The organism is Neobacillus sp. MER 74 (genome assembly GCF_023714155.1).
In genome coordinates this window covers 173015-230685 of sequence record NZ_JAMAUV010000008.1, presented here as the reverse complement: position 1 = coordinate 230685, position 57671 = coordinate 173015, and the positions used below count along the sequence as shown (strand labels likewise).

The 57671-nt window shown below is 39.6% G+C and carries 51 protein-coding genes, 1 riboswitch and 1 other annotated feature (2 of these 53 running past the window's edge); of the genes, 7 read left to right on the top strand and 44 right to left on the bottom strand.

Annotation, left to right across the window (positions count from 1 at the left end; genetic code table 11):
- The 5 genes from M3610_RS15810 to M3610_RS15790 all read right to left on the bottom strand — a co-directional run.
- Positions 1-945, bottom strand: partial view of a type II secretion system F family protein gene (locus tag M3610_RS15810; protein WP_251460406.1) — the 5' portion only. 273 nt of this gene lie to the left of the window's left edge; the window shows 945 of its 1218 coding nt (coding positions 1-945); the start codon lies at positions 943-945; its stop codon lies beyond the left edge, outside the window.
- On the bottom strand, positions 938-1987 hold the full coding sequence (locus tag M3610_RS15805) for a type IV pilus twitching motility protein PilT (protein WP_251460403.1): 1050 nt from the start codon (positions 1985-1987) through the stop codon (positions 938-940). Before M3610_RS15805 ends, M3610_RS15810 begins: the two co-directional genes overlap by 8 nt.
- Positions 1988-1999: 12 nt before the next feature.
- Positions 2000-3661, bottom strand: coding sequence for a GspE/PulE family protein (locus tag M3610_RS15800; protein ID WP_251460400.1), 1662 nt, complete (start codon positions 3659-3661; stop codon positions 2000-2002).
- Positions 3662-3676: 15 nt separating this feature from the next.
- Entirely contained in the window at positions 3677-5002 is a 1326-nt protein-coding gene (locus M3610_RS15795; protein ID WP_251460386.1) for a G5 domain-containing protein, read from the bottom strand.
- Positions 5003-5070: 68 nt separating this feature from the next.
- Positions 5071-5727 (bottom strand): SoxR reducing system RseC family protein, encoded by a 657-nt coding sequence (locus M3610_RS15790; RefSeq protein ID WP_251460383.1) that lies wholly within the window; start codon positions 5725-5727, stop codon positions 5071-5073.
- Positions 5728-5959: 232 nt separating this feature from the next.
- Here M3610_RS15790 and M3610_RS15785 point away from each other — a divergent pair, with 232 nt between their 5' ends.
- From M3610_RS15785 to M3610_RS15775, 3 genes are read left to right on the top strand one after another with little or no spacing between them, the layout of a single operon-like run.
- On the top strand, positions 5960-6415 hold the full coding sequence (locus M3610_RS15785; protein ID WP_251460380.1) for a type IV pilus modification PilV family protein: 456 nt from the start codon (positions 5960-5962) through the stop codon (positions 6413-6415).
- Positions 6416-6427: 12 nt separating this feature from the next.
- Positions 6428-6910 carry a PulJ/GspJ family protein gene (locus M3610_RS15780; RefSeq protein WP_251460376.1) on the top strand — a complete coding sequence of 161 codons (483 nt, stop codon included), beginning with the start codon at positions 6428-6430 and terminating at the stop codon, positions 6908-6910.
- Positions 6907-8121, top strand: a complete 1215-nt coding sequence (locus M3610_RS15775) for a hypothetical protein (protein WP_251460373.1) — start codon at positions 6907-6909, stop codon at positions 8119-8121. Before M3610_RS15780 ends, M3610_RS15775 begins: the two co-directional genes overlap by 4 nt.
- 53 nt (positions 8122-8174) lie before the next feature.
- Here the strand turns inward: M3610_RS15775 and M3610_RS15770 are convergent, their stop codons facing one another.
- The 3 genes from M3610_RS15770 to M3610_RS15760 all read right to left on the bottom strand — a co-directional run bounded on the left by M3610_RS15770 (position 8175) and on the right by M3610_RS15760 (position 13996).
- Positions 8175-9893, bottom strand: coding sequence for a sensor domain-containing diguanylate cyclase (locus M3610_RS15770; RefSeq protein ID WP_251460370.1), 1719 nt, complete (start codon positions 9891-9893; stop codon positions 8175-8177).
- Between the two features lie 63 nt (positions 9894-9956).
- Entirely contained in the window at positions 9957-11279 is a 1323-nt protein-coding gene (locus tag M3610_RS15765; protein ID WP_251460456.1) for a bifunctional folylpolyglutamate synthase/dihydrofolate synthase, read from the bottom strand.
- A 74-nt stretch (positions 11280-11353) separates the two neighbouring features.
- Positions 11354-13996 carry a valine--tRNA ligase gene (locus M3610_RS15760; RefSeq protein WP_251460366.1) on the bottom strand — a complete coding sequence of 881 codons (2643 nt, stop codon included), beginning with the start codon at positions 13994-13996 and terminating at the stop codon, positions 11354-11356.
- A 50-nt stretch (positions 13997-14046) separates the two neighbouring features.
- Positions 14047-14283: a binding site (T-box leader), on the bottom strand.
- 151 nt (positions 14284-14434) lie between these two features.
- Here M3610_RS15760 and M3610_RS15755 point away from each other — a divergent pair.
- Positions 14435-14626: a hypothetical protein gene (locus M3610_RS15755; protein ID WP_098574244.1), complete on the top strand. Its 192-nt coding sequence runs from the start codon at positions 14435-14437 to the stop codon at positions 14624-14626.
- An 18-nt stretch (positions 14627-14644) separates the two neighbouring features.
- Here M3610_RS15755 and ysxE read toward each other — a convergent pair whose 3' ends face one another.
- The 8 genes from ysxE to hemA form a co-directional block, all read right to left on the bottom strand.
- Positions 14645-15679, bottom strand: coding sequence for a spore coat protein YsxE (ysxE, locus tag M3610_RS15750; protein WP_098574601.1), 1035 nt, complete (start codon positions 15677-15679; stop codon positions 14645-14647).
- A gap of 113 nt (positions 15680-15792) precedes the next feature.
- Positions 15793-17070: a stage VI sporulation protein D gene (gene spoVID, locus M3610_RS15745; RefSeq protein ID WP_311315828.1), complete on the bottom strand. Its 1278-nt coding sequence runs from the start codon at positions 17068-17070 to the stop codon at positions 15793-15795.
- A gap of 366 nt (positions 17071-17436) precedes the next feature.
- Positions 17437-18723 carry a glutamate-1-semialdehyde 2,1-aminomutase gene (gene hemL / locus M3610_RS15740; protein WP_251460348.1) on the bottom strand — a complete coding sequence of 429 codons (1287 nt, stop codon included), beginning with the start codon at positions 18721-18723 and terminating at the stop codon, positions 17437-17439.
- Positions 18724-18742: 19 nt separating this feature from the next.
- Complete coding sequence (hemB, locus tag M3610_RS15735) at positions 18743-19723, bottom strand: porphobilinogen synthase (RefSeq protein WP_098574250.1); 981 nt, start codon at positions 19721-19723, stop codon at positions 18743-18745.
- Positions 19724-19726: 3 nt separating this feature from the next.
- Positions 19727-20509, bottom strand: a complete 783-nt coding sequence (locus M3610_RS15730) for a uroporphyrinogen-III synthase (RefSeq protein WP_251460345.1) — start codon at positions 20507-20509, stop codon at positions 19727-19729.
- A complete protein-coding gene (gene hemC / locus M3610_RS15725) occupies positions 20506-21441 on the bottom strand; it encodes a hydroxymethylbilane synthase (RefSeq protein WP_251460343.1) in 936 nt (311 codons plus the stop codon). The genes M3610_RS15730 and hemC overlap by 4 nt, the downstream gene beginning before the upstream one ends.
- A gap of 27 nt (positions 21442-21468) precedes the next feature.
- A complete protein-coding gene (locus tag M3610_RS15720; protein WP_098574256.1) occupies positions 21469-22302 on the bottom strand; it encodes a cytochrome C assembly family protein in 834 nt (277 codons plus the stop codon).
- Between the two features lie 12 nt (positions 22303-22314).
- Positions 22315-23658: a glutamyl-tRNA reductase gene (gene hemA / locus M3610_RS15715; RefSeq protein ID WP_251460340.1), complete on the bottom strand. Its 1344-nt coding sequence runs from the start codon at positions 23656-23658 to the stop codon at positions 22315-22317.
- A 275-nt stretch (positions 23659-23933) separates the two neighbouring features.
- Between hemA and M3610_RS15710 the strand changes: the two genes are divergently transcribed.
- Positions 23934-24422, top strand: a complete 489-nt coding sequence (locus M3610_RS15710) for a LiaF transmembrane domain-containing protein (RefSeq protein WP_251460338.1) — start codon at positions 23934-23936, stop codon at positions 24420-24422.
- Positions 24423-24452: 30 nt separating this feature from the next.
- Here M3610_RS15710 and yihA read toward each other — a convergent pair whose 3' ends face one another.
- From yihA to M3610_RS15645, 13 genes are all read right to left on the bottom strand, one after another.
- The gene (gene yihA / locus M3610_RS15705; RefSeq protein ID WP_098574262.1) at positions 24453-25034 is read right to left on the bottom strand and encodes a ribosome biogenesis GTP-binding protein YihA/YsxC; all 582 of its coding nucleotides are present in this window, start codon (positions 25032-25034) and stop codon (positions 24453-24455) included.
- A complete protein-coding gene (lon, locus tag M3610_RS15700) occupies positions 25034-27358 on the bottom strand; it encodes an endopeptidase La (RefSeq protein ID WP_251460335.1) in 2325 nt (774 codons plus the stop codon). The genes yihA and lon overlap by 1 nt, the downstream gene beginning before the upstream one ends.
- Positions 27359-27591: 233 nt before the next feature.
- Positions 27592-29259, bottom strand: coding sequence for an ATP-dependent protease LonB (lonB, locus tag M3610_RS15695; RefSeq protein WP_251460332.1), 1668 nt, complete (start codon positions 29257-29259; stop codon positions 27592-27594).
- A 267-nt stretch (positions 29260-29526) separates the two neighbouring features.
- Entirely contained in the window at positions 29527-30786 is a 1260-nt protein-coding gene (clpX, locus tag M3610_RS15690; protein ID WP_026563401.1) for an ATP-dependent protease ATP-binding subunit ClpX, read from the bottom strand.
- Positions 30787-31325: 539 nt separating this feature from the next.
- Positions 31326-32603 (bottom strand): trigger factor, encoded by a 1278-nt coding sequence (gene tig / locus M3610_RS15685; protein WP_251460329.1) that lies wholly within the window; start codon positions 32601-32603, stop codon positions 31326-31328.
- A gap of 168 nt (positions 32604-32771) precedes the next feature.
- A complete protein-coding gene (locus tag M3610_RS15680; protein WP_251460326.1) occupies positions 32772-33797 on the bottom strand; it encodes a tetratricopeptide repeat protein in 1026 nt (341 codons plus the stop codon).
- A gap of 111 nt (positions 33798-33908) precedes the next feature.
- The gene (locus tag M3610_RS15675) at positions 33909-34322 is read right to left on the bottom strand and encodes a group I intron-associated PD-(D/E)XK endonuclease (protein ID WP_251460323.1); all 414 of its coding nucleotides are present in this window, start codon (positions 34320-34322) and stop codon (positions 33909-33911) included.
- A 560-nt stretch (positions 34323-34882) separates the two neighbouring features.
- Positions 34883-35398, bottom strand: a complete 516-nt coding sequence (locus tag M3610_RS15670) for a metallophosphoesterase family protein (protein WP_251460320.1) — start codon at positions 35396-35398, stop codon at positions 34883-34885.
- Positions 35398-36006: an XTP/dITP diphosphatase gene (locus M3610_RS15665; protein WP_251460317.1), complete on the bottom strand. Its 609-nt coding sequence runs from the start codon at positions 36004-36006 to the stop codon at positions 35398-35400. The genes M3610_RS15670 and M3610_RS15665 overlap by 1 nt, the downstream gene beginning before the upstream one ends.
- A gap of 406 nt (positions 36007-36412) precedes the next feature.
- Positions 36413-37168 (bottom strand): ribonuclease PH, encoded by a 756-nt coding sequence (gene rph, locus M3610_RS15660; RefSeq protein WP_251460454.1) that lies wholly within the window; start codon positions 37166-37168, stop codon positions 36413-36415.
- A 123-nt stretch (positions 37169-37291) separates the two neighbouring features.
- A complete protein-coding gene (locus M3610_RS15655) occupies positions 37292-38350 on the bottom strand; it encodes a GerMN domain-containing protein (protein WP_251460315.1) in 1059 nt (352 codons plus the stop codon).
- Positions 38351-38499: 149 nt separating this feature from the next.
- Entirely contained in the window at positions 38500-39294 is a 795-nt protein-coding gene (gene racE, locus M3610_RS15650; RefSeq protein WP_285851254.1) for a glutamate racemase, read from the bottom strand.
- Between the two features lie 15 nt (positions 39295-39309).
- Positions 39310-39759, bottom strand: coding sequence for a MarR family winged helix-turn-helix transcriptional regulator (locus M3610_RS15645; RefSeq protein ID WP_098574284.1), 450 nt, complete (start codon positions 39757-39759; stop codon positions 39310-39312).
- 207 nt (positions 39760-39966) lie between these two features.
- On the opposite strand from M3610_RS15645, the gene M3610_RS15640 reads away from it, so the two are divergent.
- Positions 39967-40269, top strand: coding sequence for a HesB/YadR/YfhF family protein (locus tag M3610_RS15640; RefSeq protein WP_098574286.1), 303 nt, complete (start codon positions 39967-39969; stop codon positions 40267-40269).
- 424 nt (positions 40270-40693) lie between these two features.
- Here the strand turns inward: M3610_RS15640 and gerE are convergent, their stop codons facing one another.
- The 4 genes from gerE to M3610_RS15620 form a co-directional block, all read right to left on the bottom strand.
- Positions 40694-40918, bottom strand: a complete 225-nt coding sequence (gene gerE / locus M3610_RS15635) for a spore germination transcription factor GerE (RefSeq protein WP_026563391.1) — start codon at positions 40916-40918, stop codon at positions 40694-40696.
- 220 nt (positions 40919-41138) lie between these two features.
- On the bottom strand, positions 41139-41900 hold the full coding sequence (gene sdhB, locus M3610_RS15630; protein WP_026563390.1) for a succinate dehydrogenase iron-sulfur subunit: 762 nt from the start codon (positions 41898-41900) through the stop codon (positions 41139-41141).
- 15 nt (positions 41901-41915) lie between these two features.
- Entirely contained in the window at positions 41916-43664 is a 1749-nt protein-coding gene (gene sdhA, locus M3610_RS15625; protein ID WP_251460313.1) for a succinate dehydrogenase flavoprotein subunit, read from the bottom strand.
- Positions 43665-43721: 57 nt separating this feature from the next.
- Positions 43722-44330: a succinate dehydrogenase cytochrome b558 subunit gene (locus M3610_RS15620; protein ID WP_098574290.1), complete on the bottom strand. Its 609-nt coding sequence runs from the start codon at positions 44328-44330 to the stop codon at positions 43722-43724.
- Positions 44331-44772: 442 nt separating this feature from the next.
- Between M3610_RS15620 and M3610_RS15615 the strand changes: the two genes are divergently transcribed.
- Complete coding sequence (locus M3610_RS15615; protein WP_251460311.1) at positions 44773-45216, top strand: YslB family protein; 444 nt, start codon at positions 44773-44775, stop codon at positions 45214-45216.
- Between the two features lie 46 nt (positions 45217-45262).
- Here the strand turns inward: M3610_RS15615 and M3610_RS15610 are convergent, their stop codons facing one another.
- The 11 genes from M3610_RS15610 to polX form a co-directional block, all read right to left on the bottom strand.
- Positions 45263-46480, bottom strand: coding sequence for an aspartate kinase (locus M3610_RS15610; protein WP_098574292.1), 1218 nt, complete (start codon positions 46478-46480; stop codon positions 45263-45265).
- A 113-nt stretch (positions 46481-46593) separates the two neighbouring features.
- Positions 46594-46771: riboswitch (Lysine riboswitch) on the bottom strand.
- 70 nt (positions 46772-46841) lie between these two features.
- A complete protein-coding gene (gene uvrC / locus M3610_RS15605; RefSeq protein WP_251460309.1) occupies positions 46842-48614 on the bottom strand; it encodes an excinuclease ABC subunit UvrC in 1773 nt (590 codons plus the stop codon).
- Between the two features lie 141 nt (positions 48615-48755).
- Positions 48756-49070: a thioredoxin gene (gene trxA / locus M3610_RS15600; protein WP_098574296.1), complete on the bottom strand. Its 315-nt coding sequence runs from the start codon at positions 49068-49070 to the stop codon at positions 48756-48758.
- Between the two features lie 146 nt (positions 49071-49216).
- Positions 49217-50194, bottom strand: coding sequence for an electron transfer flavoprotein subunit alpha/FixB family protein (locus tag M3610_RS15595; protein ID WP_251460307.1), 978 nt, complete (start codon positions 50192-50194; stop codon positions 49217-49219).
- Positions 50195-50233: 39 nt separating this feature from the next.
- The gene (locus M3610_RS15590; RefSeq protein WP_251460304.1) at positions 50234-51007 is read right to left on the bottom strand and encodes an electron transfer flavoprotein subunit beta/FixA family protein; all 774 of its coding nucleotides are present in this window, start codon (positions 51005-51007) and stop codon (positions 50234-50236) included.
- A gap of 105 nt (positions 51008-51112) precedes the next feature.
- On the bottom strand, positions 51113-51886 hold the full coding sequence (locus M3610_RS15585; RefSeq protein WP_251460301.1) for an enoyl-CoA hydratase: 774 nt from the start codon (positions 51884-51886) through the stop codon (positions 51113-51115).
- A 23-nt stretch (positions 51887-51909) separates the two neighbouring features.
- A complete protein-coding gene (locus tag M3610_RS15580; RefSeq protein ID WP_098574304.1) occupies positions 51910-52494 on the bottom strand; it encodes a fatty acid metabolism transcriptional regulator FadR in 585 nt (194 codons plus the stop codon).
- A 187-nt stretch (positions 52495-52681) separates the two neighbouring features.
- Entirely contained in the window at positions 52682-54385 is a 1704-nt protein-coding gene (locus tag M3610_RS15575; RefSeq protein WP_251460299.1) for a long-chain-fatty-acid--CoA ligase, read from the bottom strand.
- Between the two features lie 232 nt (positions 54386-54617).
- Entirely contained in the window at positions 54618-55025 is a 408-nt protein-coding gene (locus M3610_RS15570) for a DUF350 domain-containing protein (RefSeq protein WP_251460296.1), read from the bottom strand.
- Between the two features lie 19 nt (positions 55026-55044).
- On the bottom strand, positions 55045-57405 hold the full coding sequence (locus M3610_RS15565; RefSeq protein WP_251460294.1) for an endonuclease MutS2: 2361 nt from the start codon (positions 57403-57405) through the stop codon (positions 55045-55047).
- 12 nt (positions 57406-57417) lie between these two features.
- Positions 57418-57671: the 3' portion of a DNA polymerase/3'-5' exonuclease PolX gene (polX, locus tag M3610_RS15560; protein ID WP_251460292.1), read on the bottom strand. The gene runs 1465 nt beyond the window's last position; the window shows 254 of its 1719 coding nt (coding positions 1466-1719); the start codon falls outside the window, past its right edge; the stop codon is at positions 57418-57420.

The following is a 57671-nucleotide window of genomic DNA, read 5'->3' as shown; positions in this document are numbered from 1 at the left end:
ACGCCCTTTCTCTAATGAATCCCGTGACTCTCGAATGACCTTTGCTAGAACTTCATTTTCAACGACTTTTTCTACAATCGACATTGCTTGAAGAATCGGTACTGAACTTGAGAACAATGAGCTGAGAGTTCGCATCATCCGTGCCAGTGCCGCTTTTTGAAGCAAATTACCGAATATCGGCATCTTTAACAAAAAATAATCAAAATAATATTTAGTTTGATTACTTTTTTTAATATAGGTAATTAAAAAGACCACAGCAAAAATGAGCAATATAACAATCCACCAAAAAGACTGCATAAAACTACTTGCTGACAGGACAAACTTGGTGATTGCAGGAAGTTCCCCGCCCATATCGTCAAACATGGAAACAAATGTAGGTACTACGGCCACTAATAAGAAAATAACTACTATAATAGCAATAATTCCAACCGCAATCGGATAGGAAAGTGCAGATTTAATCTTTTGCCGTGTGTAATGTTGTTTTTCGAAATGCTCAGCTAAACGATCCAGCGTCTCATCTAAATTACCGCTGACTTCCCCTGCTTTTACCAGGTTAATAAACATTTGATTAAAGATTTTCTTGTGTTTAGACACAGCTTCAGAAAGAGGATTCCCTTCCCTCATCTCTTGTTCCACATCTAGCAGGGCTTTCTTTAATGCTTTGCTCTCAGTTTGATGGGCTAAAATCGAGGTTGATTCGACAACCGTGACTCCTGCTTTAATTAAAGTCGAAAATTGTCTTAAATAAATGACAAAATCCTGCAGTTTCACTGGAGTTCCAAGCGTTAGGTCCTTAGTCATAAGGGTCTCTGGCACTTGAGTCATTTCAATTACTCTAATTCCCTCTTCTTTCAACTTTTCCATCGCTTCCCGCTTAGAACCTGCATTAAGAGTGCCTTGCCGTTTTCCTTTACGATCCCGCCCGCTGTATTTAAATCTAGCCATTCATCATCATCTTTTCATGTAAGTATTGCGAAGCGGCTTCCTTTTGGATCAGATTGCGATCGAGAAGGTCCCTTATACTCATTTCAAGCGTATGCATTCCTTGGGCGCGGGACGTTTGCATTGTACTTTGGATTTGATGGATTTTTTCATTTCTTATAAGGTTGGCGATGGCAGGGTTATTTACTAATATTTCTGTTGCCGCTTTCCGGCCTTTTTTATCCGTAGTCGGGAATAAACGTTGAGAAATAACCCCGACTAAAACAGAAGCTAACTGGACACGTATTTGTGGCTGCTGTGCAGGTGGGAAAACATCAATGATTCGGTTAATGGTGGTCGGTGCACTTGATGTATGAAGTGTCCCTAAAACAAGGTGACCTGTTTCAGCCGCAGTTATCGCGATTGACATGGTCTCGATGTCACGCATCTCCCCAACGAGAATCACATCTGGATCTTGACGGAGTGCTGCCTTTAAGCCACTTGCGTAGTTATTGGTATCGAAACCAACTTCCCGCTGATCAATAATCGAACTCCCATGACGATGTAGATATTCGATCGGGTCTTCTAAAGTAATAATATGCTTTCGCATTGTTCGATTCATATAATCAATCATTGATGCTAAGGTCGTTGACTTCCCGCTTCCTGTTGGTCCCGTTACGAGAATTAAGCCCTGTGGCTTTTCAACCAGCTTAGAAATGATATCTGGTAAATCTAGTTCTTCAATTGTTGGTGTTTTGGATGCGACTGTTCTTAAGGCAATTGAAACACTTTTCCGCTGATGATAGGCATTGACACGAAATCTAGATATACCTGGAACACCATAGGAGAAATCCAGTTCCCCTTTTTCTTTAAATAAGTCCCACAAACCTTCTGGTATAATCGCTTTTGCCATACCCTCGGTGTCATCTGGCATGATTTTATCGGTTCCATATCTTCTTAAGTCACCATTTATACGCATCACCGGGGGAACACCGACCGTTAAATGAACATCTGAGGCTTTATATTCAATGGCAGCTCGTAATATAGCGTCAATTTTTTCTTTCATCTTCATGCTCTCCTACTCCAGAATTGCTACTTTTAATACTTCTTCGGTTGTCGTTAACCCTTGTTTTATTTTTAATAATCCATCATCTAATAAAAAGATCGTTTTATTTTTATTTGCCAATTCTTTCATCTTTTGAAATGACTCACCATTCATCATTGCCCGGCTCATTTCGTCATTTATGACCAACACTTCATGAAGAGCAAGCCTGCCTTTATAGCCTGTCATGCTGCAGGAGGAACAACCTTTTCCTTTAGTAATTTTGTCAATCTTCATTCCGCGCTTGGCAAAAATCTCGATTTCACGCTTCGATGGCTCTTGAAGCTCGGCACAATCACGACATACTTTTCGAACAAGACGCTGAGCAACAATCCCGCTAAGTGATGAAGCAAGTAAAAATGGTTCGACACCCATGTCAATCAGACGGGTAACTGTCCCAATTGAATCATTAGTATGAAGAGTACTTAAAACCAAGTGTCCCGTTAATGAAGCTCGAATTGCCACTTCAGCCGTTTCTTTATCACGGATTTCCCCAACCATAATAATATTCGGGTCTTGACGTAGAATCGATCGAAGTCCCGCCGCAAAGGTCATCCCTACGTTCGGGTTAACCTGAATTTGATTAATCCCTTCCAATTGATATTCAACCGGGTCCTCGACGGTAATAATGTTAACTGCTTCACTGTTAAGCTTATTAAGTGCAGCATAAAGGGTCGAGGACTTCCCTGATCCTGTTGGCCCTGTTATAAGGACAATCCCCGTTGGCTTTTCAATCATCTCATTGAATCTCTTCAGATTTAATGAATTGAAACCAAGCTTGTTCAAATCATTTAATGTGGATCCCATATCCAAAAGCCGCATAACAATCTTCTCACCATAAACAGTTGGCAGAGTGGAGACACGGAGATCAACCGGATGAAAGTCGAGATTCAGCTTGATTCGACCATCCTGCGGTACCCTATGCTCAGTTATATCAAGATTAGACATGATTTTTATTCTAGCTGTTAATACACTTTGCATATTACGCGGGAGAATTCGTTCATTCCTAAGAACACCATCAATTCGGTAACGGACTACCACCTTTGTCTCTTGTGGATCGATATGAATATCACTGGCCCGATGAATCACTGCATTGGTCAATATCTGATTCACTAATCGAACAATCGGAGAATTTTGATCTGTTACGTCTTCATTTCTGTCTCGATCATTTAATGGAAGTTCATCAAGTAATTCATCTAGTCCATCATCAACATCATAATATTTATTTATAGTCCGGAGAATATCATCCTTCGTAGAAATGGCCGGCTCAATATGAAAACCGGTCGACAACCGCAAATCATCAATCACGATAAAATCCATTGGATTCGCCATTGCCACGAAAAGCTTATTTCCATCCCTTTTCAAAGGGATGATTAAATTTCTTTTGGCTGTTTCTTTGGTGATTAGTGAAAAGAGATTGGTATCAAATGGATATTGAAAGAGGCTGACATGCGGAATACCAAGTTGATATTCAAGCACCTCAACTAATTGCTGTTCTGTTAAATATCCTTTTTGTAACAGGGCATCTCCAAGTTTTTGAGAATCATTTTTTTCATCTAATGTAGCTTGAAGTTGCTCAGGAGTAATTAAACCTTCTTCAATTAACAAATCTCCTAGTCGTTTTCGTGATTGCCTCATTTTACATCCCTGCTTTTATTTTGGTTGTTCATTTGGCTTGCCCCATAAGTCATTATCGTTAGAATTTTGTCCGGTATTATCTGTTGTTGTTGTTTGATTTCCATTCGCATTTGATGAATCGGTAGTCTGTTCACCACTGCCATCTGAATTACCAGTTGTATCAGTCGTTGGAGTACCTGCTTGTTCACTGCCAGCTAGCCCGTGGACTTCAATCTGGTATGAAGGAGGATAATAGTCTTCTGAAATCAGTTCACTTTTAAGAAGTTCGTTACCTTGATAAACATCCCGATAAACCTTAATAATTTCTCCTGTTTTTCCCTCAGTTTGGATCTTTGATTTTCCTGGGAGAAGGAGCGGACTATATTGAATGATTGTCTTGTATGCTAAATTTTGTTTTTCTTTAGTATTGATTTCATATTTATATACAAATTCTTGTCCCGTCAATGAAACCATCAATTCTTTATTTTCTAAGAGAAGTTTTAGTTTATACTTTGATTTATTAGGATTTTCTATCATCAAGTCTGTCTTTTTAGGTAGATTGACCATCGCTTCAAATCCTAACTTCGAATATGCAGGTAACGTGCTGCCAATGTTTCTTTCTAGAATTTTGAAATTTGAAGGTAAGATTGCTTGATAAATACCTGTGGCAATTATGTTTAAAGAGTCTAGATCATCAATTTTTTGCTTTTCCGCGAAATCTAACAGTGAAAAACTCGCACCCTGTGAAATTTCTATTTGAGGATTTTTATCAATGATCGTTCCCAAAGCAAACGGCACATTTGTCATTGAGATCACCACAGAATTTAGGACAGCATCCTTTTTAATTTTTCCTGCAAGTAAGAAATCATTATGAAGGTCCAAAGTCTGTGAACCTGATTCGAATAAGGAAGCTGTCGTATTTAAGCTCGCTGTGAGCTTTTTGATATCAAAATCACTTGTTTTGATTGGAGAAAATAATTGTTCTAATTGCTCTTTAACCTTTAATTTATCAACCGTAATATAGGCAGGATTTTTCTGCCCATCCTTAATGGAGTTGATTGTTTTTCCGGAATCTAGGTGAAATTGGTTTAAATCAAATGAAGCTGTTTTTTCTCCATATTGAAGTTGGATCTTTGTCTGTTTCACCCATTCAACGTATTTTTCCTCTAACAGACCTTTAGCTTCCATTTCTGTCTTTCCTGAAACATCTAAAGCACCGACCGTGGTACCATCAGAGAATTTTCCATCTGCATTTGTCATTTTTTCAAATGCTTTTGCCCCAAAATGGGAAAAACTAAAAATAAATGCTGTACTAAATAGTAAAACAACAAACAATTTGATCATTTGCTGATTCTTGCCCAAAAGTTCTGTCTCCCTTCAAACACTCACATATACTTCATCTATTAAACTAAGATAGAAATTATTGTTAGTTACTTTTGTAGAACTACCTTTTCTTTCGATTCAATTACATGTGAATCCACTTGCTCTGTTCTTAATTCAAGCTCTAATAAACTTTCGATTTCTGATAAATAGTCATTTTCCATGTCTTGATCATTAATTTGTGTTTTTACATCTACTACTTCATTATCTCTATCTAGTAAAAAGGAGATATCCATATCAATTGGCTCCTGCTCACTAACAGGTACATCTACAATTTCAGACAAGTCTGAAGAAGAAATTACCTCTGTCACTATATCTTTTTCTAATTTAAGATGGGACGAATCAGCTAACGGTAATTCATCGCCAATTTTCACCAAATTAATATCTTTTAAATTCTCAATTTCGTAATCAGGAGTGTGGCCATCAAATTCAACATCCATTGGGGCTTCTAATCCAGGATTTTTTGGTAATAATACTGTTCCCATTCGGTTACTCATAAAGTAAGCTGCAAAAAAACTGAGCGCTAAAAGTATTAATGCCGTCTCCCACAAAGGAATGATTGAAACGGCTGCAAGTCCTCCAAGAGATAAAATAAAACTAATTAATACTAAAAGGAGTTTCCCTTTTAAGGTGTAACCTAATGGCAGCAAGTATATTATTAACGTGAGTATAACCACCGAACTAAAGGCCCATAAAATTGATTGCATTCTTTCACTCTCCTTTTAATTAGTCATTTTATACTATTAAACTACATTTTCCTTCAAATGATTTAATTTTTTTGTAGATTTCCTCAAATATTAGACAAAATTCGCCTAATAAATATTGTATAATACTTTTAAGTTGTTTAAAAGAAGATGGAAAATAATTTTATAGGTAGATAATCCTAATTGTTTTTTCATCTATTTGTACTAATTTTGCTATCATTAAGGAATGATTAGAATGAAATTAATTCGCAATGAAAGAGGAGTCACTTTAATCGAGGTTCTTGTATCCATTGTGCTTCTTTCAATTATCTTTTTATCTGTTATGAGGTTTTTCCCACAAATGGGACTTATGAATAATCAAAATCAAGATAAGGCAAAAGCTATAAACCTTGCTAAAGAAGTTCTTATTAATTGGCAAGAATCAAGTGATGTGAAATGGTTTTTAGTTAAGACTGACCAAACAGCTGGTTTTACCCCAACTGATTCAAAAGTGACATATAATAGGTTCTACTCTGATCCAACCTATTATTATTTCGAAACGACTAAAGATCAATATGACGTGAATATTAAAATTAAGAGATTTCCTGAAACAAGTTCAAGATTATCAAGTATCCATTCGATTGTTGTTCAATTGATAGATAAAAAGAATAGACATGTCATTACTGAAACATTCGGATATGTTAAAAGATAGGAAATGAGATATATGAAGAGAACTGAAAATGGTTTCACATTAATTGAAGTACTTGTTACCCTATCCATTCTTTCCTTTGTAGGGATTATTGCCTGGAGTGTTTTTTTTCAAGGCTATAATTTTTCGCAAAAGGCAATTTCTAAAAACACGATGATTCAAGAAACCAATCTATTAATTACAAATTTAAAAAAAGTACATCAAACACTGATCGTATACGAAATAAAAAGTGAAAACTGTGAAATTAAAGTTACGAACCTAAAAACTAATCCCAAGCAAACGCAAATATTTAATCACCCTGCGATTTGTTTTAAAATTCTTGAAATAAATGCTGTGCCAGGCTCTGGGCCAAAAACAGTAAAACCCAATAATAAATTAAATGATGGTTCTTTAAATGACGTTTCTTTAAAAATTAATGCAAGTGAAAAGAATAATCCACAAAACAGTATAACTCAAGATACATTTCTTTATCGAATGAAGGGGGCGGATTATCAATGAAGAAGTTAATGAAGAATGAACAAGGATATGCCCTTGTAACCGTATTATTGATCATTACCGTTTTTATGGTTGTATTCCTCTCCTTCATGGGGCAGGCATTTAGCAGTGTAAAACAAAATCAGGTGGTTGAGAAAAAATCTCGTTCGGTTGCAGCAGCTGAAGCGGGGATTTCGAATTACCAGGTGGAAATTCAAAAAACATTTGAATCTGAACAACAAACTGTAAGTGATTATATAAGGGATAGACCTTTGCTTCAGGATGAATCTACATTTAAAAAGGAAGCTGCTAAAAAAATGGCAGAAGTGCTTCAAGGTAAAATCATTACAACTCCTACGAATGCTCCATATCGTATGAGTAGTTATATTGTTACTACCGACCCTGACCCGAGCTCGAGTAAAGTAATTATTAGTTTTAATGTTATCGGAAATGATAGCAGCAAAGAAACCACCCTTTTTACAAAAATGACAATAGACTTTGCTTCAATCATTGATCAAAGAACAATTGATACCAGTAACACTTACGCACTGCCAAAATTTGATACGGTTAAACCAACATCAACATCAGAATGTAAAACGTTAGATTGTGACAATGTTTATATAAACGGTAATGGTAATTTTACTGGTAATAATAACATTAGAGATAACCAAACAATTTACACTACAGGTGCACTCACTTTTGATGGAAATGGCAACGAAAATAATATAACAAATGTAAAAATCCACTCTGATGGTGCATTTATAAATAACAAAAACATGAATAGCGCTTCAAATGTAATTATAGAAACAAAAGACGGCGCTAAATTTATGCAGAATGTAAAGATAAGTGGAACATCAAAAATTCTAGTGAATAAAACATTGTATGTTAATCAACATTTAGAACTTGCGGATCATTCTTTTGTTTTTGTTGGAGGTGCAGATGCTCCAACAACTGATGCGAACTATAAGAGCGCAACGATTGATAATAATTTAAACATTCTATCTTCCTCAAAGATGTGTGTAAATGGAAATTTAGCAGCTAAGAAGGTTGATGTCGACTCAACTAGTAAATTATATGTGTTAGGTAAAGTGTGGGAAAATGGTTCAATAAAAACTGAATATACCGTTGATCTTAATACTTTTACTAGGGAATGTGGAAGTCTTATACCGCCTGAATTTAATATTAAATGGGGAGACAATGTAAATACCATCATAAATAGCGTTGATTATAATTAACACGATAAAAAGGTGTGACCGTAGTTGTAAAGACAACTACAGTCACACCTTTTTTAACACGAAGAATACTCCGCCACCCGATTCCGCCCAGCCCTCTTTGCACCCACATAAAGTGCCCGATCTGCATGCCGGATCAAAGCCAACGCATCTTCCGCATTTTCAGGTGCTGTCGCTACCCCAATTGATGCTGTAATCATGACTTTCTGCTGTGTTTGTTCAAAATCAAAAGATTGTTGGATGGTAAATGGCCAATTGGAAATCATTTGCCTAATTTGTTCAGCCATTTCATATGCCTCTTCTTTGGGTGTATCAGGCAGAAGTACAACGAATTCTTCCCCGCCATATCTTGCCACCGTACCACGACCACCTACCAACTTACTTAATCGGCTGGCAAGCTCAAACAGAATTTCATTGCCGCTTTGGTGACCATACGTATCATTGACATGTTTAAAATGGTCGATATCAAGAATAATTAACGATAGTGTTCGACGTTCAAATCGGGTTAATTTTTCAAATTCTTCAGTTAGCAGGTTTTCAAAATAACGATAATTATACAGTTTGGTTAATGAACAGCGTTCACTTTGCATTTTTGTCATCTCATAATGCTTGGCATTTTCAATGGCAACAGCAAAATGAGAACAAAGGATATCGATAATCATCAATTGGAATTTTTCAAAGGCACGCTTTCGCTTTGAAGCAAGTACTAAAACCCCAAGTACTTTTTTGCTTCGAACGATGGGTACACCTAGAACACTTTCGGCATCATCAGGTAGATGACCGTACGAAAAGTTCCGCCATTCTTTCCTTGCTGTAAATAAGAATGTTTTCTGCTCTGCCCACACCATCCCGCTAATTCCTTGGTTTTTCTTGACAGGAGGGAAATGCTTAGTCACGCCCCCTTCGACCCCTCGAACGACTTGAAGTTCATCATTCTTCGTTACTTCAAGGATATAGGCATAATCCACTGGAAGCATTTCACTAACCTTTTGAATCAACAAATCAACCACATCATCAACCTTCAAGCGTTCGGCCATTTGATGACCGATTTCAGCAGCCTTTTGTAAATATCCGTTGATCTTTTCACTAGAATAATAAAGTCTGAAAATCATAGATAAACTGACAAAAGGAATCCCCACAAACAACAGGGCTAAACCGCCGACTTGATTATAAAGGATATACAGTACAAACCCAATCGGAAAGGTGATGAAAGTGGTTATCGTCTCAACAATAAAATCCTTTCCGAAATAGGATTCTTTGCTTTTATAAATAAAATATAGATTGAAGGAGACAATGATCTGATTCATCGCATAACTAACCACTGCATATAACATAGCTAGCCATAAGTAATTAGAGTTTTCTGTAAAATTCTGTCCTACCTCTCCACCAAGCCCGTGGTAGACCAGTCCACTGGTCAAGGAAACGAGGAAAAACATATTCAAGTTAAGCGGTAATCGAAATAATTCCCCTTTGCGAAGGATCCGCAACTTGAGTAGTAAAACAAGAACGGCTATTTGTGCAAAAATGATTTCCACAAATAAACCGAATCTTAAAAAGGTAGCAAGCGCCACCCATTGGATTAAGAATATAAACATATTATTTATGACAATCGGCATCGTTGCAACCACACAGGTTAACAGTAAAAAGGCAAGGATATCCGTCCACTGCCCGGAGATTTGTGGAGGATAAGTCTTATAAGTGAACCAAGTTCCAGCTGGAACCATTAAAATCCAAGTTAGAAAAATCGAATTCTTGATGTATGGATTTACCTTCATGCTTATCCTCCGCTTTCGATTTTTATCAAGATAAAATTATTTTACCATCGAAAAAATATCTTGTCATAAAGAAATTTTCTTGTTTTTCAAAAACTGGCATAAAAATGGTTTTACCTCAGAAATAAAATAAAGTGAACCTGTTATAACTAATATGTTGTCGTTATCCAGTGTTTTTATTTCTTCTGCAAGATACGAACCCCAGTCATCCACCGCGAGTTTGTTGGCTGATTGGCTGATTTTCAGTAATTCTTCTGCTTTTGCCGCACGTGGAAAATCAAAGCTAACAAAAGTAATTTGAGAAGCAATTTGATCAAGTTTCCCAATCATCTCGTCCAGCTTTTTATCCGTTAATGCAGCAAAGACAATCTGGATATGGCGATTGGGATATCGAGTGGATAGTTCTTGTGTAAGAGCTGTAATCCCTTCCTCATTATGGGCCCCGTCAATGATGACCAGTGGACTTTCCGACAGCATTTCAAATCTACCTGGCCAATATGCCTTCTGTAATCCTGCTCGAATCGCTTGTTCGGTTAAGATAAACTCGCCTTTTTGATGTAAAAATTGGGCAGCTATTACCGCAAGAGCGGCATTTTCCGTTTGATGCTTGCCCATCATGCTGATTTCCAGCTGGTCGAGTGTATGAAATGGAGTGGAAACGTTAAACACTTCGCCCTTACCTAAGGAATTATGACCGCTTATCGAAATCTCCTGATTTAAGCGATATACGGGTGCCTCTTTCTTATTAGCTTGTTCCTCGATGACCTTGAGCGCACCTGGATGTTTAACAGCAGTGAAAAGGGCGGTACTCTTTTTAATAATCCCTGCTTTTTCAAAAGCAATTTCCTCATATGTATCTCCGAGGATATTGGTGTGATCAAGACCGATATTCGTAATGATGGAAGCTAACGGTTGGATAATGTTGGTTGAATCAAAGCGACCGCCTAACCCTACTTCAAAAATAACGATGTCAACCTTGTTCAAACTTGCGAAATAATGAAACGCCATGGCGGTAATCACTTCAAACTCGGTTGGCCCGCCTAGGTCCGTTTCTTCTAATTCATCTGCCAATGGGCGAATGATATTTGTTAACTGAAGCAGTTCCTCATCGCTAATTGCTTTTCCATTGACACTAATTCGTTCGTTAAACTGTTCTATATAGGGCGAGGTAAAGGTACCGACTGTATACCCCCCTGCTTCAAGAATGGAACGAAGATAGGTAACTGTAGACCCTTTACCATTGGTACCGCCAATATGAACGGTCTTCATTTTTGTTTCCGGATGGCCGAGTCTTTCCATCATCCATTCCATCCGCCTTAATCCTGGCTTGATCCCTAGTCTTAACCGAGCATGGATCCATTCTAGGGCTTCTTTATATGTAGTAAACATCCGTGACACCCCATCTTTTTGTATGTGTAATAAGATGAGACGACTCCATTGCTGGACTCGCCTCATCATTTAGTTTACCCTCTTAATTCTTTAATTCGAGCTTCTACGATTGCTCTCTTCTCACGATAATCACTTTCTTTTGCCCGCTCTTCAGCTACAACATTCTCAGGGGCTTTTTTCATGAAGCCTTCATTACTCAATTTCTTTTGAACTCGTTCCACTTCTTTATTTAAGCGGTCGAATTCTTTTTGTAGACGAGCAATTTCTTCGTCGATGTTAATCAAGCCCGCAAGCGGCAGGATGATTTCAACGCCAGTTATAACGGCTGTCATGGCTTTTTCAGGGGTTTCAAGTTCCACACCCATTTGCAATTCTTCAGGATTACAGAAACGTTCAATATAGCTGCGGTTATTCTCAAGTGATGTAAGAACTGTTTCATCCTTCGCTTTGACGAGCATTTTGATTTTCTTGCTCATTGGAGTGTTTACTTCCGCACGAATATTTCGTACAGAACGAATCATTTCCATGAGCAATTTCATTTCTTGGGCTGCTTGGTCATCAGAAAGAGCTGGATTTACTTCTGGCCACTTCGCCGTCGTAATGGATTCACCTTGGTGTGGAAGGTTTTGCCAAATTTCCTCGGTGATAAATGGCATGAATGGATGTAACAAACGCATCGTTTGATCCAATACATGAGCTAGAATGGAACGAGTGGTTTTCTTAGCTGCTTCATCTTCGCCATATAACGGAAGTTTCGCCATTTCAATATACCAGTCACAGAAGTCATCCCAGATAAAGTTATATAATGCACGGCCTACTTCCCCGAATTCATAGCGGTCAGAAAGTCTTGTCACATGTTCAATCGTTTCATTTAAGCGTGTTAAAATCCATTTGTCGGCAACTGATTTTTCACCGCTGAAATCAATTTCATCATAGGTCATGCCGTCCATATTCATTAACGCAAAACGGGACGCATTCCAAATTTTATTGGCAAAGTTCCATGTAGACTCTACTTTTTCAAAACTGAAACGTAAGTCTTGACCCGGAGAACTTCCGGTTGAAAGGAAATATCTTAACGCATCGGCACCGTATTTTTCGATAACATCCATTGGGTCTACGCCGTTTCCAAGGGATTTACTCATTTTACGGCCTTGCTCATCCCGAACGAGACCATGGATGAGGACATCTTTAAATGGACGCTCGCCGGTAAACTCGATGCTTTGGAAAATCATTCGGGATACCCAGAAGAAGATAATATCATAGCCAGTTACTAACACGTCAGTTGGGAAGTAACGCTTGAAATCAGCTGCTTCTGTATTCGGCCAGCCCATCGTTGAGAACGGCCATAATGCCGAACTGAACCAAGTATCTAGAACGTCTTTATCCTGTTCCCAGTTCTCCGCATCTGCAGGTGCTTCTGTTCCTACATATACCTCACCTGTTTGCTTGTGGTACCAAGCCGGGATCCTGTGACCCCACCAAAGCTGTCTTGAAATACACCAGTCGCGGATATTTTCCATCCAGCGCAGGTATGTTTTTTCAAAGCGGTCTGGAACAAAGTTTACTTTCGCCCCTTTATCTTGCAGGGCAATCGCTTCATCTGCGAGCGGCTGCATTTTAACAAACCATTGGGTGGAAAGATATGGTTCAACCACTGCACCGCTTCGCTCGGAGTGACCTACGGAATGTGGATGCTCTTCAATTTTGAAAAGAACACCTTGTTCCTGCAAATCTTTCACGATTTGCTTGCGGCATTCGAAACGGTCTAAACCTTTATATTTGCCGGCTTTATCATTCATCGAGCCATCTTCGTTCATAACAAGAATCCGTTCTAAGTTATGACGATTACCAAGTTCAAAGTCGTTCGGGTCATGGGCAGGTGTAATTTTAACCGCTCCAGATCCAAATTCCATATCGACATAATCATCAGCCACAATTGGAATTTCGCGGCCAACGATTGGCAGAATGACGTTTTTACCAATGAGATGCTTATAGCGGTCATCTTCCGGATGAACGGCAACAGCCGTATCGCCTAGCATTGTTTCGGGACGGGTTGTCGCCACCTCAATATGTCCGGAACCATCGGCAAGCGGATAGTTCATATGATAAAAGGCACCTTGAACATCTTTATAAATTACTTCGATATCTGATAGTGCTGTTTTGGTAGACGGGTCCCAGTTAATAATATATTCACCGCGGTAAATGAGACCTTTTTTATAAAGGGTAACAAACACCTCTTTAACAGCATCTGATAAGCCTTCATCAAGCGTGAAACGCTCGCGGCTGTAATCTAAGCCTAAGCCTAGTTTCGACCATTGCTGACGGATATGAGAAGCATACTCTTCCTTCCACTTCCATGTTTCCTCAACGAATTTTTCTCTGCCTAAATCGTAGCGGCTTTTGCCTTCACTGCGAAGTTTTTCTTCTACCTTTGCTTGGGTAGCAATCCCCGCATGGTCCATCCCCGGTAACCAAAGCACATCATAGCCCTGCATCCGCTTCATACGGGTCACGATATCTTGCAGCGTTGTATCCCAGGCATGACCTAAATGAAGTTTCCCTGTTACGTTTGGGGGCGGAATAACAACCGTGTATGGCTGCTTACTTTCATCATCTTTTGCTTCAAAAAACTTCCCTTGCAGCCACCATTCATATCGACCTTTTTCAATCGTTTGCGGGTCATATTTAGTAGGCATTGTTAGTTCCTTTGTTTCCATTGTAAAATCCTCCTTTGATTCCTTTTCCACATAAAAAACCCCAATCGTCATAAAAGGACGAATGGAGTTTGCTTCGCGGTACCACCTTTTTTCCAATCAAAAAACTGATTGGCACTTATGTAGATAACGGATTTTGTCCGTCTTCAACTAATAGGATTCTTATAATCCGTTCGCAGAAGAAGCTCGTGGGCGACCTTCCGACTGTCTGCTTAGGAAATCTTCCAGCTCATAATTTCCCTCTCTATAAAGCAGGTTGGCATCGTACTCTTCCCTGTCGTTGCTTATTAATTAAATTATATTGTTATACTACCGAAAAAAAGGGTTTGACGTCAATAATGATAACCACTTTTTTTATTTTTTATACTATATGCTTCTTTTTTGGAGAATTCTCCGCTCATGTGGAATATACATAAAGAAAATAAAAAAGGGGGGTTTTTGGTGAAGAGGAATTTCAATAAATTTAAATACCAACCCTGGTTTCGGACTTGTCGGAGGGTGGCAGCGCAATTAGTTATTCCATTTGTGGTCTTCCAATTTATTCGAACACTGATTATTCCTACATTCTTTGATATTGTGTTATTAACGTTATTTGTGGCGATTGCTGTGTCGATCTATTTTGAAATCGTATAAGGAGCCCTTGTAGCAAGTTTACTGCTGCTGGGCTCCTTCTTTTGCTGCTGATTGCGCATCAATCTCGGTCATTCTCATGACAACATACTCGGAGTTTTTCAAATGCCAGTAGCGGTGCTGCAGCTGGCGTACATATTTTAACTCGTTTTTGGGACGCTCCTTCCGATAGTAGCTTTCTGCTACCTGGATAATTGGAATCGGAAGTGCCAAGTAGCTGAAGAATAATAATTTTTCATCCGCTTTAAACGGAAAGTATTTAAAATAATGATAGACCCAATCGATAGCTGTATCGCTACGCTTTGGATTGGTGTTTAAGGCTCGTGATAAATAGGGGAGGAGGTCATGGATCGGTGAACCATAGCGAGCATTCTCAAAGTTTATAAAATAACCATACCCTTTATCATCATATAAAAAATGCTCGGGTGACAATTTTCCATGAGTAATCACCATGCGGGCCTTTTCATTGTCTTTCGTTTTTTCATACCATTCTTCAAATTTGGTTTTCGAGAATTTCAGCGCTTGGCTGATTTCATTGTAATAGAGGCAGAATAACAATTCGAAAGGCGACATATAGGTCTTTTTTTCACATTCGTCGATGAAGCCATCGAGGAATTCCTGATGTTTTTCATGCTGTTGAAGAGTCTTTTCATAGTGCTCTGTTCTTTCTTCTTTATCCAAGGTAATTTCCTTGGCTGATAGTGTATGAAGGCGGGCTAGTTCACGAAACAGCTGTTGATTTCTGTGCTCACGGTCTTCTTTTTGTTCATTTGACATCCATGGCATTAAGTAATAGAGGTCATTTTCATGTAATATTGCATACCTTCCGTCCATGGTAGGATATATTGGAACGATACGGTTAAATCCTTTTTGGTAGAGAAGATGGACATGACGTATGAAATCGGTCCCGGTCGTCGGGTCAATTTTTTTTAATGCAAAAGTTCCTTTATTGGAATAAACCTTGAGGACGCTGCCAAAATCCTCTACAAACTGAGGTTCAACAAGATAATGTTTTAAGATTGGGGCAATTGCGGCTAGATGATTGGAGTTATTCATGTGAACTTTCAACTCTCTTTCCATTGAAAAAGCGTAACCGCCCGCTTGATGGACGATATTACGATTATGAAAAGAAGGTGAGCAGGTCAAAAGAACCCGCTCATCTCTTTTAGTTATTTTTTTGCAAAGCTGCTAGGAATATATAATACTTGGCCTTCGTATACATCTTGATTGATTTCAAGATTGTTAACGCGAAGGAGGTTTTGTACGGATACATCATATCGATCTGCTACACTGCTCACGGTATCGCCCTTTTGGACGATGCAAATCTTAACTCTTGCTTGCTCCGCATGTTCATCCTTCCGAGCAAAGAACTCGGTTAACGTCATACTTTTCTTTTTGGCTGCTTTTTTCTTTTTTACATTTTTCGGCGGTTCCTCTGGGGAGGAAGAGCTCTCTTCTACCTGACTTACTTCCTCTTCAACCTGACCTATTGGGTGTTGCTCTACTTCCACACCACCCGCTTGCTCTTGCACTGGCTGGCTGGGCTCACTTCTTGCTTCCTGGAAATACCATGCTGGCTGGCTCTCTTCACTTTTTACTTCTTCAATATCCCAGGATGAATGGTACCCTTCATTTCTAACTTCTTGTAAATCTACTGCGGGTTCGTTTTCTTGATTACTGGCCTCTTGAAACTCCCATGCTGGCTGGCTCTCTACATTTCTTGCTTCCTCTAACTCCCATGTAGGTTCGTGTTCCTCTTCTTCAATTTCTTCCTGCGGCTGGTAATTGAAGGTCGGAAATTTAGGTAAAACTTCTACACTCTCTTCTTCCTCTTGCTGCTTCCTAGCCTCAGCTTCAAATAAGAAGTTATCTTGGTAACTGCTTTGGACTGTTTCCAATTCAACTTCTACTTCTTCCACATCTTCATATTCAGGTTCAGCACGATGGACAACCTCAATTTCAGTGGCCTCTTCCTGCGGTTGTTGTTGTTCGGTCGAATATAAGCCGCTAATCGTTAGTTCTGCTGCCAGCTTCAGGCAGCTGCGTTCAGGAATCGAATAGTCAAACGATTCAACGAGAACATCAATATCGTAAATACTCTGAATCCGATTATTTGGGATGGTGATGTCGACAGGGAATCGGTGGGTAAATTCACAGGTTCCTTCCTCGCGGGTATCGACCCTTTCCACAAACTTTTGTGATGTTACACCTTCTTCTTCGTTTTCACTGTTAGTTTCGTAACTTTTATATTCGCCTGTGAGTTCGAGCGAACCTCTTATGGTTACGTACTGGTCGTTTTCCTGAATGGTAATGTCCGGGTCTAAAGAGATGGAAATAAGCTCTTCGACTTCCTGTCCTTTTCTAAACCACAAAGACTCCTCCAAGGAAAAGCGTAGGCACGATTGGTTCTCTTGGGACAAAGCGACTCCTCCTTTCGTTTCCTTCACGCAAAATCACTATGTCACTTACACTCTATGACCCAAGGGCTTTTTTTATGATAAAAAGTGTTATTTTGATTGGAAAAGAAACGTAGTTTTTGGGATTGGAGATTTAGATGAGGATTTTATGTTTTATCAGAGTGAGGATTTCGCCAAGTTGAGTGGGGATTTCGCCGGTTTACTTGATTATTTCGCCTAACTGGGACTTTATTTCGCCAACTTTGCTAATTATTTCGCCAAAACACAGATTTATTTCGCCAAACCCTATTTCCAAACTACTGTCTGCAAAAGCCAGTCCCTAGACTGGCTCAACAAATTAAGCTTTTAACCATACAAAAAGACACCCACCAAACCTGGTGGGTGCCATAACATAGATTATTTAAGCTTTGAGAAGGCAATTTCCGCCGCACGGATGGTCTTTTCGATATCCTCATCTGAATGCTCAGTAGATAAGAACAAGCCTTCAAACTGGGATGGCGGTAAGAAAATTCCTTGTAGTGCCATCTCACGATAATATGCGGCGAAGAATTCCAAATTAGATGATTTCGCTACATCATAATTAATGACTGCTTCATTCGTAAAGAAGAAGCCGATCATTGAACCTGCACGGTTAAATGTGATGGGAACATCATATTTTTCAGCTGCAGCCTTGAAACCTTTTTCCAATAAATCACCCTTACGGATAAATTCCGCATAATGCTCTGGAGTTAATTGGCTTAGAGTTTCATAACCTGCTGTCATTGCAAGTGGGTTACCAGAAAGGGTACCCGCTTGATAAATTGGACCGCTTGGGGCAATCTGCTTCATGATTTCTGCTTTCCCGCCGTACGCTCCAACCGGAAGTCCACCGCCAATTACTTTACCAAGGCAAGTGATATCAGGAGTGATATTGAAATATCCTTGTGCACAGTTATAACCGACACGGAAGCCTGTCATAACCTCATCAAAAATAAGCAATGAGCCGTTCGCTGACGTAATCTCACGGAGACCTTCTAAGAATCCAGGAAGCGGCGGCACTAGCCCCATGTTCCCAGCAACAGGCTCAACAATAATACAGGCAATATCCTCACCGTATTGTTCAAACGCATATTTTACGCCTTCAAGGTCATTGTAAGCGACTGTGATGGTATTTGAGGCTACCCCTTCAGGTACGCCTGGGCTGTCAGGTAAGCCTAGAGTAGCCACGCCCGAACCAGCCTTAATCAACAGGGAATCCCCGTGACCATGGTAACAGCCTTCAAATTTCAAAATCTTATTACGTCCTGTATACCCTCTTGCTAAGCGAAGCGCACTCATTGTTGCTTCTGTTCCTGATGATACCATCCGAATCACTTCGATGGATGGGACACGTTCAATCACAAGATTAGCTAGTTTATTCTCCATTAATGTTGGTGCACCGAAACTTGTTCCAAGTTCAGCAACCTTTTTCAAGCTTTCTACGACGCGGTCATTCGTATGACCGAGAATGAGTGGTCCCCATGAAAGGACGTAGTCAATGTATTCATTGCCATCAATATCATAAATTTTTGACCCTTTGCCTCGTTCCATAAAAATCGGGTCCATATTTACTGATTTAAACGCACGTACCGGACTATTTACACCGCCTGGCATAATAGCTTGGGCTTCTTTAAATGCTTCTATCGACTTTGTATACGAACGCATACCGTTCCCTCTTTTCAAATTATTGGTCTTCTCGTAACCAGCGAACCGCATCTTTTGCAGCATAAGTAATGATCAAGTCTGCACCCGCACGTTTCATGCCCATTAACATTTCAAGTACGGTGTTTTTTTCATCAATCCAGCCGTTTTGTGCTGCCGCTTTAACCATTGCATATTCTCCGCTTACATTATAAATAACAATCGGTAAATTAAAGGTATTTTTCATATCACGGACGATATCAAGGTATGGCATCCCTGGTTTCACGATTAAAAAGTCTGCCCCTTCAGCGACATCAGATTCTGCTTCTCTAAATGCCTCCAACCGGTTCGCAGGATCCATTTGATAAGTCTTCCGATCACCAAATTGCGGTGCACCCTCAGCTGCTTCACGGAAAGGACCGTAGAAAGCGGATGCGTATTTCACGGCATAAGACATAATTGGAATCTCCGTAAAGCCTGCTTCATCCAATCCTGCACGGATAGCGGCAACAAAGCCGTCCATCATGTTAGATGGGGCAATAATGTCTGCCCCTGCTTCTGCCTGCGCAATAGCTGTTTTTACAAGCAATTCAAGGGATTGATCGTTAAGAATCTTCTCCCCTTCTACCACTCCACAGTGACCGTGGCTTGTATATTCGCAAAGACAAGTATCTGCAACGACAATAATTTCAGGGAATTTTTCTTTGATAAAACGAGTAGCTACCTGAACGATTCCATGGTCATGATAAGCCTGCTCACCGCATGCATCTTTCGTTTTTGGAATCCCGAAAAGCAGGACCGACTTAATTCCATGTGCGACGATATCTTCCATTTCTGCTTCTAAATGGTCCATCGAAACTTGGTAAACACCCGGCATGGATGACACTTCATTGCGGATATTTTCACCTTCATAAATAAAAAGTGGATAAATGAAGTCCTCTGCTTTCAGATGATTTTCACGAACTAGTGAACGCATGCTCGCACTTGAGCGTAAGCGGCGATGACGTTTAAATTGAAGTTCCATTTATTATTCCTCCGTCTCTAAATAAGCAACCATGCTATTAATCATTTCTTTTACGGTGAACTCTTTGGGTGACGCATGGACGGGTAATCCATAGTCGCGTAATTTTTTCTCTGTAACAGGCCCAATACAGCCAATAAGGCAGTTACTTAACTGCTCATTCAGTCCATACTGCTTCACAACAGCCATTAAATGATCAACTGTTGATGGGCTTGTAAAAGTAAGGATATCTAGTTTGAGATCCGCTAGCATCCGTGCCAGCTTATCGCGACTTTCATCGGGCAGGTATGTTTCGTAAATGACAACCTCATCCACACGTGCACCACGTTCAGTTAAGGTCCTGGCGATATACTCTCGGGCAAGATTTCCTTTCGGAAGCAGCACCCTTGCATCCCTATCCAATAATGGACTAAATTCTTCCACGAACGTTTCTGCCACATAAGCGGACGGAACAAACTCAGGGGAGAATCCCATTGCTTCCAAAGCCTCTGCTGTCTTTTTTCCAATCACAGCGATTCTTGGAAACGCCCCGCCTATCTCTCTTTTATTAAAAAAAGAAAAAAATGTTTCTACTGTGACATTGCTAGTAAAAATAATCCAGTCATATGTATCAAGTGCCAATAATGAATTGTAAAGGCGTTGATTTTTTTCAATTGGACGAAAAGCAATAAGAGGGATTTCGATTGGAATCCCTCCGAACCTTTCAACCAGCTGTGAAAAGGATTTTGCTTGATTTTCTCCTCTTGGAACAAGAACGGTTTTATCAAGCAAAGGTAACGTTTGGGTCATAGACCCTCGAGCTCCCGCTTTACCTTCTCAATCAGGTCCTTACCACCTTTTTGAATTAACAGGTCCGCTGCCTGAATACCAAGTTCTTCTGGGTGATGACCTCTTAACTCTTCTTTAATGATTTCATGTCCTTCCGGGGAAGCCACTAACACATTTAGGACGATTTCATCATTGTCTGCCACATAGGCGAAGCCGGCAATTGGTACCTGACACCCGCCCTCCATTTTTTGAAGGAAGGCCCGCTCGGCACGAACGGCTCTTTCTGTTTTCTTACAAGTGAATTTTTCGAAAAGTTCTAGAAGTTCTTTATCATCTTCACGGCATTCAATCGATAAAGCCCCTTGACCCACAGCTGGAATACAAAGGTCCGCATCCAAAAATTCAGTAACTACGTCTGAAGCCCAGCCAAGGCGTGATAGGCCTGCAGCTGCTAGAATAATCGCATCGTATTCTTCCGTTTCTAATTTGGCTAATCTTGTATCTACGTTTCCACGGATCCATTTAATCTCTAAATCAGGACGCGCCACTAATAACTGAGCACTGCGGCGCAGGCTGCTTGTCCCGATAATCGCACCGGGTTTTAAATCTTTTAGCTTTACATGTCCTCTGGAGATGAGCGCATCACGGTGATCCTCACGGAATGGGATACAGCCAATTGTTAGTCCTTCTGGTAAAACAGCCGGCATGTCTTTCATACTATGCACGGCCATATCAATCTCTTTATCAAGCATAGCCTGCTCGATTTCTTTTACAAATAATCCTTTACCGCCAACTTTTGAAAGGGTAACATTTAGAATTTGATCCCCTTTCGTGACGATTTCTTTCACTTCAAATTCGAAACGAGGGTCCAACTTCTTCAATTGGTCCATCACCCAATTTGTTTGTGTTAAAGCCAGTTTGCTTCGTCTAGAACCTACAATGATTTTTCTCATGAATGTGCCTCCTGAGGTGGTTATGCCCTACGCATACCATAAATGAAAAGATGATAATCTACCAAATAAGAAAAAATTAATTAGGACAATTAAAAATGCCGCTGTATTCCAAATGGCCAGTTTTCTGCCAGATAAATTTTTCATAATATGCAAATATAAAAGGATACTATATGCTATCAATAACAGAAATGATCCAACGATTTTCATATCGTACCAAGGCATCCCGGGAACCTTAAGAAAGGCCCACTGCAGTCCTAAAATCAAACTTAGCAGCAGCATTGGCACACCGATCACAGCCAATATGTAGGATGATTTTTCGAGTTTATCTAAGTCGGCAAGCCGTATGAGCCTTGTGCCCCATTTTTTCCTTTTTAATAAATCATATTGAAGCAAATATAATGATGAGAAAACAAAGGATAGGGAAAATGCACCATATGAAAGAATAGCCATCGTAATATGAATTAATAACAGTTCGGAAACAAGCTGCTTCGCCATGATATGCGAACTATATTGCATTGGGGCAAATGTATGAATCGCCATCACCGTAAAGCCAAGGATATTCGTGAAAAAAACGATAAAATCAACCCGTAATAAATGATTAATCACAATGGATAATGTAACCAATATCCACGCATAAAAATAAAGTCCCTCAAAAATCGTTAATACCGGGAATCTGCCTGTTTTATACATATAGATTCCGAGAAAGACGGTTTGCAAAATCCATACAAACGCAAGTAACCAGAAAGCAATACGGTTTGCCTTCCGGTTATGATGTAGGAAATCGAAAAAATATAACAACACACTAAAGGCGTAAAGAACAACGGTTAATTCGTGAAGCCTTGTCATAAAGACATTAAACATAGAATGTACCCCTTATGACTGAAAGGAAGCCCGCGGTGTTGTAACCGGTATTTGATTGGTTTCGGCTGCTTTCGAATGTTGTTCTTGGACAAGCTCTTCAATATTAAAAATTTTCATGAATAATTCCATTGCCTGATTTGCGTCAGGTCGCGCAGCCAATTCTTTTGCTTGTAAGATAGGATCCTTTAAGAGCTGATTGATGATACTTTTGGTATGCTTATTTAAAACTTTTAAGTCACGTTCTGTTAAATTTGGCAATTTCCTTTCCAAACTTACCATCGTTTCAGATTGTATCGCATGGGCTTTTTCTCTCAGTGCTGAGATGACTGGTACTACTCCAAGCGTTCCAAGCCAATGCTTGAAATCCACGATTTCCTTTTCAATCATGAGCATGATTCGTTCTGCTGCTTTCTTACGTTCTTGCAAGTTGGCCTCAACAATTCCTTCTAAATCATCGATATCGTATAAAAAGACATTTTCAAGGTCACCAATTCTAGGATCTAAGTCGCGTGGTACAGCAATGTCTACCATAAATAACGGCTTCCCTTTGCGTTTTTTCTCAATGCCGGCCATCATTTCTTTTGAAATAACAAAGTCTTTCGCACCAGTTGAACTGATAAGGATGTCAGCTTCCACCAATGATTTCTCTAATTCAGCCATTTTTCTCGCTTTACCGCTGAAACGATTCGCTAAATCAATTGCCTTTTCATAGGTTCGGTTAATTACCGTAACTTGCTTCACGCCATTACCGTGAAGGTTTTGAGCAGCTAATTCACCCATTTTTCCTGCTCCGAAAATTAACACATGTTTATTAGCAAGTGATCCAAAAATTTTCTTGGCCAATTCAACGGCTGCATAGCTGACAGAGACGGCATTGGCACCAATATCAGTTTCTGAATGAGCACGTTTGGCAAGGGTAATCGCTTGTTTAAACAAGTGGTTAAATACAGTACCTGTCGTTGCTTCTTGCTGCGCCAAAATAAAACTCGTACGAACCTGTCCTAGGATTTGTGTTTCTCCTAAAACCATGGAATTAAGTCCGCAAGTCACGTTAAATAAATGATCAATCGCCCCATCATCTTCATACACAAATAAGAACGGAGAAAATTCTTTTTGTTCTAATTCGAACCATTCGGACAGAAATTCTTTAATATAATAGCGGCCAGTATGTAATTGGTCTACCACCGCATAAATTTCCGTACGATTACATGTAGACAAGATGATATTTTCTAGGATGCTTTTTTTTGTATTGAGCTTTTTTATGGCATTTGCAAGGTCGGCTTCATCAAATGACAACCGCTCGCGTATTTCAACAGGGGCAGTTTTATAGTTTATACCGATCACTAATGTATGCATTTGTAAGGACACCCCCAATAGATATTACAACTTAGCTAGTATGATTATATCATGAGCAATTTCGACTTTTGCTCGTAAAATGTGAACAGAAAACGAAACTATATGTTAATATATTTAAGTAAAGCCGCTGATTAACAATCCACCTGGAACAGTTTAGCAGCGTTTCCTTTATTTACTTAATCATGATAAATATTTTTTTAATATACTTCCTTATGTACAGTACCAAAAAAATGGACAAGATTCAAGAGAACCTTACTGGAAGTGTGGTGTTTTTAATGAAGAATCAACGAATTTTTCCTGGGATCATTCTTATCGGCTTTGGTGCTTACTTTCTGTTGCAGCAAACCGGCATAACTATTTTTCAACAATTTTTCACATGGCCGACACTACTGATTATTGTCGGAATTGCTTTTCTAGGTCAGGGGTATTCTGCACATGACTATGAGGCAATTCTTCCAGGGGTCATTATGGCTGGCTTCGGACTCCATTTTCATCTGGTCGGCAAGATGTCCTTTTGGCCAAGTAACACGATTGGAATGCTAATATTAATTATTTCTATAGGCTTTTTCCTGCGCTTTCAAAAGACGAATACTGGTTTATTTCAAGCATTCCTTTTTCTTATTTTAGCTGTTCTTCTCTTATTTTATGATAAAATTACAGCATATTTTGATTTACTCCAAAACGGAATGAGTTTCGTGTGGAAATTTTGGCCTGCCCTGCTTATTGTTATGGGTATTTATTTTTTACTGAAGAGAAAAAAATGACGCCTGGCGTAAATGCCAGGCGTTTCTTTTTCACATATAGCTCTTTAGTGCTGACCATGCTTCATCTTTTCCAAGTCCAGTTTCAGAGGAGAAAAGAATCATTTGGTCATTTTTATCAAGGTCTAATGTCTCTCGGACAACTTTTAAATGCTTTTGCCATTTTCCCTTTGGAATCTTATCCGCCTTTGTTGCGATGATAATACATGGGATCTCATAATGCTTTAAAAAATCATACATCATCACATCATCCTTTGATGGTGGATGTCTAAGGTCAACAATTTGCACAGCTGCTCTTAGTTGCTCGCGTGATGTAAAATAGGTTTCGATCATTTTCCCCCAGGCTGCACGCTCTGATTTAGACACTTTCGCGTAGCCGTAACCTGGAACATCCACAAAATGAAGCATTTCATTTATTAAGTAGAAATTAAGCGTTTGTGTTTTTCCTGGCTTGGAGGAGATTCTTGCTAGACCTTTTCGATTAAGCATTTTATTGATAAAAGAAGATTTACCAACATTGGATCGGCCGGCAAGTGCAAATTCAGGTAAATCTGTTTCTGGGTATTGTTCTGGCTTTACAGCACTGATGACAATTTCTGAACTAACTACTTTCATTATACTTCACCTTCTAAAAGGGCATGCCTCAAGACTTCATCCACATGGGAAACAAGGACAAAATCTAGTTCATTCCTTACGCTTTCTGGGATATCGTCAATATCCTTTTCATTATCTTTTGGAAGAATAATCTTCGTCAATCCGGCTCGATGGGCACTAAGGGTCTTTTCTTTCAAACCGCCAATCGGAAGGACTCTTCCTCTTAATGTAATCTCTCCTGTCATTCCTACTTCACGGCGGATAGGTCTGCCGGACAATGCGGATACCAGTGCTGTTGCCATGGTGATCCCTGCTGATGGTCCATCCTTTGGAACGGCACCTTCAGGCACATGTATATGGATATCATATTTTTCATGGAAGTCTTCTTCAATCCCTAGTTCTTCCGCTTTTGAACGGATATAACTAAACGCAGCTTGCGCGGATTCCTTCATAACGTCGCCAAGCTTCCCAGTTAATACGAGTTTCCCTTTACCAGGAGCTAAAGATACTTCAATCTGGAGTGTGTCTCCACCTACGGTTGTATACGCTAACCCCGTTGCTACTCCGACCTGATCTTCGCTTTCTGCCATTCCATAATGGAATCTTGTTTTTCCTAAAAACTCTTCAATATTCTTGTCAGTAATGATGACGCGCTTCTTTTCACCGGAAACAATAATTTTTGCGGTCTTCCGGCAAAGAGTCGCCATCTGACGTTCTAAACTTCGAACGCCTGCTTCCCGTGTATAGTAACGAACGACTTTTAGAATCGCATCATCGCGGACTTGGAGAACTCCCTTGGAAAGACCATTTTCCTTCATTTGTTTTGGAAGCAAATGATCTCTACAAATATGAACCTTTTCAAGTTCCGTGTAGCCGGCAATTGTGATAATTTCCATTCTGTCTAATAATGGTCCAGGAATGGTTGATAGGTTGTTGGCGGTCGCGATAAACATGACCTTTGAAAGATCATAGGTTTCTTCTATATAATGATCGCTAAAATTACTATTTTGTTCTGGATCTAGAACTTCCAGCATGGCACTCGAAGGGTCCCCGCGGAAATCACTGGACATTTTATCAATTTCGTCAAGTAAAAAGACAGGGTTAATGGTACCTGCTTTTTTCATTCCTTGGATGATTCGCCCTGGCATCGCCCCGACATAAGTCCTGCGATGGCCGCGGATCTCGGATTCATCACGTACTCCGCCAAGCGATACCCGAACAAAATGTCGATTGAGCGACGACGCAATCGAACGAGCCAGGCTTGTTTTACCAACCCCTGGAGGTCCTGCTAGACAGAGGATTGGTCCTTTTAACGAGTTGGTCAGCTTTTGAACAGCCAAATATTCGAGGACACGTTCCTTTACCTTTTCAAGACCATAATGGTCCTGATTTAAGATTTTTTCAGCACGGCTAATGTCAATGTCATCCTCCGTTTTATTCGACCAAGGGAGACTAATCAGCCAATCGATGTAGTTTCGAATCACAGCACTTTCTGCTGAACTAGACGGAACCTTCTCATATCGATCTAGTTCCTTTTGTGCAGCTTTTAGCACATGTTCAGGCATGCCTGCTTGTTCAATTTTTTTCGTAAGCTCGGCAATTTCACCGGTTTTGCCCTCTTTATCGCCCAATTCCTTTTGTATCGCTTTCATTTGCTCACGTAAATAATACTCTTTTTGTGTCCGTTCCATCGAACGCTTGACACGCTGACCAATCTTTTTCTCTAAATTTAAGACTTCTTTCTCGTTATGAATGATATCAATTACTTTGTTTACTCTTTCTTTGATATCTGTCGTTTCCAGAATTTCTTGCTTTTCCTTCAACTTAATTGGTAAGTGGGAGGAAATGATATCTGCCATTCTGCCAGGCTCTTCAATATCTGCAACAGATGCATAGGTCTCTGCAGAAATTTTCTTCGATAATTTTATGTATTGTTCGAAATAGTCAAGCATGGTTCTCATTAGGGCTTGATCTTCGACATCCTTTGTCACTGGGTCATCATAGGTAATGATTGTCACCGCATAGTAGTCTTCTTCATCATGAAAGGAAGTGATTTCCCCACGGTTTAAACCTTCTACCAATACTCTTATCGTGCCGTTTGGCAGTTTAAGCATTTGTTTTACTTTTGTTAATGTACCTATCGTGTATAAATCCTCTTCAGAAGGGTCATCAATGGAAACCTCCTTCTGAGTGGTTAAGAAAATTAAATGGTCATCTACCATTGCTTTTTCAAGTGCTTGTACTGATCTTTCACGTCCAACATCTAAATGCAGGACCATGGTCGGATAGACGAGCAATCCTCGAAGCGGCAGGAGGGGGACGATCAATTCGTTCTTTTTCGTCAAATTACTGCACCTCCACATGCAAACAATTTTTCACTGCAAAATCAGAATGGTCTTTGTACAATTCTATCCTATTTATTTTTAAGTGTCTATTTTTAGAGAATGCAGGTGATTTTCTCTTTTCAGCATACGTTTATTTTCCCCAATCATTCCGAATTCTTTCTATAATGATGGGAGAAATCTTTTGACAAAAAAAACTTCGGTTTGTCTGATGGGCCACAAACCGAAGTTTTTCATTAAATACTCTCTTTTTTAGATAGTTCAATCGATGCAGGGATCGCGTCTATTCTTTGATAATCATTGACTAGCGCAATCTCGAATACTTCATGTAGGTGGGAAACCGGAACAATTTTTATTCCATCAATTTCATTTAAGATGGTCTGCATATTTTCTTCTGGAATGATCACTGTTTTTGCGCCTGCTTTTTTCGCGGCTTTTACCTTTGGATACACCCCGCCAATCGGTTTGACATTTCCATGGATACTAATTTCTCCCGTCATGGCCACGGTGTTATCGATTGGAATTTTATAAATCGCTGAATAAATCCCCGTTGCCATAGCAATTCCTGCCGATGGGCCGTCGATTGGAACACCGCCCGGGAAATTCACATGGATATCAAAGTCGTTCGCTGGGACACCCATTGATCGTAACACGGTAATTACGTTTTCAATGGAACCGCGCGCCATACTCTTTCGGCGAATCGATTTGCCTTGTCCGCCGATACTTTCTTCATCAACTATCCCTGTGATATTGATGGTCCCCTTATCTTTTGCAGGAATGACGGTCACTTCAATTTCTAATAGTGCACCGGAGTTCGGCCCATAAACAGCCAAGCCATTCACAAGACCTACATGGGATAAATCATTAATTTTACGTTCCATTCTTGGGGACATTTGGCTCGCATGGATGACCCACTCAATATCTTCATCCTTGATATAATTTCTTTCTTCCGTGATCGCAAGTCCTGCCGCAATTTGGATTAAATTCACTGTTTCGCGCCCATTCCTTGCATAGTTCGATAGTGTATTGACGCCTGTTTCGTTGATTTGCAGGTTCACTTTTTGGGCAGCCTTATTCGCAATTTCCACGATTTCTTCCTGAGTTAAATCCCGGAAGAATACCTCCATACATCGGGACCGTATCGCAGGGGGAATTTCACTTGGTGTCCTTGTCGTTGCCCCAATTAATCGAAAATCAGCTGGCAGGCCATTTTTAAAAATATCATGGATATGGGTTGGGATTTGGTTATTTTCCTCATGATAATAGGCACTTTCAAGGAAAACCTTCCGATCCTCTAATACCTTTAAGAGCTTATTCATTTGAATTGGATGCAATTCTCCGATTTCATCGATAAAAAGGACCCCGCCATGTGCATTGGTCACTGCCCCTTGCTTTGGCTGTGGAATTCCGGCTTGTCCCATGGCCCCCGCTCCTTGATAGATGGGATCATGGACCGAACCGATTAACGGGTCGGCAATTCCTCTTTCATCAAATCGTGCGGTCGTTGCATCTAGTTCAATAAATACAGATTCAGGTTTAAAAGGTGATTTACGATTTTTTTTTGCTTCTTCTAATACAAGGCGTGCAGCTGCTGTTTTTCCAATTCCAGGCGGTCCATAAATGATCACATGCTGGGGATTTGGTCCACATAGTGCTGCTTTTAATGATTTAATTCCATCTTCTTGGCCGACAATATCTTGAAAGCTTGAAGGCCGTACTTTTTCCGCTAATGGTTCTGAAAGTGAAATAGATCTCATTTTGCGAAGCTGCTCCATTTCCTTTCGGGATTCCCGATCAATGGATACTTTTTGTGTACGCTGATTCCTAAGCAAATTCCAAAAATACAGCCCAATAATGATTCCGAAGAATAGCTGTATAAATAAGGCAATCCCCGTCCAACTCATACATTTCCCTCCTGCACTTCAACTTTTTACTAAATATATATTAATAAGTATTTCCTGCAGTGGGTTGGAATAAACCACATATTCGTAAGAAACTGTTTCGGGAGATGGGGCGGAGAAATTGGATTCGCTCATTGAAGGATGAGATTCGCTCATTGGACTATGAGATTCGCTCATCAATAGAGAAAATTCGCCCATTCATCCTGAAAATTCGCTCATTACCAATAAAAAGCAAAAAAAGGCCTGGCTAATGCCAGGCCTTATGCACTATTATGCAGATTTTTCTTCAGCAACGACGGTTCCGTCTTCTAATAAGAGTTTTGGAACACCATTGTTAATAACTGTTTCTTTGGTAATGACACACTTGGTAATGTCATCACGGGAAGGAAGGTCAAACATAACATCCAACATAATTCCTTCAATGATGGAACGTAAACCACGTGCACCAGTTTTGCGTTCAATTGCCTTTTTGGCAATTTCAGTCAAAGCTCCCTCTTCAAATTGAAGCTCAACATCGTCGATTTCAAGCATTTTTTGATATTGTTTAACAAGCGCATTTTTCGGCTTCGTTAAAATTTCAATCAATGCTGCTTCATCTAACTGCTCGAGGCTCGCAATTACTGGAAGACGTCCGATAAATTCTGGAATTAATCCAAAGCGAAGTAAGTCTTCTGGTAGTACTTTTGATAGAAGTTCTTTCTGTGAAACTTCCTGCTGTTTAATATCGGATCCAAAACCAATTACTTTTTGACCTAAACGGCGTTTAATAATTGGTTCAATGCCATCAAATGCTCCACCGCAAATAAAGAGGATATTTGTTGTATCGATTTGGATAAATTCTTGGTGCGGGTGTTTTCTTCCACCTTGTGGGGGAACACTTGCAACCGTACCTTCAAGAATTTTTAATAAAGCTTGTTGAACGCCTTCACCAGAAACATCTCTTGTAATCGATGGATTTTCTGATTTTCGGGCAATTTTATCAATCTCATCAATATAAATAATCCCTTTTTCTGCCTTTTCTACATCATAATCAGCAGATTGGATTAATTTTAATAAAATGTTCTCAACATCTTCCCCAACATATCCAGCTTCCGTTAGTGAAGTAGCATCGGCAATAGCAAATGGTACATTCAAAATACGAGCCAATGTTTGGGCAAGTAATGTTTTTCCACTTCCTGTTGGTCCAATCATACAGATGTTACTCTTAGCAAGTTCAACATCATCAATTTTGCTATTCGAATTGATACGCTTGTAGTGATTGTATACTGCCACTGAAAGTGATTTTTTTGCTTGATCTTGACCAATAACATATTCATCAAGAATTTCACAAATTTCCTTCGGCTTTGGTACATCTTTAAATTCTACTTCTTCTTCTGTTCCAAGCTCTTCCTCAACGATTTCGGTACAAAGTTCAATACATTCGTCACATATGTAAACTCCAGGCCCGGCAACCAATTTACGAACTTGGTCCTGTGTTTTACCACAGAAGGAACACTTTAATTGACCTTTTTCATCATTAAATTTAAACAAATCCTTTCACCCCTTAAAACATGTTAGTAACATATGCAAAGCAGCGAATTACACAAACAAAGTCATGTTTCTCTCTAATTATTAAATAGTATGTATGTTGCATTGTAACACAGAATGCCAATGGACTGGAAATAATAAGCTTAAGGTAAATAGTTTTCCGTTTGTTTGTGTAATTCATTTTAAAACACTTATGTATTCTTTAATCTTAACCATTACGATAAAAATAAATCTTAAAGCTGTATGGAAATTATTTTATATTTTAATTCGCCTTGGTCGAGATGATTTCCTGCCCATTGTTAAAAATGTTCCCACTTCTTATTATAATATGTATTTGTAGAAATGTATAAAACAAGGCACGATATATATCGTGCCTTGCATGAAACAAGTTAATTGTCTAGCTCCAGTGACCTGCGACTAGTGTACTTCGCTCTCCTCCTACGATAAGTCAACATCGAATCGCTAACGCTCTTCGTTTTCCTTTATCTTGTTCGGAGCGCTCCAGTCCATACGTCGCAAAACGGTCACTTCCGCTTTTCTAATTACTTCTTGTTTTCAACAAGAAAGTCTACTGCTTTTTTAAGTTTAAGGTCTGATTGGATACCTTCAAGTCCACCTAGAGCTTGTTTAATGCTATCAACAGTCATGTTGTACATGCCAGCCATGTTTTCAAGTTCAGCATTAACCTCTTCGTCAGTTACTTCTAGGTTTTCAGCCTTAGCAATCGCTTCTAGTGTTAAGTTCACACGTACGCGGGTAACAGCTTCTTCCTTCATTTGCTCACGTAAAGCATTTTCATCTTGACCTGAGAATTGGAAGTATAATTCAAGGTTCATACCTTGCATTTGTAAACGTTGTTCGAATTCTTGAAGCATACGGTTTACTTCGTTAGTAACCATCACTTCTGGAATTTCAACTTCTGCATTTGCAGCAGCTTTTTCAACAACAGTATCACGTAAATGGTGCTCAGCTTCGTGCTTCTTGCTGTTTTCTAAACGAGTTTTGATTTTCTCTTTAAGCGCATCTAATGTTTCAACTTCATCATCCACATCTTTAGCAAACTCGTCATCTAATTCAGGAAGTTCTTTTCCTTTAATTTCATGAATAGTTACTTTGAAAACTGCAGGCTTACCAGCAAGTTCAGCTGCATGATATTCTTCAGGGAATGTTACTTCCACGTCTTTAGATTCACCAGCAGCTAGTCCTACTAATTGCTCTTCAAAACCTGGGATAAATGATCCAGATCCGATTTCAAGTGAATGATTTTCAGCTTTTCCGCCTTCGAAAGCAACGCCATCAACGAATCCTTCGAAATCTAGAACAACTGTATCGCCGTTTTCTACTGTACCTTCTTCTTTAACAACAAGTTCAGCTTGGCGCTCTTGAAGAGTTTTTAATTCGTTAGCAACATCTTCATCAGTCACGTTTGTATCTAATGCTTCTACTTCTAAACCTTTGTATTCGCCTAATGTTACTTCAGGCTTAACTTGAACAGTAGCTTTGAAGATAAGTTCTTTGCCTTTTTCCATTTGCTCGATATCGATGTCTGGACGGTCGATTGGCTCGATTCCAGTTTCGTCAATTGCGCTTCCATATGCTTCAGGAAGAAGAATATCTAATGCATCTTGATATAGAGATTCTACGCCAAAACGCTTTTCGAACATTTGACGTGGCATTTTTCCTTTACGGAAACCTGGAACGTTAACTTGCTTTACAACCTTTTGGAATGCCGCGTTTAAACCTTCGTTTACTTTGTCCGCACTTACTTCAACAGTAAGAACGCCACGGTTTCCTTCTAACTTTTCCCATTTTGCTGACATACATTTTCCCTCCAACAATCTATTCTCATATCATTCGTAACGAATTTGAGTAGTTTGGAAATCACTTTCTATCAAAGCTAATTTCCTTTTTTTAAATGTAAAATATAGTTTTTTACACAATGCAACCACTACATTATAACATAGGATTGATTTCTTTCAACAGCGAGCCTATATATTAGGATAAGAAATTTTCTCAATTTCCTCAATTTTTGAGATAGCTTCTTCGATTTCCCGCACAGATACACCGTATTCCTTGGAAAGATCATCCATACTTGTATTTATCCCCATATAATCTTGTGCCAAGTAGTGAAAGGCGGCGGCCCACGCATGAGTACTCTCGGGCTCTAATTCGAACGGATAGCTTATAAAAAAATTACGCTCAACCATTCCGCATGTGTTTTCAAAAAGTCCAGGGTTTTCGCTTTCCAGATGAGATTCTAGAAGTGTTTTTATCTCACGCATTCTTGGTTCTTCTCTAACCTCAGGAAGTTGTGTTGGAATAACTTTCTTATCCATGCCAAATTTCCTGATCAAAAGTTCTCTATCAATTTCCTGCTCTTTTAAAAGAGTTAAGAGAATCGTTTTTAAAAATGGATGTCCTGCTTCCGCTTCTAAATAATCAGCAATTTCATGGAGGTAGGGGCGAATATTTTTCTCTGCTAAACTTGAAATGAGGAGCATTTGTTCGTTTAGATTCTCATTCGCAAATAGGTTTAACTCTTGGACCGTTTTTTCCTCTGGTTCATTCTCTTCAAGATCTAGTTGACGATTCTCTGCCATCCTTCGGCTGAACTGAAGGATGGTTAGAAAATGATCATGTTTTTCCGGCGGAATCTCTTTTTCTTCTAAAAGCGCTTCGACGGTTGACACAATTTCATGATATTCATGGAGTTGGATCAATACTGTCAAATAGAGGTCGACCATCTGAAGGTAATCACCAATCCCCTTATGGAGCATTTCCTTGGCGAGTGCTTTCGCTTTTTGAAAAGAAGCAGCTTCAAAATAAGCAAGTACCAGTCCAATCAAAATTTCGTCATTATCAGGGTCATATTCTCTTGCTTCTTCCAATAGATTGATCGCTTCTTTAAATTTTTTCTTCTCAAGGTTTTCGAGACCTTTGTCGGTTAATCTTTTTTCAAGGCCGGGAAAAAAGACTATATTATCTTTTCGTTTCACACGTTCCCTTTTTTTCATAAAAAAACCGTCCTTAGGATTGTCATGGGAATTAGTTTAGCATAAATAAAAGGTAAAAAAAAATAATGATTCGGCTCAGAAGTATGCAATTGTTCAGTTACTAATTTCTTGTTAAGGAACTTCTCGATAATTTTTTGCAAATTTTACATTTAGCATTTGATTATTCTTCGGTGTATCAACCCTTAGGCTAATAGATTTATGGAAGGATTTTGGATTAAAGTAATAGCATTCATCAGTTTGCGGACAATAAACGCAATAAATATCTATTTCACATTTGTCTATGAACTTGGTCATTACACCTTGGCTAGTACTATAAGACGAACTAAATCTTACTTCTAAAATTCCTTTTTTATTTAAATTTCTATATTTAACCTGTACTCTTTTAAAAACCTGATCTTTATAACCAACTAAATCAAATGGAGCATGCTCTGTATGGGGGAGTAAAATCATATAGCCCTTTTCATAAAGATCAACCTGAGCCTTTAGAACACCTAGGTCTCCTTTACTTTTAGTATGATGTTTCATTTTATTTCCACCCTTCAGCAATTTGCATAATAAAACAGAAAAAAACCCACTTATAAAAAGTGAGTTTTTTTCTCTAGTATGTAGTATAGCGTCCCAGGAGAGATTCGAACTCCCGACCCACGCCTTAGCTTACCACTATGACTTTCGTCACCAAACAATGCTGTTTGTGGTCTGGACTATATCTTCACCATTTCAGGTGCGACACGTGTAGTCTCTACGGAACCTCACGATAATCAAAATGATTATTTCTTAAAATCTCTACCACTGATATATCAGTCATTCAAGATTTCTCTTCCTTATGTAAGGCGTAAGTTTCCTCGGTATTACCATCAGCATAATCTGTTAAGGCTTCACCGATATAGTGTCGTCCACTTTATAGGTTCTTGTTTCCCTATAAAGGCTCCTATTTTCTTGAAGGGCGTTGCTCTATCCAGCTGAGCTACTGGGACATATAAGTTGTTTAAGACAAGATTTATTATATTATCATAAGATCAAAAAGTCAACACACTTTCTACTATTTTTTTAAAAAAGAAAAAAGGGAGAGGAATTCTCCCACTTAATTATGACAGGACAAACTCACGGGCTAGTTCCGTAACCTCCTGGCCACTTACTTCAAACACTGACATTTTAATTTTTTCATTCTCCAAATCCAGAATGATATAAGTCTTTTCAAAACGTTCCCTCGGCAGACGGATGCTGCCTGGATTTAAATATAAGATCCCATCAATCACTTCCGCACCGAGGACATGTGAGTGTCCGAAACAGGCGATATTCGCATTTACTTCCTGTGCTTTATATTTTAAATTCATCAAAGAGGTCTTAACGGAATAACGGTGGCCGTGGGTAATAAAAAACTTGCGCCCCGCCACTTCAGAAGTTTTCTCAAGTGGGTATCCTCCACCAAAATCACAATTTCCCATTACCGTTAGATAGCCGGAAATCGCTGCGTCATCCGAAGATAATTCTGAATCACCGCAGTGAATCATTAAATCGACCTCATCTAAATGTCTTTCTCTTATTACACGGAGTTCCTTGGTTAATCCATGGCTATCACTAACAATTAAAACCTTACTCATTATTGCTCCGCTCTTTCTAAAATTTCATCCAAGACCACATCTAGCTTTTTCAAGGCATTCGCACGATGGCTGATCTTATTTTTTTCTTCCGATGATAGCTCGGCCATAGATAAACCCTTCTCAGGCACATAAAAAACCGGATCATAGCCAAATCCATTTGTACCTCTTCTCGCTTCAAGAATTTGTCCTTCACAGGTGCCTGACACCGTTTCTGTTTCTTGCCCTGGAACTGCGACTGCCAAGGCACAGTAGAATCTTGCCGTCCTTTTCTCCTCAGGAATACCTTCTAATTCAGACAATACTTTATCGGTATTGTTCTGGTCATTTTTTGGTTCGCCCGCATATCGTGCTGAATAAATCCCTGGTCTCCCTTCTAGGGCGTCCACGATCAAGCCTGAATCGTCGCCAATGACCATCTGTCCAAGTGCTTTGGAGACCGAAACCGCCTTCAAAGTCGCATTTTCTTCAAAGGTTGTGCCAGTTTCCTCCACTTCAGGAATTTCTGGATAATCTAGCAAGGTGCGAACCGTAATCCCTCTTGACGAAAAGATATGTTCAAATTCCCTCGCTTTTCCTGGATTTTTAGTTGCAATAATAACTTCTTTCATTTCAATCGCCTCTTATTTTTTTAATAAATAGGCTGTGTTAAACTAGTCTGTTGACTTTTGCTCCAGGCACTTCGCTTTCCCCGGGGTCTCCCCTGCCCCGTACTCCCGCAGGAGTCTTCGTACCTTCCACTCCAATCAACAGAATTCCAAAAACAACATTAACCTTTAACACAGCCAATAAAAATTAAGTTTTATCAGATTATTATAGATAAACGGGAGTATATCATTCTTATCAAAGAGTATCGCTACCCTATCCGAGAGTATTTCACTCATATCCGAGAGTAACTCCACCCTATCCGAGAGTATTTCACTCATATCCGAGAGTAACTCCACCCTATCCGAGAGTATTTCACTCATATCCGAGAGTAGCGCGTCCTCCTTCTTACCTCCCTGAAACATAGATCACTTATTTCTGCCTTCTACTTTCAATCTTTTTGGTAATTTCTTCTCCCAGTACTGCTTTTTGGTGCTCAAATAGTTCCATTAGTCCTTCTTGGGCTGCACTAAGCAGGCCTTGGAGCTGTTCGTAGGAGAATGTCGCTTCCTCTCCTGTCCCCTGCAGTTCAACAAATTCTCCATTGCCCGTCATGACTACATTCATATCCACCTGGGCCTTAGAATCCTCAGCATAGTTTAAATCAAGGACCGTTTGATTATTTTGCAGGATACCAACACTTGTAGCTGCTAAATAATCAGTAATCGGGAATTTTGCAAAGGACTTTTTCTCAGAAAATGCATGTAATGCGAGTGCCATTGCGACAAAAGCCCCCGTGATTGAGGCTGTTCGGGTTCCGCCATCTGCCTGGATGACATCACAATCAATCCAAACTGTTTTCTCACCTAGTGCACTTAAATCGACTATTGCTCTAAGTGCGCGGCCGATTAGCCGCTGAATTTCCATCGTTCGACCGGAAACCTTTCCTTTGGAAGATTCGCGAATGTTCCTTGTTTCTGTTGCCCGCGGCAGCATGGAATACTCCGCCGTTATCCAGCCTTTGCCTTCCCCTCTCATAAAGTGAGGCACTCTGTCCTCGATGCTCGCTGCACAGATCACTTTCGTATTCCCTACAGAGATTAAGACAGATCCCTCTGGGTGCATTAAATAATTGGGTTCAATATGTATGGGTCTTAGTTGTAACGGTTCTCTACCATCAACGCGCACCATTACTACCTCCTTTTATTTTTGAATTGGTACATTCATATTCATTAAATACCAAATAAAGAAGAGGCGGCATCTAAGCCAACCTCTTTCATTGTCCCTATATAGTATAACAAATATTTTTTTTTAAAAACTACCTGTATTGACTTTTTCTGGTCGAGTTACAGGTTCAGTTAATTTCTTCCCGCTATCATTTTTAAGATCTGCCTTACCCTTAACTTGAATAGCTACTTTTTCTACGCCCTCTTGTTCAGTAAGGGAAAGCACTAATGCATCTAATAAATGCTGTGAAACTTCTTTTTCCTTAAAGCTTCCAAAAATATTTTCATTAAAGTTCAAAGTGACTTTTCCATCTTCATATTTCGGCGCCTCAAGGAGCTCAACATCTGACATAAACTCAGAAACTAGAGGTGATTTTTCACTTGGACCTTTGATTAATTCATTAACAACTGCTACATAGTTATCTTTTTCGCTATTGCTGACCCGGCGTGTGACTGGTACATAATAATAAGAGCCTTCTTCACCGCCAATATAGTAAACCGTAATAGGTTTGGTATTAGTAATATCCGTCACATTCGAAGTATCCAGGTTGATACCGGTTGCTCTGGAGAGATTTTCGCTAATGGGTGTTCCGTTCACAGGCATTTCAGTTAAATCGTGACCATTCATTTTTAGCTTGACAGTTTTTACATTATCAAATTGTGTCAGTGTCCAAGTGACAGATTGGAGAATTTTCATCTCATCTTCCGCTTGATAATTTTTAAACTCTTTTGAAAAGTTAACCGTTGCAACGCCCTCTTTATCAATATTTACAGAAAGCTCCGTATCCTCTGGGAGAACAGCCCGGAAATCATTTGGGAGTTTATCAGTTACTGGTCCATTCGTCACTAAATATTCAAGTGCCTGTTTAGCAACCGAACTGGTTTTCGGCAGATCCAATGTTTGCGGAACGACATAGCCGTCTTTATCTACTAGATATAGTTCAGTTTTGACGGTGTTTTCCTGCGCTTCTTTACTTGTCTCTTTAGTTGTCGTTTTCTTACTTGTTGTATCATCCTTGATCGTCACACTCTTCGGCGGATCGATTTTCTTTTCTGTTTCTATCCCAAATAAACCACAACCTGAGAGTAGAACTGATGATGTAAGCACAGTCGACACAAGGATCTTTGCTTTATTTTTAGACATAACTATTCCCCCTAAGAAAGTTTGTACTACTATGTATACGAGCCTTCTAATAAATTAGACCGACTTACGGAAAAAAATAGAACAAAATTAAAAGGTGTCAGGCACCGCTCGTGGACATTTGTCCACGGGTGGTGCCTGACACCTTTGTATTATAGTTTAATTTTTTTGACGTCGATAATTGGATATCCCAGCCATTGTGAGGCGATTTTTGAGAATATTCTTCTTGAACCAGTGGTGTAAAATTCATGTACTGGATCATTCTCGCATGTATCTAATAACCCATTGTACTGAAGAATTGCACTTATTTCATGTGCTGTCTCGTCACCCGAACTAATAACGCTGACAGACTCACCCATGACCTGTTTTATCACGGGCTCTAACAGCGGATAATGGGTACAGCCTAAAATCAGTGTATCCAATTTTTCATTGAGCATCGGTTTGAGGGCTTCGTCGACAATTTTTTCCGCAATCGGACCTCCAAACTCGTTACTCTCAACAAGCGGAACAAATTTAGGACAGGCATGCGCTTTAACAAAAAGCCGACTATTTAATGATTTTAATGCTCTTTCGTATGCCCCGCTTTTTACAGTACCCTCAGTGCCAATAATCCCGATCCGATAATTCTTGGTCTTCTTAATGGCCGCACGTGCTCCAGGATTAATTACCCCTAAGACTGGAATCGGCAATTCCTTGCGAATCTCGTCTAACGCCGCAGCTGTAGCGGTATTACACGCAATGACGAGCATTTTAACTTTCTTCTCTAATAAAAAAGAGGTCATCTCCCATGTGAACCTCTTAACTTCCTTTGTTGTTCTCGGACCATATGGGCATCGTGCCGTATCTCCCAAATAAATGATTTTCTCATTTGGGAGCTGACGCATCACCTCTTTGGCAACGGTTAATCCGCCGACGCCAGAATCCATCACACCAATAGCTTGTTTCAAAACGTATCGCCTCTTTTAACGCATTTCCTGATGCAATTTCGTTAAGCTTTTTTGAAGAACATGAATTTCTTCCGGGGTGAAATCCACTAACACTTCTTCTAAGTAAACTTGACGCTTTTTAATTACTTCATCAATAATTCTTTTACCTTCTTCAAGCAAATGTATTCTCACCACACGACGGTCGTTTGGATTTTTCACCCGTTCTACGAGAAGATTTTTTTCCATCCGGTCAACAAGATCTGTCGTTGTACTGCATGCCAAGTACATTTTCGTAGAAAGTTCCCCAATTGTCATATCACCATCTTCAAAGAGCCATTGCAGGGCGATAAATTGTGGAGGTGTAATCGTATAATTACTTAACATTTCTCTTCCCTTTTGCTTAATGATGCCAGAAATGTAACGTAAATCCTTCTCAATATTTGCAACAATGTCCCCATTTGCCGTTTGTGAATTCTCGAGTTTCATCTCATACACTCCTATAAAAGCTTCTCTACTCCAAAACATTCATCTATTTAAAAGTAATGTTTCTCGTTGTCAGACTTTATGCTTCTTCTTATTTTCTACCTTTTTTGCTAAAAATTCAAGTTGAAACTATTAGAAAAATATTAGTTTGCCACACTTTGGAGTATAATAAAGTGGGAAAATGAATAGAAAGCCAAAGGTGAGAAAAGAATGGAAATTTTAATTAGCACGGCAGCACTAAACTGGTTTAAGGAAGAAGTCGAATTAAAAAAAGGGGATAAAGTAAAGTTTTATCCGAAGGTATATGGAAACAGTCCCGTCCAAGAAGGGTTTTCACTTGGTTTCACTGTGGATAATGATCCTTTTGATATCATTGTGAAATTTGAGGCAGAAGGTTTGTTATTTTATATTGAAGAAAGGGATTTGTGGTTTTTCAATCAACATGATTTACATGTCGACTATAATGAAGAAAAAGATGAAGTAGAATATAGTTACACCAAGTCGAAGTCGTAAATTCAAGGAAAAGTTCATGGTAAAATACAGTTCACCGAATAAAATTAGTCTCCAGATTAACAATAATCCTAGTGTTACTTATTAACACTAAATTTCAGTGTGGAGGGGTTACTTTGAATATAATTTACGGCTTATTCTCAACCTTACTTATACTAGGTTTTAGAGCAGTATTCGTATTAAGTAATCTATCCTCTTGGTTTCAAAGGATGGTAAGAATACCTGCTTTTAATTAAGCAGAGAAGTATGTTTAAGTACCATTAATCCGCATTGAAGACAGAGGCGTAATTTCACTCATGCCTGATAGGAAGGTTTTACATTCCTTTCGGCTAAAAAAAGGTAAGCATTTCGATTCGAATATGCTTACCTTTTTTATGTTTAATTTATTCAAAATTAAACCGGCCTCCAAGAAGGATGCCGGTCAATGTTAAAGTTCTAGTTCTCCCATTCGAAGGAGCTCTACAACTGCTTGTGAACGCCCCTTGACACCAAGCTTTTGCATGGCATTTGAAATGTGATTCCGAACCGTTTTTTCGCTTATAAATAATTCACCAGCGATTTCTTTCGTTGTTTTGTCTTGTACTAATAACTCGAATACTTCTCTTTCACGTTTGGTGAGTAACGGTTTATGATTATAAACATTCTCCTTCAAGTACTGTAACCCTCCTTGCCTTCGCCAGTTATGAACACGGGGTGGGTATATATTTAGTCAACATATCTTATGTGAACGATACAAATGTAGTGACTATATTTACTGACAGGAGAATGATTTTTATCAAAAAAAGCACCTCATACCTATGAACTTTTGTTTGCGGCGTAAATAAACGACAAAAAACCTTCTTTACCACATGAGAAAAGAAGGTTTTGCTTAATTACGCGTGGTCACTTCCAAAGAAGCTTCTAAACGCTTGAATAGTTGTATCACGGTTCAATGCAGCAATAGAGGTTGTCAATGGAATACCTTTTGGACAAGATTGCACACAGTTTTGTGAATTACCACAGTTTGCAAGTCCGCCATCGCCCATAATCGCTTCAAGTCGTTCTGCCTTATTCATAGCACCCGTTGGATGTGCGTTGAAAAGACGAACCTGTGAAAGCGGCTGTGCACCAATGAAGTTTGATTTACTGTTTACATTTGGACATGCCTCAAGGCAAACACCACATGTCATACATTTAGAAAGTTCATACGCCCATTGACGCTTTGTCTCAGGCATACGAGGTCCTGGTCCTAAATCATAGGTACCATCGATTGGGATCCATGCTTTTACTTTCTTTAAGGCGTCAAACATTCTGCTTCTGTCAACTTGAAGGTCACGCACTACCGGGAATGTCTTCATAGGCGCTAATCGAATTGGCTGCTCCAATTGATCGATCAGTGCTGAACAAGATTGACGCGGTTTGCCGTTGATGACCATCGAACAAGCACCGCAGACTTCCTCTAAACAGTTCATATCCCAAGTAATTGGGGTAGATGCTTGTCCTTTTGCATTGACAGGGTTTTTACGGATTTCCATTAACGCCGAAATGACATTCATATTCGGACGATAGGGAACCTCAAATTCCTCCTCATAAGGAGCAGTATTTTCGCTATCTTGACGTGAAATAATAAATTTCACCATTTTAGTATCAGACATTATTCCTACTCCCCCTTAACTTTTTGCGTAATTGCGTTCGCGTGGCTTGATTAATGAGACATCAACATCTTCATAACGGAAGGCCGGTGCGGAAGAACTGTCAACAAATTTCGCCATTGTTGTTTTTAAGAATTCCTCATCATTACGAGTAGGGAAGTCAGGCTTATAATGAGCACCGCGGCTCTCATTCCGGTTGTATGCACCAATCGTAATAACACGAGCCAATTGAAGCATGTTTTGTAATTGACGAGTAAAGGCTGCCCCTTGGTTGCTCCATTTAGATGTATCATTAATGTTAATTTTTTGGTAACGTTCTAATAGTTCTTGAATTTTCTCGTCAGTTTTTAATAGTCTGTCATTGTGGCGAACAACGGTTACATTATCCGTCATCCATTCGCCAAGCTCTTTATGGAGGATATATGCATTTTCATTTCCATTTAAGGACATAACAGCATTCCATTTTTCTTCTTGTTCTTTGACATGACGGTCAAAAACGGTAGAAGATACAGCATCAGAACTCTTTTCAAGACCTTTGATATATTTCACTGCATTTGGACCAACGACCATTCCACCGTAAATGGCTGAAAGCAAGGAATTGGCACCTAAGCGGTTCGCACCATGTTGTGAGTAATCACATTCACCAGCTGCAAATAGCCCTGGAATGCTTGTCATTTGATCATAATCAACCCAAAGGCCACCCATTGAATAGTGAACAGCCGGGAAGATTTTCATTGGTACTTTACGAGGGTCATCACCCATAAACTTTTCATAAATCTCGATAATACCGCCGAGTTTAACATCTAATTCATGTGGATCTTTATGAGAAAGATCAAGGTATACCATGTTCTCGCCATTGATTCCAAGTTTTTGATTTACACATACATCGAAAATCTCACGTGTTGCAATATCACGTGGTACAAGGTTTCCATAGGCAGGATATTTTTCCTCTAAGAAGTACCAAGGCTTTCCATCTTTATATGTCCAAACACGTCCGCCTTCACCACGTGCTGATTCACTCATTAAGCGAAGTTTATCATCACCAGGAATGGCAGTCGGGTGGATTTGAATCATTTCTCCATTCGCATAATAAGCGCCCTGCTGGTAAACGATTGATGCAGCAGAACCTGTATTAATAACAGAGTTAGTTGATTTTCCAAAAATAATACCAGGGCCTCCAGTAGCCATAATAACTGCATCGCCAGAGAAAGATTTAATTTCCATTGTTTTTAAGTTTTGAGCAACAATTCCGCGGCACACACCATCGTCATCAACAACTGCACCCAGGAATTCCCAGCCTTCATATTTCGTTACAAGGCCAGCTACTTCCTCGCGGCGAACTTGTTCATCCAATGCATAAAGCAGCTGTTGACCAGTGGTTGCTCCAGCAAATGCAGTACGGTGATGCTGTGTTCCACCAAAGCGTCGGAAATCAAGTAATCCTTCAGGAGTACGGTTAAACATAACTCCCATACGGTCCATTAAGTGAATAATTCCAGGTGCTGCGTCACACATTGCTTTTACTGGCGGCTGGTTAGCTAAGAAATCTCCGCCATATACTGTGTCATCAAAGTGAATCCATGTGGAATCCCCTTCACCTTTTGTATTTACTGCTCCATTAATACCACCCTGGGCACAAACAGAGTGAGAGCGTTTAACAGGCACTAAAGAAAATAATTCTACTGGTGTTCCTGTTTCTGCAACCTTAATCGTTGCCATTAAGCCAGCTAAACCACCGCCGACTACAATAACCTTACCTTTACTCATTCGTGACTCACTCCCTTAATCCAAAATCCAATATTTTTCCGAGCAATCGTTCATTTTTTATACAAAAGCTAGTAATGTCGTTACACCAACATAAGATAGAGCCAAGAAAATAACGATTGTCACGTATGTAGTAATCACTTGAGAACGAGGCGATACTGTAATGCCCCAGCTTACCAAGAATGACCACAAGCCATTTGCAAAGTGGAAAATTGCTGAAATGATACCAACAACATAAAATCCAAACATGAATGGGGATGATAGGATATCTTGCATCATTTGGAAGTTAACTTCATTTCCAAAAGCAGCAGCGATACGAGTTTCCCACACATGCCATGTGATGAAAATTAGTGTAATTACACCAGACACACGTTGTAGCATAAACATCCAGTTTCTAAAAAAACCATATTGACTTGCATTGTTTTTAGCTGTAAAAGCGATATACAGCCCGTAGATTGCATGGAATAAAATCGGTAAATAAATAATTACAGTTTCTAAAACATAGCGAAATGGAAGATTCCCCATAAAGTTCGCTGCTTTGTTGAAGGATTCTACCCCTTCTGTTGCATAGTGATTCACAATTAGATGCTGCATGACAAAGATCCCGATTGGAATAACACCTAGCAACGAATGCAATCTCCGATAAACAAACTCTCGATTACCCGCCATAAATTTACCCCCCTATAATGTTAAAAAAAATGATGTTCAGTTTCTATCAAATTAAATCCACTTTTGTCGAAACTTCGCATCACTGTGACAATAATGTGACAAGTTCATTTTACTCCCATCATCTAAGAGCGTCAAGAAAACGGATACACATTACTCGGATAAAACTAAAATTTTTTAAATATATTGATATTATAATAATTAATATATACTCGCTAAAAAAATGGGTCTTTTCTCAACATTTCTTGAATTCCTTCAATTAATTACCAAGAAAAAACGGTTGTTATTATTTCTTTATCGGGAATGATAATTATCATGGAAAACAAGGTAAGATATTGCAAAATAACAAAAAAATAAGCTAAATTTGATTCATCATAACTAGAAAAACTGTACTAAAAATTAACCAAAAATGTATATAATAGAATGATAGAAAGAGGGGAAGCTTGTGAATAATAGTACAGTTATGAATGAAACGATCGATATTGATGAACCTAGAACTATTTCTATCTTCGGATATGAACTAATCAGAGAAGTTCTCTTGCCTGAGATTTTAGGGAAAGACACACCTGAAATTTTATATTGGGCTGGAAAACGACTTGCACGAAAATATCCATTAATGGATTTAGAACAGATTATTGATTTCTTCGCCAAGGCCTCATGGGGCCAGTTAGAACTTGTGAAAGAAAATAAAACTGAGTTCCAATTTGAATTAATTAGTCCGCTCATTATTTCACGCGTTAAGTCAAAGGCTGAACATTTTTTCCAACTTGAAGCAGGATTCCTTGCTCAACAAATTGAATTGCAAAAAGAAGCCAACGCCGAAACCTTCGAACATCCAATAAAAAAATCCAATAAAGTTGTTTTCACAGTGAAATGGGAAAAAAACTAATTGAAAATGGTGTCAGGCACCGAATAGTGCCTGACACCATTCTTTTTTATTGAACTGCAAGTCCGAATGCTTCGTGTAAAGCTTCTACTGCTTTTAACATATTTTTTTCTTCTACAACGGCTGACACTTTTATTTCTGATGTGCTGACCATTTTGATTTGGATGTTGTTTGCAGCGAGTACCTCAAACATCTTTGCTGCTACACCGGGATTGGAAATCATCCCTGATCCGACAATCGACACCTTCGCTAATTTGTTTTCAGCATCAATTTGCTCATAATTCAAAACAGCTTTATTGTCTTCTAGGACCTTTAATGTTTCTAATAGATCATTTGTATGAATAGAGAAGGACAAATTCGCAGATCCACCCTCAGTTGTGCTTTGGATAATAATATCCACATTCAGATGATTTTCAGCAAGTGTGGTAAAAATGGTTGATAGGCTTGTTAATGAATTAGCCAACCCTAATACTGTTACTTTTGTAATTTCGTCTTCAAATGCAACTCCGCGGACTACTAAGTTTTGTTCCATTGCTGCTTCCCCCTCAATAACTGTTCCTTCTATTTTCTCCATGCTCGAACGAACTTCGAGACGTACTTGATAGTTTTTAGCAAATTCCACTGCTCGTGGATGAAGTACTCCTGCACCTAAATTAGCTAACTCCAGCATTTCATCGTACGATACGGATAATAGCTTGCGGGCACTCTTCACATATCTTGGATCCGTTGTGAAAACTCCCGTTACATCCGTATATATGTCACATTTATCTGCCTTTAAGGCTGCTGCCAGTGCAACGGCTGTGGTATCGGAACCGCCACGGCCAAGTGTAGTAATTTCCCCCTCTTCGGTGATTCCTTGGAATCCCGCAACAATAACCACCTTGCCGGATTCAAGCTGTGATTCAATCGCTGCTGTTTTAATATTAGAAATCCGGGCATTTCCATGTACTGGTTCGGTCATAATACCAGCCTGCCACCCTGTAAAGGACACAGCATCAAGCCCTTGCTGGTTGAGAGCCATAGACAGTAACGAAATTGTTACTTGTTCCCCGGTCGATAACAGCATGTCCATTTCCCGTTTGTTTGGCTGCGTTGAAATCTCCTTTGCTAAACCGACGAGTGTATCCGTAGATTTACCCATTGCAGAAACAACAACAACCACATTATTTCCACGGTCAACCTCACCTTTTACACATGATGCAACATTTAAAATTCTTTCTACATTAGCGACGGAGGTGCCTCCGAACTTTTGTACAATAATCCCCATGTTTGTTTTCCCCTTCTCCAGATGTAATTCATATTTTTCCCCAAATAAACACAAAAAAGCAATGAGAAGGGCATCTCATTGCTTAAAACACGAAAAAAATTCTCGCACCTACAATGTAAGATAGCTCTCCAAGACATTAGTCTTGACAATCCAGCATTTATTCAATACAGGACCAGAAAAGAAAGTTATGAGACCTTCTTTACTTCGGCGAACATCCCCTTTCATGATTCTTCTCAGAAGCTCATCCTTCTCAGAACCACTACTCTTGAAGCTCGCACCTCTACCTTCACTTTAATACGTAAAAGTGATAGTAAATTAAATTTTCACTTATTATAGCATGGTCCTTTTTTTCTGACAATCACTAAGACTGAAGTTTTTTGATTAATTCTTCGGCTACATTCATGGGAATTCCGATATTTATGAATTCCTCTTTACTTGCTTCTTTCATTTTTTTCACCGAGCCGAACTGTTTTAACAATAACTTTTTCCGTTTCTCCCCAATTCCCGGAATATCATCAAGCAAGGATTGAAACGCAGTTTTTCCGCGCAGTTGGCGATGGAAGGTGATCGCAAAACGATGGACTTCATCTTGAATCCTTTGCAGTAAATAAAACTCCTGGCTGTTTCGCCCGAGCGGAACAATTCCTAAAGGATTGCCATACAGCAATTGGGATGTCCGGTGTTTTTCGTCTTTTACAAGCCCCGAGAGCGGAATATCTAAGCCTAATTCATTTTCCAAAACATCTCGTACGGCTTCAACATGCCCTTTACCACCATCAATAATGATTAAATCAGGAAGAGGAAGTTCCTCTTTTAGCGCGCGTGAGTACCTTCTTCTCGTTACTTCTCGCATCGATTCATAATCATCCGGCCCTTGAACGGTTTTGATTTTGTATTTACGGTATTCACGATGGTTCGCCTTGCCATCAATGAACACTACCATTGCTGATACAGGGTCTGTCCCTTGGATGTTAGAATTATCAAAGGCTTCAATCCGGTGCGGCGTGTAGATTCCCAGTAATTCTCCCAGGTTCTCCACTGCCTTAATGGTTCGATTTTCATCCTTTTCAATTAGTGAAAATTTTTCATTCAAAGCAATTTTTGCATTTTTAATCGCTAATTGCACAAGATCCTTTTTCTGTCCTCGTTGGGGCTGAAGCACTTTAACTTCCAACAGTTGTTCTGCTAAACTCAACTCGACATCATCTTGAATGAGAATTTCTTTCGGCTTAAAGTGATTGGCTTTCGAATAAAACTGACCGAGGAACGTTAAGATTTCTTCCTCTGGCTCATTATAGACGGGGAACATCGAAACGTCCCGCTCAATTAGTTTGCCTTGGCGGACAAAAAAGACTTGCACACACATCCAGCCTTTATCAACTGCATAGCCAAAAACATCACGGTCGGTAAAATCGGTCATCGTAATTTTTTGTTTTTCCATAATCGTTTCAATATGGATGATTTTGTCACGATATTCTTTTGCACGTTCAAAGTCCAATTCTTCGGAGGCAGCAGCCATTTTTTCCTTCAGCTCTTTTTTTATTTCCTTATACCCGCCATTTAAAAAGCGGGTGATTTCATCCGTCATCTGTTTATACTGTTCTTCCTGAACTTCATTCACACATGGTGCCAGGCACTGTCCTAAATGATAATATAAACAGACTCGGTCCGGCAGGGTTGAGCATTTGCGGAGCGGGTAGATTCGGTCAAGAAGCTTTTTGGTTTCGTTTGCTGCTGTCACATTGGGATACGGACCAAAGTATTTGCCTTTATCCTTTTTTACTTTTCTTGTGATAATAAGTTTGGGATGCTTTTCCGCTGTTAACTTGATAAACGGATAGGTTTTATCATCCTTCAGCATGATATTGTATTTTGGATCGTACTTTTTAATAAGATTCAGTTCCAGCAAAAGTGCTTCAATATTCGAAGAGGTTACGATATATTCAAAGTCCTCAATTTCATTGACAAGTCTTAGTGTCTTCCCATCGTGCGTCCCCGTAAAATAGGAACGGACACGATTCTTTAGTACCTTAGCTTTTCCCACATAAATAATCGTTCCCTGACGGTCTTTCATTAAGTAGCAGCCAGGTTGATCCGGCAGCAGCGTCAGTTTTTGCTTAATTGTTTCATTCATTCCGGCCACTCTCTCCCGTCTTATATATAATCTACTGTTAAAATATTAAAGGAAACGGCGCATAATTAAAAGTAGTAGTCTCTTGGAAAAATAAAAAAACCTTAGCTGGGTTATTTCCAAGCTAAGGCATTTTCATTTTATTTACACGTGTTTTTCTAAAACACCTGCTAGTGCATCTTTTGGTTGGAAGCCGACAACTTTATCAACGACTTCTCCATTTTTCATCACTAATAAAGTTGGGATGCTCATTACACCAAAGTTTGCTGCAGTTTGCGGGTTATCATCCACATCAAGTTTAGTGATTTTTACCTTATCGCCCATTTCTAAGTCAAGTTCTTCAAGAACTGGAGCGATCATTTTACAAGGTCCGCACCATGGTGCCCAAAAATCTACAAGAACAAGGCCTGAACCAGTTTCAGCCGAAAAGTTTTGATCAGTTAAATGTGAAATTGCCATTTATATTGCCCTCCTAATGATTACTGAGTTACTACCGAAAGTATAACATCGTTTAAAAAATCAAGCTAATAAATTGCTTCATCAATTATTATCCCCAAAATAAACAAAATACAAAACGAGCGGAAGCATTCCGCTCGCCCTTATTATTATGAGTGTACTTTGAGCTTTTTAAACTCCTCAGTTAGTAATGGAACTACTTCAAACAAGTCACCGACAATTCCGTAATCAGCTACTTTAAAAATGTTTGCTTCTGGGTCCTTGTTAATAGCAACGATTACTTTTGAGTTAGACATCCCGGCTAAATGCTGAATAGCTCCGGAAATGCCGCAAGCAATATAAAGATCTGGTGTAACAACCTTGCCCGTTTGGCCAATTTGCAGCGAGTAATCACAATAATCAGCATCACAAGCACCACGAGAAGCACCTACTGCACCGCCAAGGACTGTGGCTAACTCTTTAAGCGGTTGGAACCCATCCGCACTTTTTACACCGCGGCCTCCTGAAATAACTACTTTCGCCTCGCTTAAATCAACACCCTCACTCGCTTTTCTAACGACCTCTTTAATGATTGCACGAAGATCCTTGATTTCTACAGAAAGGGCTGATACATCTCCGCTTCTGCCTTCGTCTTTCTCAAGTGGGGCGATATTATTTGGTCGTACCGTTGCGAAAATCAAGCCCTCTGTCACAATTTTCCTTTCAAATGCTTTACCGGAATAAATCGGTCTTGTGAACACGACATTTCCACCCGCTACTTCAATAGCAGTGGCGTCTGAGATTAAACCTGATGCTAATTTTCCGGCAATTCTTGGGGAAAGGTCTTTACCTAATGAGGTATGTCCCAAAATCAGCCCTTCTGGTTTTTCTTGGTCAAGCACCGCTAAAAGTGCTTGAGCGTAACCATCTGATGTATAAAGTTTTAATTTCTCATCTTCAACCACAACCACACGGTCCGCACCAAATTGGATTAACTCAGTCGATAGAGCACTTACAGAATCGCCCACTAAAACACCAACTACTTCTCCGCCTTCAGCAACTGTTTTTGCTGCTGCAATTGCTTCGAATGACACATTACGTAATGAACCGTCACGAACTTCTCCTAAAACTACCACTTTTCTTGACATTCCATATACCTCCTGAGATCAAAATTTGTATTAAACCCGTTAGATTACTTTTGCTTCGGTATGAAGAAGTTGAACAAGTTCTTTTACTTGATCATTCAAATCGCCGGCTAGAACGCGGCCTGCTTCCTTCTTAGGCGGCAAATAAATTTCAATCGTTTTTGTTTTTGCTTCCACATCGTCTTCATCAAGGTCTAGGTCATCTAACTCTAATTCTTCAAGCGGCTTCTTCTTTGCTTTCATAATCCCAGGTAAGGATGGGTAGCGCGGTTCGTTTAGTCCTTGTTGGGCTGTAACTAATAGTGGGAGGCTAGTTTCGATGACTTCAGAATCACCTTCAACGTCTCTGGCAACGGTTACATTTGTTCCGTCAATTTCTAATTTAGTAATAGTGGTTACATAAGGTATGTTTAACAATTCCGCAACACGTGGGCCCACTTGACCTGATCCACCGTCAATCGCTACATTTCCGCCAATGATTAAATCAGCATCTTTATCCTTTAAATATTCAGCAAGGATTTTTGCTGTCGTAAATTGATCTCCGCCTTCTACATCATCCTCGGTATTGATAAGGACTGCTTTATCTGCACCCATTGCCAGTGCAGTACGTAATTGCTTTTCTGCTTCTTCTGTTCCAACAGAAATAACGGTGACTTCTCCACCTTTAGCATCGCGAACCTGGATTGCTTCTTCAATAGCATATTCATCATACGGATTGATGATAAATTCAGCGCCATCCTCATTAATTTTTCCAGCAGAAATCGAAATTTTTTCCTCGGTATCAAAGGTTCTTTTCATTAATACATAAATATTCATGATTTCCCTCCTAATAAAATTTCGAGCATTCGCTCAGTTTGAAAGATTGAGAAAATTTTTTATAAAAAAAGGGCTTCCTTTACAATTATACCTGCAAAGATAAGTTTATTCACCCTTAAAATTTGGTTCTCTTTTTTCAATAAAGGCTTGGATGCCTTCTTTCCCATCGTTAGAAACAAACACTTGACCAAATAACTCAGATTCTCTTTTGGAACCTTCGTAGAACTCTTCTGTTTTTGCATAATTTAGCAGTTCAATTGCCGCACTGATGGACCCTGGGCTTTTTTTCGCAATTTTCGCTGCTAGTTTAAGTGCCTGCGGGACTACTTCTGTGTCGGGAAAAGCACGATTTGCTAAACCAAATTGGACTGCTTCTATACCTGTGATTGGCTCAGAAGTAAACAGCATTTCTGCAGCTCTTGCCACGCCCACATATTTAGGCAGACGCTGCGAACCAGCAAATCCTGGTATTAAGCCAAGCTGCAATTCAGGCAGACCAAGTTTTGCCTGCTCACTAACATAGCGGATATGGCATGCCATTGCTAGTTCAAGCCCTCCGCCAAGTGCTGCACCATGGATAGCGGCGATAATGGGTTTCGGGAATTTTTCCATTCGGTCAAATAAGTCTTGCCCATACTTTCCAAGATTTGAAAATCCTTCTGAAGAAGTGACAGTAGTAAATTCTTTAATATCTGCACCAGCAGAGAAAAAGCGCCCTTCCCCATGAATGACAATAACTCTGATCTCGCGATTAGGTTCAATCTCATCAAGCACAGTTGACAATTCCCTTAGTAGTCCTGAAGAAAGGGCGTTTGCTGGAGGACGATCAATTGTAATTGTCGCAATACTGTCTTGAAAAGACCATTTTAAATATTCCATTGGATTTCCCCCTATTTTAATATTTATCGGCTTCCACAGCCATTAATCAAGAGGCGATGGACTGGAGTAGCCAGTGCAACTAGATCGTACTTTTCCTCGTTCATCACCCATGATGTCACGGTTTCATCGATTGTACCGAAAATCATTTGCCGGGCCAGACGGATATCGAGGTCGATGGGAAACTCACCGGTTTCTTTACCTTCAATAACAATCTTATCAATTACCTGCAGGTAACCTTTTAGAACATTATTAATTCGGTGCCGCAGTTCCTTATTCGATTGCCGTAACTCTAACTGTGTCACGATTGCCATGTGATGGTCTTCAGAAAGCATACTAAAATGAGCTTCTATCATCATTAATAACTTCTCTGCCGCCGTCCCTTTTCCTGCTATCATTGTATCTATTTTTTCAATGAAACTTCCCATTTTTTCTTCAAAGAGAGAGATAAGGATGTCTTCCTTGTTTTTAAAATATAGATAAATGGTGCCATCAGCCACTCCAGCCTGCTTTGCAATTTTTGAAACTTGAGCTTGATGGTAGCCATTTTCAGCAATTACAATCACCGCAGCATCAATAATTTGCATGTATTTGGGCTTACTTTTTTTCAACTTTATCCCTCCTTTGAAAAAAAAAGTTCTGTTCAGTTAATAAGAATTATTAAAAAGAAAAATATGAATGAATAATCATTCATATTTTAATAATAGTTATTATCTCTGGATATGTCAAGATATCTCATTACTTTTTTCATATAATGGGTTAGGGACAGGCTTAATCTGTCAAAAAAAAGAGGAGCAATTATGCGTGTTTTTGGTTTTCTTCTATTTTTTGTTTCTCTTCCTCAACTAGCATCCTTCTTAGAATTTTCCCTACGGCTGTTTTGGGTAATTCTTGTCTAAATTCATAGTATCTTGGTGCCTTGTATGCTGCAAGATATTTTCGTGAAAAATGATTCATTTCTTCTGCCGTAACCGTTGAACCTTCTTTTAAAACAATGTATGCTTTAACCGTTTCTCCACGGTATTGATCAGGTATTCCTGCTACAACCGCTTCAACCACATCCGGATGTTCATATAATACTTCCTCTATTTCTCTTGGATAGATATTATACCCACCGGCGATAATCATATCCTTTTTGCGATCAACGACATAAAAATAGCCTTGTTCATCCATATAGCCAAGATCACCTGTATATAACCATCCATCATGAAGGACTTCCTTGGTATCCTCTGGACGATTCCAGTACCCTTTCATGATTTGCGGCCCTTTTATCACGATTTCTCCCATTTCCTTGATCGGCACCGGTTCACCTGTGTCGGTTGCTACAACCTTTACTTCTGTATCTGGCCAGGGCACACCAATACTGCCTTTAATTCTAGGGGCATCCCATAAAAAGTTCGCATGTGTGACTGGAGATGCTTCCGTTAACCCATACCCTTCTACAAGCTTTCCTCCAGAAACGTCCTCAAACTTCTCTTGTACTTCAACGGGAAGGGCCGCTGAGCCACTGATACAAGAGTGAATGGATGATAAATCATATTTTTTCAAATCAGGATAATTTAAGAGGCCAATGTAAATGGTTGGTGCACCTGGGAACACGGTTGGGCGCTGTTGGTGTATGGTCTTCAATGTTGTCTCCACATCAAATTTAGGTAAAAGAATCATTTTATTGGCCTGCATCACCGATAAAATGAGCACCGTTGTCATGCCGTACACGTGGAAAAACGGGATAATTGCGAGTATTGACTCTTCTCCTGGCTTGGTTTTGTAAAGCCAGGCCTGGCACATCTTTGTATTAGCAATTAAGTTCTTATGAGTGAGCATGACACCTTTCGGAAATCCTGTCGTTCCACCTGTATATTGAAGGAGAGCAACATCTTCCTCAGGATTAAATTCAACATCCCTCACTTTTAAAGACTTCATTTTTACTATTTCCGAAAGCAGATGTGTGCTTCCTCCGTGTTTGACATTCACAACAATGCCATATTGTTTTTTCTGGATGAAGGGATAAATTAGATTTTTAGGGAATGGTAAGTAGTTCTTGATAGCGGTTACAATTATATGCTGTAAATTTGTATGCGGCATTACTTTAGATACACGTGGGTAGAGGATGTCGAGTGTAATGATTGCCTTTGCTCCTGAATCTTTCATCTGATATTCAAGTTCACGTTCCGTATATAATGGGTTCGTTTGTACAACAATTCCGCCTGCTATTAGTATCCCAAAATAACTAATCACGGCCTGTGGTGTGTTAGGCAGCATAATCGCGACCCGATCACCTTTTGAAATGCCCAGGTTTTCTTGCAAATAACCAGCAAACTTCATGGCATCTTCATAAAGTTGTTTATAAGTGATGTCTTTTCCCATAAAATGAATCGCTATTTTTTCAGGGTATTGCTCTGCAGAATTCACTAAGTATTGCTGTACAGGCTCTCTAGGGTACTCAAGTGTGGCGGGTATTTCTTTCGGATACAGTGCTAGCCAAGGCTTATCTTCATACATAAAATCCCCCTTTTCTATATGGATAATTTCAAAAATTCGAACTTCTCTTCTATTATATTACAGTACCTCACATTAAACAATTGACGATATAGTTAAAAAATCACCGCTGAATAATCCTCAGCGGTGATTTTGGCTTACGCAAAAAATAACATATAGATTAAACCGATTAGCAAAAACAAGCCGCATAATCCAAGAAGTATCTTAGCTAATGTCTCCACTTAATATTCTCCCCTTACGTAATACCTGAACCAATGACAATCGATAAGCCAATCGAGATCACCATCGAAATCAACCCAACTGCGCGATTATCATTTTGAATTTCTTCGTCAATTTTAAATTTTGGCGTTAAAAATTCAAAGATAAAATAACCAACTACTAATAACAGAAATCCATAAATCCCCCAGCCAATCATGGAAAGCAACGAATTGTTCTGCTCGATGGTACAGCGAAAGATATTGGCCACCCCAAATATTTTCCCCCCCGTTGCCATTGCCACAGCCACATTTCCTTTTTTGATTTCTTCCCAATTTTTATATTTGGTCACCATTTCAAAAATAGCTAAAAAGACGACCAAACATAAAATGACGACACTATAATTAGCAGCTATTTGAATATATTCGTTCTCCCAAAACTGGTCCATTGCCAAAACTCCCCGGACATTATTTAAACTCTACGATGGTTACGCCTGATCCGCCTTCCCCAGCTTCTCCAAAGCGAATTTTTTTGACAGAGCGATGGTTTCTTAAGTATTCCTGAACACCCTGTCGCAGTGCACCCGTTCCTTTACCGTGGATGATCGATACACGTGGATAACTGGAAAGCAGCGCATCATCAATATATTTTTCCACCTTAAGAAGAGCATCTTCATACCTCTCTCCGCGGAGGTCTAATTCCAGTTTAACATATGAATCCCGACCTTTGACAATCGCCATTGGCTTGGTTTCAACCTGTTTCGGGGTACTCATATATTCCATATCTTTTTCTTTTACTTTCATTTTGAGAATACCGATTTGAACCTGCCATTCATTTGAAGAAACTCTTTCAACCAGGGTGCCCTTCTGATCAAAGGTAAGTACCTTTACCTCATCGCCAGGCATATACGTATGTTTCTTTGTTTTTTTAGTTGTGAGTTTAGCAGCGGATTTTGGTATTTCTGGTGCGGCATTTTCTAAGCGCCGTTTTGCTTCAATTAATTCGTGCTCTTTAATATCGGCATGCTTTTCCGTGCGCATTTTGCGAAGATCTCGGATGACCAGTTCTGCCTCACTCTTTGCCTCATCAACGATTTCTCCAGCCTTCTCAGCTGCCTTCTCAAGCATAGAGTCTTTTTTCTCGTAAAATTCCATCAGTTGTTTCTGCAAGTCTTGATGGAGTTTCTCAGCAGACTTTAAATAATCGCGAGCTTCTTCTTGCTCTTTTTCTGCCAGTCGTTTACTATCCTCAAGCGATGAAATCATCTTATCAATTTGGTTCGTATCTTCACTAACATGTGAGCGGGCCGCCTCGATGACCCGTTCATTTAAGCCGAGACGTTTGGAGATTTCAAACGCGTTACTCCGCCCAGGAACTCCTAATAACAATTTATAGGTAGGGCTTAATGTTTCCACATCAAACTCGACACTTGCATTCAAAACACCCTCACGGTTATAACCGTATGCTTTTAACTCAGGATAATGTGTCGTCGCAATGACTCTCGCGCCCCGTTTGTGAACCTCATCTAAAATGGAAATCGCCAAGGCCGCACCTTCCTGCGGATCGGTGCCTGCCCCTAGTTCATCAAATAGTACAAGACTATTAAAATCGACGCGGTTTAAGATATCCACGATATTAACCATATGGGATGAAAAGGTACTTAAGCTCTGTTCAATGGATTGTTCATCGCCTATATCAGCATAAACTGCATCAAAAACAGCTAACTCCGAACCGTCATACGCTGGAATCTGCAAACCCGCCTGGGCCATTAATGTACACAACCCAAGTGTTTTTAAGGTGACCGTTTTTCCGCCAGTATTCGGACCCGTGATAACAATCGTTGTGAACTCTTTTCCAAGCATGATGTCGTTGGCGACGACTTCATCGATGGGAATAAGTGGATGTCTTGCCTTATATAATGCAATCCTTCCTTCATTATTCATGATCGGCATGGTTGCTTTTATTTGCTTTCCAAACCTTGCCTTTGCAAAAATAAAGTCTAAATTAGCAAGGACTTTGACGATGACTTTAAGTTCACTTTCGCGCTCAGCCGCTGCGGCGGATAACTCGGTAAGAATCCTATCGATTTCGAGTTGTTCCTTCACACGAATATCCTGCAGTTGATTGTTTAATTGGACAATCACTTGCGGTTCTATAAAAAGGGTTTGTCCCGATGCACTTTGGTCATGAATAATCCCGCCATAATGGCCGCGATACTCTTGTTTAACAGGAATGACAAATCTGTCATTTCGAATCGTGACAATAGCGTCGGAAAGCATTTTGCTGGCATTAGAAGAGCGAATCATACTCTCTAATTTTTCACGAACTCGCGATTCATTGGATCTAAGTTGATGCCTTAATGACCGTAAAAGATCGCTTGCACTGTCTAATACCTCACCATTGTCATCGATGGCTTGTTTAATTGAATGCTCAAGGTTTGTGAGCGGAATAATTCTCTCCGCTTGTTCAGACAAAATCGGAATTTCTGTTCGTTCATCAGCAAACTCTTCGATAAATCGTTTCATTTGTCTGCTTGCATGGATAGTACTAGCTATTTGAATAAGTTCATGCGGGCTTAACACACCGCCAATGACAGAACGTTTGATGTGTGCAGTTATATCATGAACACCTGAAAGTGGAACATTCCCTTTTACCCGGAATACCGTCGCTGCCTCATCTGTTTCAGCTTGAAGTTTAACCACCTCATCAAAATCAGTAGATGGGACTAAGTCCTGTATTTTTCTTCTCCCAAGGGAAGAAGCCGCATGTTCTATCAACTGTTCTTTAACTTTAGTGAATTCTAATACTTTTAATGCCTTTTCTTGCATGGAGATAACCTCCTATTCTCGATTATGTAAAAATTCTAGCAGGTCATTTTTATCCAGGGCATTTAACACGGATGATTTTTTAATCCAGCCTTTTTTGGCTGCGGAAACACCGATTTCCATATGCTTTAATGTGTCCATTTTATGTGCATCTGTGTTGATAAGGATTTTTACTCCCGCATCTTGAGCCTTTCGTAGATATTCGGCTGCTAGATCTAGCCTATTGGGATTTGCATTTAGTTCTAGTGCTGTATTGGTTTCTTTGGCAA

Excerpts from the sequence above, each read along its gene's own strand:
- M3610_RS15805 (WP_251460403.1), bottom strand. The coding sequence starts at position 1,987 with ATGAAAGAAAAAATTGACGCTATATTACGAGCTGCCATTGAATATAAA.
- M3610_RS15800 (WP_251460400.1), bottom strand. The coding sequence starts at position 3,661 with ATGAGGCAATCACGAAAACGACTAGGAGATTTGTTAATTGAAGAAGGT.
- M3610_RS15790 (WP_251460383.1), bottom strand. The coding sequence starts at position 5,727 with ATGCAATCAATTTTATGGGCCTTTAGTTCGGTGGTTATACTCACGTTA.
- M3610_RS15785 (WP_251460380.1), top strand. The coding sequence starts at position 5,960 with ATGAAATTAATTCGCAATGAAAGAGGAGTCACTTTAATCGAGGTTCTT.
- M3610_RS15780 (WP_251460376.1), top strand. The coding sequence starts at position 6,428 with ATGAAGAGAACTGAAAATGGTTTCACATTAATTGAAGTACTTGTTACC.
- M3610_RS15775 (WP_251460373.1), top strand. The coding sequence starts at position 6,907 with ATGAAGAAGTTAATGAAGAATGAACAAGGATATGCCCTTGTAACCGTA.
- M3610_RS15770 (WP_251460370.1), bottom strand. The coding sequence starts at position 9,893 with ATGAAGGTAAATCCATACATCAAGAATTCGATTTTTCTAACTTGGATT.
- M3610_RS15765 (WP_251460456.1), bottom strand. The coding sequence starts at position 11,279 with ATGTTTACTACATATAAAGAAGCCCTAGAATGGATCCATGCTCGGTTA.
- M3610_RS15760 (WP_251460366.1), bottom strand. The coding sequence starts at position 13,996 with ATGGAAACAAAGGAACTAACAATGCCTACTAAATATGACCCGCAAACG.
- ysxE (WP_098574601.1), bottom strand. The coding sequence starts at position 15,679 with ATGAATAACTCCAATCATCTAGCCGCAATTGCCCCAATCTTAAAACAT.
- hemL (WP_251460348.1), bottom strand. The coding sequence starts at position 18,723 with ATGCGTTCGTATACAAAGTCGATAGAAGCATTTAAAGAAGCCCAAGCT.
- hemB (WP_098574250.1), bottom strand. The coding sequence starts at position 19,723 with ATGGAACTTCAATTTAAACGTCATCGCCGCTTACGCTCAAGTGCGAGC.
- M3610_RS15730 (WP_251460345.1), bottom strand. The coding sequence starts at position 20,509 with ATGACCCAAACGTTACCTTTGCTTGATAAAACCGTTCTTGTTCCAAGA.
- hemC (WP_251460343.1), bottom strand. The coding sequence starts at position 21,441 with ATGAGAAAAATCATTGTAGGTTCTAGACGAAGCAAACTGGCTTTAACA.
- M3610_RS15720 (WP_098574256.1), bottom strand. The coding sequence starts at position 22,302 with ATGTTTAATGTCTTTATGACAAGGCTTCACGAATTAACCGTTGTTCTT.
- hemA (WP_251460340.1), bottom strand. The coding sequence starts at position 23,658 with ATGCATACATTAGTGATCGGTATAAACTATAAAACTGCCCCTGTTGAA.
- M3610_RS15710 (WP_251460338.1), top strand. The coding sequence starts at position 23,934 with ATGAAGAATCAACGAATTTTTCCTGGGATCATTCTTATCGGCTTTGGT.
- yihA (WP_098574262.1), bottom strand. The coding sequence starts at position 25,034 with ATGAAAGTAGTTAGTTCAGAAATTGTCATCAGTGCTGTAAAGCCAGAA.
- lonB (WP_251460332.1), bottom strand. The coding sequence starts at position 29,259 with ATGAGTTGGACGGGGATTGCCTTATTTATACAGCTATTCTTCGGAATC.
- tig (WP_251460329.1), bottom strand. The coding sequence starts at position 32,603 with ATGTCAGCAAAATGGGAAAAGTTAGAAGGAAACCGTGGCGTTCTTACT.
- M3610_RS15680 (WP_251460326.1), bottom strand. The coding sequence starts at position 33,797 with ATGAAAAAAAGGGAACGTGTGAAACGAAAAGATAATATAGTCTTTTTT.
- M3610_RS15675 (WP_251460323.1), bottom strand. The coding sequence starts at position 34,322 with ATGAAACATCATACTAAAAGTAAAGGAGACCTAGGTGTTCTAAAGGCT.
- M3610_RS15670 (WP_251460320.1), bottom strand. The coding sequence starts at position 35,398 with ATGAGTAAGGTTTTAATTGTTAGTGATAGCCATGGATTAACCAAGGAA.
- M3610_RS15665 (WP_251460317.1), bottom strand. The coding sequence starts at position 36,006 with ATGAAAGAAGTTATTATTGCAACTAAAAATCCAGGAAAAGCGAGGGAA.
- M3610_RS15655 (WP_251460315.1), bottom strand. The coding sequence starts at position 38,350 with ATGTCTAAAAATAAAGCAAAGATCCTTGTGTCGACTGTGCTTACATCA.
- M3610_RS15645 (WP_098574284.1), bottom strand. The coding sequence starts at position 39,759 with ATGAAACTCGAGAATTCACAAACGGCAAATGGGGACATTGTTGCAAAT.
- M3610_RS15640 (WP_098574286.1), top strand. The coding sequence starts at position 39,967 with ATGGAAATTTTAATTAGCACGGCAGCACTAAACTGGTTTAAGGAAGAA.
- sdhB (WP_026563390.1), bottom strand. The coding sequence starts at position 41,900 with ATGTCTGATACTAAAATGGTGAAATTTATTATTTCACGTCAAGATAGC.
- sdhA (WP_251460313.1), bottom strand. The coding sequence starts at position 43,664 with ATGAGTAAAGGTAAGGTTATTGTAGTCGGCGGTGGTTTAGCTGGCTTA.
- M3610_RS15620 (WP_098574290.1), bottom strand. The coding sequence starts at position 44,330 with ATGGCGGGTAATCGAGAGTTTGTTTATCGGAGATTGCATTCGTTGCTA.
- M3610_RS15610 (WP_098574292.1), bottom strand. The coding sequence starts at position 46,480 with ATGGGGATTATTGTACAAAAGTTCGGAGGCACCTCCGTCGCTAATGTA.
- uvrC (WP_251460309.1), bottom strand. The coding sequence starts at position 48,614 with ATGAATGAAACAATTAAGCAAAAACTGACGCTGCTGCCGGATCAACCT.
- trxA (WP_098574296.1), bottom strand. The coding sequence starts at position 49,070 with ATGGCAATTTCACATTTAACTGATCAAAACTTTTCGGCTGAAACTGGT.
- M3610_RS15595 (WP_251460307.1), bottom strand. The coding sequence starts at position 50,194 with ATGTCAAGAAAAGTGGTAGTTTTAGGAGAAGTTCGTGACGGTTCATTA.
- M3610_RS15590 (WP_251460304.1), bottom strand. The coding sequence starts at position 51,007 with ATGAATATTTATGTATTAATGAAAAGAACCTTTGATACCGAGGAAAAA.
- M3610_RS15585 (WP_251460301.1), bottom strand. The coding sequence starts at position 51,886 with ATGGAATATTTAAAATGGTCTTTTCAAGACAGTATTGCGACAATTACA.
- M3610_RS15575 (WP_251460299.1), bottom strand. The coding sequence starts at position 54,385 with ATGTATGAAGATAAGCCTTGGCTAGCACTGTATCCGAAAGAAATACCC.
- M3610_RS15570 (WP_251460296.1), bottom strand. The coding sequence starts at position 55,025 with ATGGACCAGTTTTGGGAGAACGAATATATTCAAATAGCTGCTAATTAT.
- M3610_RS15565 (WP_251460294.1), bottom strand. The coding sequence starts at position 57,405 with ATGCAAGAAAAGGCATTAAAAGTATTAGAATTCACTAAAGTTAAAGAA.